This is a genomic window from Cellulomonas sp. P2_B4 (assembly GCF_056404795.1).
Genome location: NZ_JBFUDI010000006.1, coordinates 283,368 through 337,744 on the forward strand (window position 1 = coordinate 283,368; position 54,377 = coordinate 337,744).

Consider the following 54,377-nt stretch of genomic DNA (forward strand, 5'->3'; position numbering starts at 1 on the left):
TGACAACGACATCCACCACCATCGCGCTCGTCACGGGCGCCACCCAGGGCATCGGCCGCGAGACCGTCCGTCGGCTCGCCGCGCTCGGCTGGACCGTCTGGCTGGGCGCCCGCGACGCCGAACGCGGCGCGGCCGTCGCGGCGCAGATCCCCGGCGACGTGCGCGTCGTCGCCCTCGACGTCCTCGACGACGCCTCGGTCGCGGCGGCCGTGTCCACGGTCGGGGAGGCCTGCGGGCGGCTCGACGTCCTCGTCAACAACGCGGGCGTCGCCGGCGGACTCGTCGCGCCCCGCGAAGCCGTCGCGGCACAGTTCATCCCGGTGTACGGCGTGAACGTCCTCGGGCCCGTGCGCACCACGCACGCGTTCCTGCCGCTGCTCGACCGCTCGTCGCAACCGCGGGTCGTCATGGTGTCCAGCGGCATGGGCTCGTTCGGGGTCACGACGGACCCGCAGCGTCTCGAGTCCAGCCTGCTCGGGCTCGCGTACCCGTCGTCGAAGGCGGCGTTGAACATGATCACGTCGCAGTACGCCAAGGACCTCAGCGGCTATCAGGTCAGTGCCGTCGACCCCGGGTACACGTCGACCGGCCTCAACGGGTTCCGCGGGACGCAGTCGGTGGAGCAAGGCGCCGAGTCGACCGTCCGCGCGGCCACGCTCGAGCCCGGGGCGCCGACCGGCACGTTCACCGACGCGGCGGGGCCGGTGCCCTGGTAGGCCTCGTCGTCAGCGCGCCAGCCGCTCGATGATCCCGCCGTAGACGCTCGGCAGCCCGGCCGCGAGGGGCACGATGCTGCGCCGCAGCGGCGACCCGGCCGCCGCGAGCAGCCCGCTGGTGATCATCCGGTAGTCGCGGGTGGCCGCCGTCCAGGCCTTCTCGTAGGCGGCCGACGAACGCTCGACGTCGGGCCCGAGCGTGCGCACGGCGGCGGCCGCCTGCGCGAGCCCTACCCGGACGCCCTCGCCCGTCAGCGCGTCGACGTAGCCCGAGGCGTCGCCGACGAGGCGCACGCGGCCGGCCGTGCGCGCACGCGTCTTCTGCAGCAGCGGTCCGGCGCCGCGCGGCGGCCCGAGGGTCGGCGCCTCGCCCAGGTGCCGGCGCAGGGCGGGGAACGTGTCGAGGTTGCGGTCGTAGTCGTGGTGCGGCGGTCCGAGCAGGGCCACGCCGACGACGTCGTTCGACACCGGCGTCACGTACGCCTCGACGTGCCGGCCCCAGTGCACCTCGACCAGGTCGCTCCACGGCGCGACGCGGTAGTGCCGCCTGATCCCGTACCGGCGGTCCTGCGGGTTCTTCACAGGCCGGTTGAGACCGACCTGCCGCCGGACGGTCGAGTGCAGCCCGTCGCAGGCCATGAGCCAGCCGGCCCGCACACCCGCCGCGGTCACCGACTCGTCGTCCTGCGCGACGGTGTCGACCTTGCCGGCCAGCACCTCGACCCCGAGCTCCTCGGCACGGATGGCCAGCGCGAGGTGCAGGGCCGTGCGGCGCACGCCGAGACCGGCGCCTCCGGTGAACAGATGGTCGGCGGCGCGGTCGCCGCAGATGTACCGGATCCCCGTGAGCTCGTGCCCGGCCGGGTGCACGCCGAGGCGATCCAGGGCCGCCACGGCGCCCGGCATGAGGCCCTCGCCGCAGGCCTTGTCGATGGGGGTCGCGCGGGGCTCGACGACCACCGTGCGCAGACCCGCCAGCCGCGCCTCGATCGCCACCGCGAGCCCGACCGGTCCGCCCCCGGCGACGAGGACGTCGACGTCAGGTCTCATGCGGGTGCCGCCACGGACCGCAGGGCGCGCTCCTCGGCAGGGATGCGGAAGCCGAGCAGGAGGATCGCGTTGAGCACGGTGAAGGCGAGCGCCGTGACCCAGGCCGTGTGGACCAGGGGGAGCGCGGCTCCCTCGACCGCGACCGCGACGTAGTTCGGGTGCCGCAGCCAGCGGTACGGCCCGCGGTGCACCAGGTCCACGCCCGGCACCACGATGATGCGGGTGTTCCACAGGTTGCCCAGCGTCGCGATGCACCACCAGCGCAGCGCCTGCGACGCCAGGACCAGGACGAACGCGGTCCAGCCGAGGACGGGCAGGAACGGGCGGTCGGCCACCTGCACCTCGACGAGGCAGGCGATCAGCAGACCGGTGTGCAGGGCGACCATCGGCGGGTAGTGGCGCTGGCCGCTCTCGACGCCGCCGTGCGCGAACGCCCAGGTGGCGTGCCGCTTCGCGACGACGAGCTCCGCGAGCCGCTCCACCCCGACGGCGAGCACGAGGACGGTGTACCAGGTCATCGGGACCCGCCCTCAGCCGGCCAGCGCAGCAGGACCAGCTCGGCGCAGACGCCCGGTCCGAACGCGAACAGCACGCCGACCGACCCGGGCAGCTGACCGCCGACGGCGAGCTCGTCGGCCAGCACGTGCAGGACACCCGACGACGAGAGGTTTCCGGCGCGCGCGAGCGACGCCCAGCTCGCGGCCAGTGCCTCGTCGGGAAGCCCGAGCGCCCGCGCCGCGGACTCCAGGATCCTCGGGCCGCCGGTGTGGGCCACCCAGGTGCCGACGTCGCTCACCTTGAGCTGGTGGGCGGCGAGCAGGTCCACGACGTCGCGGCCGACGTGCTCCTCGACGATGTCGGCCATGCTCGGCGACAGGACGATCCGGAACCCGCTGCCCCCGATGTCCCAGCCGAGCTGGTCGAGCGTGTCGGGGTAGAGCGCGCTGCGGGTGTCGACGACCTCCACGCCGGGCTCGGGTCGACCGGCACCGACCATGACGACGGCCGATGCGCCGTCCCCGAAGAGACCGCTCGAGACGATGTTGGCCATCGAGGCGTCGCCGTGCTGCAGGGTCAGCGAGCACAGCTCGACCGAGACGAGCAGCGCGACGTCCTGCGGGTGGCCCTGCAGGTAGTCGCGCACGCGCGCGATCCCGGCCGCGCCGCCCACGCACCCCAGGCCGAACACCGGCACGTGCTTGACGTCGGAGCGCATGCCCAGCCGGTCCGCGAGCAGCACGTCGATCGAGGGGGCGCCGATGCCGGTGACGGAGGTGAACAGGAGGTAGTCGACGTCCGTCGCGGTCAGGCCAGCCTCCGCGAGTGCGCGCCGCACGGCTGCCGCGGCGAGGTCCGTGCCGACGCGCAGGAACGCGTCGTTCGTCGCGCGGAAGGTGGTCAGCGACGCGTACTCCTCGAGCGCGAGCGCGTGGTGCCGGGTCTCGATCCCCTCGGCGGCGTGCACGCGCCTGATCGTCGGCCAGAGCCGTTCGTCGTCGGTCAGCAGGGGCGCGAGCATGTCGGCGATCTCCGCCTGCGTGTGGACGTGCTCAGGCAGGACGGCGGCGACCGAGGCGATTCGCACCATTCGCGCATCGTGTCATGAGGGCGGTGCCGCCCGCTGGACGGAGGTGCGTGCCGCACGGGACCTGCGACGATTGCGAGCCGAGCGAGGGAGCGGGATGGTCGACGAGCAACGGACGGGCACGCGTCACGTGCGCGACCTCGCCCGGGCGTGCCACCCGGGTCCGACGGTCGCGGTCACCGCGTTCGCGGTCGCGATGGCCGCGGGCGCCGGTGCCCCGGTGCTCACGACGGTCCTCGTCGGGCTGGCGATCTTGACCGGCCAGCTGTCGGTCGGCTGGTCGAACGACTGGATCGACGCGGGCCGGGACGCCGCCGTCGGCCGGACCGACAAGCCCGTCGGGGACGGCCGCCTGAGCGTCGCCTCCGTGCGCAGGGCCGCCCTCGTGGCGCTCGCGGCCTGCGTCGTCCTGTCGATGTCGCTGGGCTGGCGGGCCGGGCTCGTGCACCTGGCCACGGTCGCGTCGGCGTGGTCGTACAACCTGCGGCTGAAGAGCACCGTCTGGTCGTGGGCGCCCTACGCGTTCTCGTTCGGGTTCCTGCCCCTCGCCATCGCGCTCGCCCTGCCGGGCCACCCTGTCGCGGCGTGGTGGGCGGTGCTCGGCGGCGCGCTGCTCGGCGTGGGCGCGCACGGCGCCAACGTCATCCCGGACCTGCAGGACGACCGCGCCACCGGCGTGCGCGGCCTGCCGCACCGCATCGGCGGCACGGCCACGAGCATCGGTTCCGCCGTCGCGCTCGTCGCCGCGACGGTCCTGGTGGTGCTCGCACCGCCGGGCGATCCGTCGATCGGCGCCGCGGCGGCGCTCGTCGTCGCGCTCGGGCTGACGATCCTGGGCACGACGGTGGCGCTGAACGGCGGCCGCAACCGGCTGCCGTTCACGGCCGCGATCGCGGTGGCCGGCGTCGACGTCGTCCTGCTGGTGCTCTCCGACTGGGTGGTCTCGCGCTGAGGGTCCGCCCGCTTGACTTCGAGCGCGCTCGAAGAGGCAGGCTGCCTGATGTTCGTCCTCTCGTCGAAGGAGCTTCCCGTGCGCGTCGGTATCCATCTCATGCGGTTCGACTCGGTGCCCGCGTCGGCCATGCGCCAGGAGCTCGCCGACACCGCCGTCGCGGCCGAGGAGGCCGGGGTCGCCTGGGTCTCCGTGATGGACCACTACTTCCAGATGATGGCCGCCGGGTTCCCGCGCGAGGACCCGATGCTGGAGGCGTACACGACGCTCGGCTACCTCGCGGGCGTGACGTCGAGGGTGCAGCTGGGCGTGCTGGTCACGGGCGTGACCTACCGCTACCCGGGGCTGCTCGCCAAGATCGTGGCCACGCTCGACGTGCTCAGCGGCGGGCGGGCGACCCTCGGCATCGGCGCCGCCTGGTACGAGGAGGAGCACCGGGCGTTCGGCGTGCCGTACCCGGCGCTCGCGGAGCGGTTCGAGCGGCTCGAGGAGACGCTGCAGATCTGCCGCCAGATGTACGACCCGACGAACGACGGCCCGTACGACGGCACCCACTACCAGCTGGCCGAGACGCTCTGCTCGCCGATGCCCCTGCACACCCCGGAGATCATGATCGGCGGCGGGGGAGAGAAGAAGACCCTGCGGCTGGTGGCCCAGTACGGGGACGCGTGCAACCTGTTCGCCAGCACTCCCGAGGCGATCGCGCACAAGCTCGACGTGCTGCGCGCGCACTGCGCCGACGTGGGCCGCGACCCCGCCGAGATCCGCGTGACCATGCTGCACGGGGGCGACGCGCTGCTGGCGGGCGACGTCGACGCTTTCGTCAAGGAGATCGAGCCCTACCGGGACCTCGGGGTGGAGACGGTGATCCTGCGGCCGCCGGCCACGAGCCTGTCGGCGTGGGTCCGCGACCACGTCGCGCCCGCGGTGGGGCCGCTCGCCGAGCTCTAGGCCCAGTGGCTCGGCGGTGCCCCGAGGCGCTCCGGCAGGCGGGTCGCCGCGTCGCCGCGCGCTGAGGCGACCTGGTTCGGGGTGACGAAGAACGCCGTCGACAGGTCCGCGCCGCGCAGGTCCGCACCGCGCAGGTCGGCGCCGAGCAGGTCCGCCTCGCGCAGGTCCGCGCCACGCAGGTCGGCGCCCAGCAGGCTCGCGCCGCGCAGCTCGGCGGCGCGCAGGTCGGTCAGCCGGCGCCCCGCCAGGTCGGCCCCGCGCAGCACCGGTCCGCTCGGTCGGGCGAGTGCGAGCACCCGATCCACGAGGGGGCCGACGAGGCCTGGGAGCGCCATCGTGTCAACGGTGCGCAGGGCGTCCACGTCGTCCGTCAGCCCGGTGATCTCGTCGGCCAGCGCGGCGATCTCGTCGTGCACCGGTGCCGCTGCGGCGATCTCCAGGGCCGCGGTGAGGTACCAGAGCATCTCGTGCAGGTCCCGGGCGGTGGCGAAGTCCGCGAACATGTCGGAGGCCAGGGTCGGATCGTCCCGCCAGGTGCGGCCCCCGTAGAGGTCCTGGGTGACGTGCTGGCCCGCGCCGAAGCACTGGTAGACGGTGCAGCCCGACATCCCCCGCTCGCGCAGCTCGGGGTGGATGCCGCAGCGGTAGTCGCCCTGCAGGTTCCGGCACGGCGTTCCCGCCGGCTTGTCGAACGCGAAGTCCGACGAGGGGGCGAACGCGTGCGCCACGCAGCACAGCCCGACGCATCGCTCGCAGTCCGCGCGCAGGTCGAGGGTGCGTCGCCCGTCCGCCTCGATCACGGCGCCTCCGTCGGTGGTGTCACGGTCCGCAGTCTGCGGCACGAGGTGGCCGCAGGGCGAGCGCGATCCGGCGTCTGCCCGTGGCGGATCTGCCGACGGCAGACCCGGGGGCTCCGGCGGCCGAGCGCGTGCGACGGTCGGAAGGTCAGCCCGACCGACCCCGGGAGGTTCGCATGTTCCCCACAGCCCGCACCGGCGCGCCGCCCTCGCTGCGCCCGTTCGACGACGACCTGGCCACCCGGCTGCTGCACCAGCGCATCGTGGTGCTCGGCCAGGAGGTCGACGACCCGGTCGCCAACCGCATCTGCGCGCAGCTCCTGCTGCTGTCCGCCGAGGACCCGCGCCGCGACATCGCGCTCTACATCAACTCGCCCGGCGGCTCGATCAGCGCGGCGCTCGCGATGTACGACACCATGCGGCTCATCCCGAACGACGTCTCGACGCTCGCGATGGGGCTGGCCGCCAGCGCGGGCCAGTTCCTGCTCAGCGCCGGGACGCCCGGCAAGCGGTACGCGATGCGGCACGCACGCGTCCTCATGCACCAGCCCTCGGGCGGCATCGGGGGCACGGCGGTCGACATCGCGATCCAGGCGCAGAACATGGCGCACGTGAAGCGCACCATGCAGTCGCTCACGGCCGAGCACACCGGTCAGTCGGTCGAGACGATCGAGCGCGACGCCGACCGCGATCGCTGGTTCACCGCCACCGAGGCGCTCGAGTACGGGTTCGTGGACAAGGTGGTCGAGCAGCTCGACGACGTCCGACCGGACAGCCCCCGGAAGGTGGGTCTGTGATGGCGAGCTACACGATCCCCGTCGTCGTCGAGCAGCGACCGAACGGCGAACGCGCCTCGGACGTCTACTCGCGGCTGCTCGGCGACCGGATCATCTTCCTGGGCACCGAGATCGACGACGGCGTGGCCAACGTGGTGATCGCCCAGCTCCTGCACCTGCAGTCCGAGAGCCAGGACTCGCCGATCCACCTGTACATCAACTCGCCCGGCGGCTCCATCACGGCGCTGCTGGCCGTCTACGACACCATCCAGTACATCAAGCCGACCGTCGCGACCTTCTGCCTCGGGCAGGCGGCGTCGGCCGCGGCAGTGCTCCTGGCCGCCGGCGCCCCGGGCAGCAGGCACGTGCTCGAGCACTCGCGTGTGCTGCTGCACCAGCCGTCGGGCGGCGGCGAGGGGACGGCGGCCGACCTGGAGATCCAGGCGCGCGAGGTGCTGCGGCTGCGCGAGGAGGTCGAGCAGATCCTGCACCGGCACACGGGCCAGCCGCTGGCCAAGCTCCGGCTGGACACCGACCGGGACCTGATCCTCACCGCGCAGCAGGCGGTCGACTACGGCCTGGCCGACCGGGTGGTGAGGACGCTCAAGGAGCTCCCCGCGGCGATCGCCGGGTAGCGAACGGCAGCGGCGGCGCGGTGGTGCGAGGTGGCGGTGTCAGGCCGCGAGCAGCACCGCGCCGACGTCCGACGCGATGCCCAGCTCGGCGACGGGCATGTCGGCGGGTGCCCGGCCCGACAGCTGGGTGACGGTCGCCAGCGCGTGCTCGGTGCTCGTCGCGACGAGGTCCGCCTCCGCCGGTGCGGTCAGGTCCACCACGACGCGCCCCTCCGCGCGGGCCAGCTCGGCGTGCGCGGCGCCGACGAGGTCGACCAGGCGCAGCCCGAGCGCCCGGCAGACGGCCACGAGCACCTCCGAGGACGGCTCCTTGCGACCTCGCTCGACCTCGGAGAGATACGCCACCGAGACGCGGGCGCTCTCCGCGACGTCCCGCAGCGTGCGGCCCTGGTCCTCGCGCCGCGTCCGCAGGATCGCGCCGACGAGGTGCCGCAGCAACGGCTCGGTCGCCCGGGAGCGCTCGGGCACGACGGCCGGCCGCAGCGTGCTGGTCGGGTGCGTCATCGGGGCCTCCGGTGAGTGGTCGGGTCCTCGTCACGGTAGCCCGCGATCGGCTCGGGAGGCTCGACGATCCCTTCTGCCGTGAGCGGACGAGGGTGGTCAGGTTCGTCGGGAAGCCACGAAGTAGGCCTTGCCGGGGGCCTCAGGACGAGACGTCCGCCGTGGTGAACCGGCTCCACGCGAGCGCGCCGAAGATGACCACCCACGCGGCCTGCAGCGCGAGCCCCTGACCGAGCACGCCCCAGTCGGGCTCCAGGCGGAGGAACTCCGCGAACCCGAGCCAGTGGTGCGTCAGCAGCGCGGGCGCGATGGCGTGCAGCGACGGGAGCTGGTCCAGGACGCCGGACACGATCGCCACGACGACGGTGGCGGCCATCGCGCCGACGGGCACCTCGGTGAGCGTCGAGAAGAACAGCCCGACCGCGACGAGGCCGGTCATCGACATGGCGACGTAGGCGACCACGCCGGCCACTCGCACCACCCCGTCGAGCAGCGGCACGGTCGTGCCGGACAGCAGCGTGATGTCGTGCAGACCGAAGAAGACCGCGCCCGCGACGAGGCCGACGATCGCGATCGACAGCACGGCCGCGCCCGCGAACAGGAGCGCGCCGAGCGCCTTGACACCGAGCAGTCGGGTGCGGGACACGGGCACGACCAGCAGGTACCGCAGCGTGCCGGCGGAGGCCTCGCCCGCGACCGAGTCGCCGGACGCGATGCCGATGGTCAGCGGCAGGAGGAACGGCAGGCACAGGAACAGGGACGCGATGACGAGGAACAGCCCGTTGCCGGTGACGTTGCCGATGAACCCGGGCCCCTGACCCCCGAGGGCGCTGTCCCGCGTGACGAACAGGACGAGCCCGAGCAGCAGCGGCACCATGGCCAGGCCGACGAGCAGGACGATGTTGCGTCGACGTCCGAAGACGAGGCGCAGCTCGCTGCGCGCCAGGCGGCCGAGGGCGCCGGGGACGGACGGGATGCGCGGTGCCTCAACGAGCGACATCGAAGCCCTCCCCGGTCAGCTCGACGAAGATCTGCTCGAGGTTGGGCCGGCGAACGTCGAGGCCGAGCAGGTCGATGCCCGCGTGCACGATCGCGGCGGACACCTTCTCGGGCGGTGTGTCGTCGAGGAGCGCGGCGACCGTGGTCCCGTCGACGGACACCTCCGCCAGACCGAGCCCGGTGAGCACCTCGGCGGCGGCACCGACGTGCTCGGCGGACGTCTGCACCAGGATCCGGGCGGCGCCGCGGGCCGTGAGCTCGCTGCGGTCGCCCTGCAGGAGCAGCCGGCCGCGGCCCATGATCCCGATGTGCGAGCAGACCTGCTCGATCTCGGCGAGCAGGTGCGACGACACCAGCACGGTGGCTCCACCGTCTGCGAGCTCGCGCACCAGGTGCCGGACCTCGCGCGTGCCCTGCGGGTCGAGGCCGTTGGTCGGCTCGTCCAGGACGAGCAGCTCGCGCGGTCGCAGCAGCGCCGCGGCCAGCCCGAGCCGCTGCTTCATGCCGAGGGAGTACTGCCGGTAGGGCTTGGTCGCCGCCGCGGACAGGCCGACGCGTTCGAGTGCCTCGTCGGACCTCGCCCTCGACGACCGCGGGTCGGCCGTGGCGTCGCTCGCGTCGAGACGGGCGAGGTTCGCACGCCCGGACAGGTAGGGGTGGAAGGCCGGCCCCTCGACCAGGGCGCCCACGCGCGGCAGCACGTCGGCCCCGGCCTCGGGCATCCGACCGCCCAGCAGCACGGCGTGTCCGCTCGTCGGCCGGACCAGGCCCAGCAGCATGCGGATCGTCGTCGTCTTGCCGGAGCCGTTCGGACCGAGGAACCCGTAGACCGCGCCGCGCGGGACGCGCAGGTCGATGCCGTCGACCGCCACCTGCCCGGACCGGAAGCGCTTGGTCAGGCCCTCGGTGCGGATGGCGAGGTCGCCCGGCGCCGCACCTGGGAGCGCGGCGTCGGGCGACGAGAGGTCAGCCACGGGCCAGGGCCTGCAAGGACTCGCCGGGTACTGCGCCGACCAGCACGCGGCCATCGTCCGTCACCAGCACGGACAGCAGCGCCGAGCTCAGCAGGCGCCCCTCGGGGACCGCCGTCGTGAGCTGGTCGTACAGCGCGGAGGTGTCGAGCGAGCCGAGCGGCGACCCGCTGCCCTCGGGCGGGGCGAACTGGTCGTAGAGCTCCTGGGCGCCCTGCGAGTCGAACGTCCGGTCAGGCTTGGGCAGCGTCGCGGCTGCGGACGGGTCGCCGGCCAGGAGGCCCGGGACGTCGAGCCCCGACGCCTGCACCACCGTGTCCCAGCCCATGCCGGACACGGTCACGCCCTCGGGCAGCCCCTCGGGCACGGCCGGGGTGTCGGCCGGCTCCTCGGGCAGAGGGACGACGACGTCCTTGGTGCTGGCCCCCGGAGGCGCCGAGAAGGCGAGCACCGAGTCGGCGGGCGTCCCGAAGGTGACGTCGGTGAAGCCGAGCTCGAGCGCGGGCGTCTTCGCGTCCGCCCGGCTCCAGACCTGCAGCCGCAGCGGCGTGCTGGTCTTGGCGTCCACGGCCACCACGATCCTCCCGATCAGGGTGGTCTGGCTCTTCGGGGTGACGACGAGCTGGTAGGCGTCGCGTCCCGCGACCTTCGTCTGCGAGTCGAGCGAGACCGTCGAGAACAGCTTGGCCATCGCGACGGCCTGCTGCCCGGCCTCGGCGGGCGTCGGCAGGTCGCCGGACACCGGGACCTCGCCGGCCTCGGCCTTCGCGGCCATGTCGTCGTACCGGCCGACGTCCGCCGGGTCGATCGAGTAGTGGACGACCGCGTCGTCGGTGCTCGAGTACGTCCACGCCTCCGGCCCGTCCTGGACCACGGAGTACTCGGACGTGTCGCCCAGGAGTGCCACGCGGGAGCGCTCGGCGCCGTCGGTCCACACGCGCATGGTCGAGCTGCCGCCCAGCAGCGCGACGGGGTTGGCGCCGCTGACGTCGCTGAACGGGAGCTCGGGCAGGCCCAGGCGGGCCGTGTAGACGACCGTGCCGGACAGCGGCTGGTGGTCGGCGGCGGCCACCTGCGCCGCGAGCTGCTCGGGGGTGATCGTCGGCAGGCCGGCGGTGTCCGCGTTGGCCAGCAGCGGTGGTGCGGCGAACGCGATCCCGACGGCAACGGCGGCGACCACGGGGACGCCCCAGCGGGCGCGGGTCGACAGGGTTCGGCGTGGTCGGGTGCTCGTCTCAGGCATCTGCTGCTCGGTCATGGCTCCACTGTGCGCCATGGTCGCTGAGCGGACGCTGAGAGCGCCTGTGAGCCCTCGGCCGTTCGTGTGCCGTGCCGGGTGGCATGCTCGCCACATGCGGGTTCTCGTGGTCGACGACGAGCGGGGGCTGGTGCGCGCCCTCAAGCGGGGCCTGACCGCCGAGGGCTTCGTCGTGGACGTCGCGCTGGACGGAGACACCGGGCTCGAGCTGGCCTCCGGGAACGACTACGACGCGATCGTGCTCGACGTGATGCTCCCGCGGCGCAACGGCTACGACGTCGTGACCGCGCTGCGCGAGCGCGACGTGTGGACGCCCGTGCTCATGCTCAGCGCCAAGGACGGCGAGTACGACGTGGCCGACGGGCTCGACGTGGGTGCCGACGACTACCTGACCAAGCCGTTCGCGTTCGTCGTGCTGGTGAGCCGCCTGCGTGCCCTGCTGCGGCGGCAGGCGCAGGTGCGTCCGCCGATCCTGACGGTCGGCGAGCTGGCGCTCGACCCGGCGACCCGCCGGGTCACCCGCGCGGGCGAGGCCGTGCCGCTGACCACCCGCGAGGTCGCCCTGCTCGAGTACCTCATGCACCACGCCGACCGCGTCGTCGGCAAGGTCGAGCTGCGCGACCACGTGTGGGACGGCGACGGCGACGACGTGAACGTGGTCGAGGTCTACGTGTCCTACCTGCGCCGCAAGCTCGGCCGCGCGTCGGTGGAGACGGTCCGGGGCGCCGGGTACCGCGTTGCCGGCTAGGCGCCCCTGATGGGCCTGCGCCGACCGAAGCACCCCTCGCACGGCCCGTCGCTGCGGATGCGCCTGACGCTCATCGCGTCGGGCGCGCTGTTCGTCGCGCTCGTGGTGGGGGCGTTCGCGCTGACGACGGTGCTGAGCCGGACCCGCATCGACGCGCTCGACACCGTCGTGCGGGACCGCGTCGCCACGGTGGCCGCTCTGGCGGAGAGCGACCAGCTGCCCGACGCGTTGCCCGTCGCGGAGCCCGGGGAGATCGTGCAGCTGCTCGACGCGGACGGCGGGGTGCTGGCCACGTCGCCGAACGCGAGCCGGACCCTGCCCGTCGTGCCGCTCGACGCCCTCGACGTCGGCCCGGGCACGACCGTCGGCAGCACCGCCGCCAGCGCGTACGACGACGAGGCGCGGATCGCGTCCCGCTCGGTCACCTACCGGGGCGAGCCGGTGACGGTCGTCGCGACGGTGCCGATCGCCGAGGTCCAGAGCGTGATCGACGCCCTGCGGCTGGCGCTCGTCGTCGTGGTCCCGCTGCTCACGCTCGCGCTCGCGCTGGTCGTCTGGCTGATCCTCGGGCGGGCGCTGCGGCCGGTCGAGGAGCTGCGCCGGGGCGCGGCGCAGGTCGCGTCGACGGGCGGGCCGGGGTCCCTGCCGGTGCCGTGGCGCGACGACGAGCTGGGCTCGTTGGCCCGGACGCTGAACTCGATGCTCGACCGGCTCGACGCCGGAGCGGCGCGGCAGCGGACCTTCGTCGCCGATGCCGCGCACGAGCTGCGCTCACCGCTGGCCACGCTGCGCGCGAGCATCGAGGTGGCGCGCCTGCATCCGGACTCCTACGACACCGCCGAGCTCGCGGGAGACCTCGAGGCGGAGGTGCTGCGGATGCAGGCGCTCGTCGACGACCTCCTGCTCCTCGCGCGGGTCGGGTCGGCGCCGTCCGCGCGCACGGACGTCGACCTGGCGAAGGTGGTGCACGACGTGGTCCCGACGACCGCGGTGAGCCTCGTGGTCCAGGGCTCGGGGCGCGCGTTCGCGGGGGAGACGTCGGTCGGGCGCGTGGTGCGCAACCTCGTCGACAACGCCGTGCGGCACGCGTCCGCGCAGGTCACGGTCACGGTCTCCGACGGGCTCGTGCAGGTGGATGACGACGGCGCGGGGCTGGCCGAGGGCGACTACGAGCGGGTGTTCGAGCGGTTCGTGCGGCTCGACGACGCGCGCGAGCGGGACGCCGGCGGCAGCGGGCTCGGCCTGGCGATCGCCCGGGAGGTCGCCCGCGAGCTGGGCGGGGACATCACGCTGGCCCGGTCGCCCCTGGGCGGCCTGCGCGCGGAGCTGCGGCTGCCGACGACGAGCACGACCTGACCGACGGTCGGCACCGACGGTCCACCGCCGGGTGTCAGCCGGCCGAGGCATCGAGTGTGAGCGAGTCGACGCGACGGTGCCCGTGCGGGCCGTCGGACCCTCGTCGTACCGTGGTGCGAACGATCCGTCGGAGGTGACCCGTGCGCGAGACCGACCCGAGCAGCGAGACGAGCCGGCGAGCCGTGCACGACGTCCCGCTGGACGTGGCCCGCTACCTGGTCGAGCGCGAGGAGCGGCGCGACCGCGCCGAGGCCGAGCAGTCCGGCGAGCCCGACCACGAGCCGGGCGAGTCCGACCAGCTGCCCACCGGGCCGACGCCGATGGCCGGGCGGATGCAGTTCCGCTCCGCGTGGGTGGACCGCGTGGTCGACCAGGCGATCGCACGCGGCGAGTTCGACAACCTGCCCCTGGCCGGCAAGCCGATCCCGGGCATCGGCGCGCGGCACGACCCGGACTGGTGGCTCAAGGCGCTGATCGAGCGCGAGCAGATCTCGGGCGTGCTGCCCGAGGCGATCCAGCTGCGCAAGGACGACGCCGCGCTCGACGAGCGGCTCGACGGTCTGCGCGACGAGGCACGCGTGCGTGAGGTCCTCGTCGAGTTCAACGCCCGGATCGTCGCGGCGCGCCGGCAGCTCATGGGCGGCCCGCCGGTGGTGACGCCGTTGCGGGAGGTCGAGCGCGAGGTGGCCGCCTGGCGCGCCCGACGCGTCACGCCCGCGCCGGCGCCTCGGGCCGAGACGCGCAGGCGTTCCTGGTGGCGTTGAGGATTACTCGCGGTCCTCGAGCGCCGGCAGGATCGTCGTCGGGATGGCGAACGCCAGGCCGATGACGAGGATCCCGGCGACGAACAGCCAGGCGCCCCAGCTGTAGTTGAACGCGATGGTGAACAGGGCCAGCCCGCCCAGGAACAGGATCATCGGGAAGACGAACGAGATCGCGCGTCCCGGGGACCTGGTCTCGTCCTCACGGTGCTGGATGAGGGGCTGGCTCATGTCGTCCTCCGGTCTGGTCCGCGCGCTCGTGCGCTGTGCGACGGGAGTCAGCCTAGCCAGTGTTCGGGGTGCCCGACACGGGCACCCCGAACGAGCCGTTCAGTCCGCCCAGTTCCAGAACGGGCGCACCTCGAGCGTGCCGAACCGGGCCATCGGGTGGTCCGCGGCGACCTTGATCGCCTCGTCGAGGTCCGCGCACTCCAGCAGGTCGAACCCGGCGATCTGCTCCTGGGTCTCGACGAACGGGCCCTCGGTGACGAGCAGCTTGCCCGAGCGCACGCGCACGGTGCGCCCGTCCTGCGGCGCCTGCAGCCGGTCCCCGTCGCGACGGCGCCCTGCCGCGTCGTTCTCCTTGACCCAGGCCTCGATGTTGTCGTCGGCCGCCACGTAGGCCTCTGCGGTGGGGTCGTCCCAGACGAGCATCAGGAACTGCATGGTGTCCTCCAGTAGGGGTGTCGCATGTGATCCAACACCCCCACGACGCAGACCCGCACCCGGGATCGACACTCCAGGTCCGACGAGTTTTCAGCGCATCGGACGGGCGCGCGGGGCGCGGTGGCCGAACCGGGGTGCCGACGAGGCCTGCGTGAGCTCGATGAGCCGGACGACGCGCTGGCGCTGGCCGGCCCACGGGGCGAGCAGCTCGAGCATCCCCGCGTCATCGGTCCGGCGGCCCGTGAGCGCCCAGCCGACCAGGTGCGCGAGGTGGAAGTCGCCGACCGAGACGGCGTCGGTGTCGCCGAGCGCGCGCGACGAGACCTCCGCCACCGTCCACGGTCCGATCCCGCGCACGGTGAGCAGCCGGCGGTAGGCCTCGGCCATCGGCAGGTCGACGGACTCCTGCAGCCGCGCCGCGACGGTCGCGGCCCGCTGGACGGTGCCCGCGCGCTGCTGGTCCACGCCGGCCCGCCGCCAGTCCCAGACCGGCATCGTGCGCCAGGTCGTCGCGTCCGGCGGAACGCGCAGAGAGCCAGGTCCCGGGCCGGGGGCCGGGGTCCCGTGCTGGCGCACGAGGGTGCGCCACGACGCCTGCGCGTCGAGGCCGACCACCTTCTGCTCGAGGATCGCCGGGACGAGGGCCTCCAGCACGTTGCCCGAGCGGGGGATGCGCAGGCCCGGCAGGCGCCGGTGGGCGTCGTGGACCACGCGATGGAGACGGGAGTCGAACCCGTCGCCCGAGTCGCGGGCGCCGAGCAGGTCGGGCGTCCCGGCGAGCGCGCGTTCCGCGCCCGGGCCCCACACGGTCACGTGGACGCCGTCGGCGCGCTGGTGGAGGTGGCGCGTGGCGGGTCCGTCGGCGGTGCGGGTGGCGTGCCAGATGCCGCCGTCGGGGGCGAAGGACCAGGCCGGGTCGCCGCCGCCGCGGCGCAGGCTGCGCAGCGTGAGCCGGAGGTCCGGGGGTGCCGCGGGCCGGTAGACGCTGGTCAGCGGCGCGTCGTCCAGCTGCGGCTCGCGCGGCTGCGCCGGGTCGGCGACGAAGGCGGCGGAGCTCACGCCTCAGTGTGCGCCGTCCTCGTCGGAAAGCGGGTACGCGTGGGCCCCGCAGGGCAGGATGCCCGCATGACCATCCGCACCGGGATCTCCGGCTGGCGCTACCCGCCGTGGCGCGGCGCCTTCTACCCGGCGACGCTCCCGCAGCGCAGCGAGCTGGAGTACGCGTCGAGCAGGTTGACGTCGATCGAGATCAACGGCTCGTTCTACGCGCTGCAGAAGCCGGAGAACTTCCGGACCTGGGCCGCCCAGACGCCCGACGACTTCATGTTCTCGGTCAAGGCGCCGCGGTTCATCACCCACATGAAGAAGCTGGCGGACGTCGACACGCCGGTCGCCAACTTCCTGGCCAGCGGCGTGCTGGCGCTCGGGCCGAAGCTGGGGCCGATCCTGTGGCAGCTGCCCCCGAACCTCGGGTTCGACGCGGGGCGGCTCGAGGCCTTCTTCGCCCTGCTGCCGCGGAGCACAGCCGCGGCCGCGGAGCTCGCGGCGTCCCACGACGAGCGCCTCGACGGTCGCGCCTGGACGACGACCGACGCCGACCGCCCCCTGCGGCACGTGCTCGAGGTGCGCCACGCGACGTTCGAGACCCCGGCGTTCGTCGACCTCGTGCGCGCGCACGGGATCGGGATCGTCGTCTCGGACGCCGACGGGCGCTGGCCCGTGATCGAGGACGTCACCTCCGACCTCGTGTACCTGCGGCTGCACGGCGCCGAGGAGCTCTACGCGAGCGGCTACGACGACGAGGCCCTCGACCGCTGGGCGGCGCGCGTGCGGGTCTGGGCGTCCGGCGGGGAGCCGGCGGACGCGAAGCGTCTGGGGCAGCCGGGCCCCACCGTCGACGGCCGTGACGTGTTCGTCTACTTCGACAACGACATCAAGGTCCGAGCCCCGTTCGACTCGATGGGGCTCGCGTCGCGCCTGGGGATCGGCCCGACATCCTCCTGAGGACCGGCGCGGGGCACGCACCCCGCCGGGTGGCCGCCTCGGCGGTGCGGCGGTACACCTGTCCTCACCACCTACCAGGAGGAATCTCGCATGCGGCCCAGACTTCTCAAGCTCGCCGTCGCCCTCACCATGGCACTGGGGCTGACCGCCCTCGGGGCGGCACCCGCCCTCGCCAGCACGGGCGGCACACCCGACGGGAACACCCACCCGAACGTCGGACTGATCCTCTTCTACAGCGCGGACGGGCGCTTCCGGTGCAGCGCCACCCTGGTGTCGCCGACCGTGCTGCTCACCGCCGCGCACTGCACCGACGGGACGTTGGGCAAGACGCTCGTCACGTTCGACTCGGTGATCGCCGAGCAGCCGCCGAGCCCGTTCCCGGCCGCCGCCGACCCGACCGTCGGGTACACGCAGGCCGAGATCGAGGCCGCCGGCTACCTGTCCGGGACCGCGTACACGCACCCCGACTACTCCGACTTCACCGACCTGGACAACTGGAACGACGTCGGGGTCATCGTGCTCGACCGCCCCGTGACGGGCATCGCGCCGGCGAGCATCGCGGACGTCGGGTACCTCGACGCCTTCGCGCAGCCGGTGCTCAACAAGACCCTGTTCACGGCCGTGGGCTACGGCACCGAGGTCCGCAAGCCGGACTCGGGTCCCCAGAAGCCGCAGCCGATGAGCTACCCGCTGATCCGTCGCTATGTCGACATGCCGGGTCAGAAGCTGACCCCGCAGATCCTGCAGACCAACGGGAACGAGAAGGACAACCGCGGCACGGGCGGCACGTGCTTCGGCGACTCGGGCGGCCCGGTGTTCCTGAACGGCAGCGTCGTGGCTGTCACCAGCTACGGGTACACCGACAACTGCCGGTACCTCGGCGGGTACCAGCGGGTCGACATCGCCGTCGTCCAGGACTGGCTCGCCACCTTCGGCCTCTGACCGGGCGGGGTGCCGTCGGCATACGTCGACGGCACCCCGACCGTGGGCTCAGTGTCCGCGCAGCCGTTCGATGAGACGGCGGTCGCGCTTCGTCGGACGGCCGGCGCCACGGTCGCGGGTGCCCGCCTCGATGTGCTCCTTGGGCGGCGGCGCGGGGGAGCGGTCGAGGTAGCACGCGACCGCGACGGGAGCGCCGACCCGCTTCACGACCGTCCGCTGCACGACGACGATCCGCTCGCGCTCGCCGCCGCGCACGTGCACCTCGTCGCCCGGGACGACGATGGTCGCGGGCTTGGCGCGCTCGCCGTTCACGCGGACGTGGCCGGCCTTGCACGCGGCGCCGGCCGCCGACCTCGTCGGGAAGAGGCGGACCGCCCAGGTCCAGGCGTCCACCCGCGCACGCGTCACCTCGCTCACGAGAGCGAGCCTCTCACGCGCGGGCGGGACGCCCGGAGAGCGTCAGTCGCGCAGCTCCAGGTACTTGGCGATCAGGGCCTGCGTCGACGGGTCCTGCTCGGCCAGGGCCGCGGCGTCGCCCTGCACGGCGGGCGCGACCGCCAGGGCCAGCTGCTTGCCCAGCTCGACGCCCCACTGGTCGAACGAGTCGATGCCCCAGACGACACCCTGGACGAACGTGATGTGCTCGTAGAGCGCGATCAGCTGACCGAGCACGGACGGCGTGAGCGCCCCGGCCAGGATCGACGTCGTCGGGCGGTTCCCGGAGAAGACGCGGGCCGGGACGATCGCCTCGGCGGTCCCCTCGGCGCGCACCTCGTCGGCGGTCTTGCCGAAGGCCAGGGCCTTCGTCTGCGCGAAGAAGTTGGCCAGGAACAGGCCGTGCACGTCGACGCCGCCGTCGGTGAGGGGGTGCGCCGGGTTGGCGACCGCGATGAAGTCGGCCGGGATGAGTCGCGTGCCCTGGTGGATGAGCTGGTAGAACGCGTGCTGGCCGTTGGTGCCCGGCTCGCCCCAGAACACCTCGCCGGTCGACGTGGTGATGGGAGTGCCGTCCCAGCGGACCGACTTGCCGTTCGACTCCATGGTCAGCTGCTGCAGGTACGCCGGGAAGCGGTGCAGGTACTGGGCGTACGGCAGGACCGCGTGCGTGTGCGCGCCCAGGAAGTTGACGTACCAGACGTTGAGCAGACCCATGAGGACGGGCACGTTCTGCGCGAACGGCGTGCTCGCCACGTGCTCGTCGACCGCGTGGAAGCCGGCGAGGAAGTCCCGGAACCCGTCGGGGCCGATGGCGATCGCGAGCGACGTGCCGATCGCCGAGTCCACGGAGTAGCGGCCGCCGACCCAGTCCCAGAAGCCGAACGCGTTCGCGGGGTCGATGCCGAATGCCGCCACCTTGTCCAAGGCCGTCGAGACGGCGACGAAGTGCTTGGCGACCGCGGCGTTGCGCGACTCGTCGTCGTCGGAGGTGCCGAGCGTCTCCCAGAGCCAGGCGCGCGCGAGGCGGGCGTTCGTGAGCGTCTCGAGGGTGCCGAACGTCTTGGACGCGACGATGAACAGCGTCGTCGTCGGGTCGAGGTCCTTGACCTTCTCGGCCAGGTCCGTGGGGTCGATGTTGGAGACGAACCGCACCTCGAGGCCGGGCTGCACGTACGGCTTGAGCGCCTCGTACGCCATCACCGGGCCCAGGTCCGAGCCGCCGATGCCGATGTTCACCACGGTCTTCACGCGCTCGCCGGTCACGCCGGTCCACGCCCCCGAGCGCACCTTGTCCGCGAACGCGTACATCGTGGTCAGCTCGGCCTGCACGTCGTCGTCGATCTGCTGGCCGTCGACGACGAGCGCCGGTGTGCTGCCCGCGGGGCGGCGCAGGGCCGTGTGCAGGACCGCGCGATCCTCGGTGACGTTGATGTGGTCGCCCCGCAGCTGCGCCTGGAACCGGTCCGCGAGTCCGACCTCGTCGGCGAGCCGGAGCAGGAGGGTGATCGTCTCGTCGGTGACCAGGTTCTTCGAGAGGTCGACCGTGAGGTCGGCCAGCGGGAACGTCAGGCGGGTCGCGCGCGCGGGATCGTCGGCGAACCACGCGCGCAGGTCCGGTGAGAGCGTCGACTCGTGCTCGCTGAGGTCCTGCCAGGCGGTGGTGGCGGTGGCGTCGACGGGGGGCGTGGGCACGGTGGTTCCCTCTCTGCGGGCGTTCTCCGGCTGGGTCTCGCGCCGTTCGCGCGCGGGGCCGGGTCGAAGACCAACCTATTGCGCGCGCCCGGTGCGCTGCACGGGGGCGTCCGCGCGGGGTCGGTCACACTCGCGCGGTCGGGCAGGGAGTTGCCGGCGGCGGTTGCTTAGGGTGTGCGACATGTCTCGCGTCCCCACCGCCGTCCTCGCCGGTCTGACTCTGGTCGTCGGGTTCGCCGTCGCCCAGCTCACCGACGTCCGCGCCCTCGGCGGCGCCGTGCTCCTGGCGGGTGTCGCATGGTGCGCGTTCCGGTCCCGAGCGGCCGGCTGGTGGCGCGTGACGCTGGTCGTGCTGACCGGTGCCGTGTGCTTCGTCGCCTCGCACCTGCTCGCCCCGCACCTCGGCGCGTGGCCGTCGGTGGTGCTGGTCGCGCTCGTGCTCGCGGGCGTGACGTACGTGCTCGTCGACCGGCCCTCGACCAGGTCGCTGCCCGCGACGGCCTGAACCCGGGCGTCCGTCGGCCAGGATGGCTCCATGACGCTCCTCGTCTGCTGCGGGCTGGCGACCCTCGACGTCGTCCAGGTGGTCGAGCACGTGCCCGGCCCGAACGAGAAGCTCGTCGCCCGGGACCTGTCGGTGACGTTCGGCGGGCCCGCCGCCAACGCGGCGGCCACCGCCGTCGCCCTCGGGGTGCCGACGATCCTCGTGACCGCGCTGGGCGCCGGACCCGTCGCGGACCTCGTGCGCTCGGGCCTGGTCGCCGCCGGGGTGTCGGTCGTGGACCTGCGCGCCGGCGTGCCCGGGTCGCCCGCGGTGTCGACGGTCCTGGTCACCCGGTCGACGGGCGAACGGGCGGTCGTCTCGGTGAACGCGACGGGCACCGCCGACCTGGCGGACGCGGCGTCGGCGGTCGTCGACGTGCTCGACGGGGCCGGCGCCCTGCTCGTCGACGGGCACCACCTGGCCGCGGCCGAGGTGCTCGCCCGCGCGGCCGCCGTCCCGGTCGTGCTCGACGGCGGCAGCTGGAAGCCGGGCCTCGAGCGGCTGCTCGCGCACGTGGACCACGCGGTGCTCTCGGGGGACTTCGCGATGCCGTCCACCGAGGACGACCTGCTCGCCGCCGTGGCCGCCCTCGGTCCCGCGTCGGTGGCGCGCTCGTCCGGCTCCGGGCCCGTGCGGCTGCTCGTCGGTGGACGGCTCGTCGAGATCGTCCCGCCCCAGGTGACCGACGTCGTCGACACCCTCGGGGCCGGCGACGTCCTGCACGGCGGGATCGCGGCGTCGCTGGCACGCGGCAGCGACATCGAGCAGGCGGTCCGGGACGGGGTGCGGCTGGCGTCGGAGTCGGTGCGTCACGCCGGCGCGCTCGGGTGGACGTCGCGCTGACCGCCTCGTCCGATCGGCCGACCGACGACGCGCTCGATCGGCCGATCCGCAGGTCAGGTGCGGATGCCTAGGCTGCACACGTGATCGCAGCCATCCGTCGCCTCTGGGCCGCCCCCCGGGCCCCCGGCGCGCCCGCGCGGGTCTGGCGGGACTGGTGGCTCGTCGGGATCCTGCTCGTAGCCTCCGCAGTCGAGGTGGCCACCCGCCAGGTCGCGTGGCTCTACATCTCGATCCCCATGGCGCTGATCACGATCGGCGCCCTGCTCTTCCGTCGCACGCGTCCTCTGCTCGCCGTGCTCGTCGCGTACGGCGCGGTCCTCGTCGTCGACATCGCCGCGATCAACCGGCTCGACGACTCCGTCGGGCTGTACACGACCGCCGCGATCCTGATCCTGTCCTACGCACTGTGCCGCTGGGGGAGCGGTCGCGAGGTCGTGCTGGGGCTCGGGCTCGTCCTGCTCACGGGCGTCCTGGGCATCGTCGGGCACTACACGACGGTCGGGGAGACGATCGGCGAGGCCGTGTTCTTCCTGTCGCCGTGCCTCATCGGCGGCGCGGTGCGCGTGATCTCGACGAGCAGGCTCCGGGCGACCGACCAGGTCAAGCTGCGGGAGCGAGAGCTGCTCGCGCGGGAGCTGCACGACACCGTGGCGCACCACGTCTCGGCGATCGCGATCCGCGCGCAGGCCGGCCGGGTCGTGGGAGCGACGGACCCCACCGCCGCGATCGACGCGCTCGAGGTGATCGAGGGCGAGGCGACCCGCGCGCTCAGCGAGATGCGGCTCATGGTCCGCACGCTGCGCGAGGGCGACGACGTCGACCTCGCCCCGCAGCGGGGGGTCGACGACATCGAGCGTCTGGCGTTCGGCACGGTCCCGCCCGTGGCCGTGTCCCTCGAGGGTGCTCTCGACGACCTGCGGCCGACGGTCGGCGCCGCCGTCTACCGGCTGGCCCAGGAGTCGATCACCAATGCCGTCCGCCACGCGCGCCACGCCACCCGGATCACCGTGCGGGTGACGGGCTCGCAGGACACGGTCCGCCTGACGGTCGTCGACGACGGCGAGCCGCACGTGACCGGGCGCGGCTGGACCGGGTACGGGCTGATCGGCATGACCGAGCGGGCCGCCCTGCTCGGCGGGACCCTCGCGGCCGGGCCGGGCGCCGAACGTGGCTGGACGGTCGACGCCGTCCTGCCCAAGGCAGGAGCGTCTCGATGACGATCAGCGTTCTCGTCGCGGACGACCAGGAGCTCGTGCGCACGGGCTTGTCGATGATCCTCGACGCCCAGGACGGGATCTCCGTCGTCGGACAGGCGGTCGACGGCAGGTCCGCCGTCGCGATGGCCCGCCGGCTGCGGCCCGACGTCTGCCTGTTCGACATCCGGATGCCCGGGATCGACGGCATCGAGGCGACCCGGCAGCTGGCCGGCCCCGCCGTCGCGGACCCGATGGCGATCGTCGTCATCACGACCTTCGACCTCGACGAGTACGTCCACGGCGCTCTGCAGGCCGGGGCGCGGGGCTTCCTGCTCAAGGACGCCGGACCAGAGCTGCTGGTGCAGGCGATCCACGCGGCCGCCGACGGTGACGCCCTCATCGCCCCGAGCATCACGCGCCGGCTGCTCGCCGTGTTCTCCGAGGCCCGCGGTGGACCGCCCCCTCAGCCCCTGGCCCCGTTGACCGGTCGCGAGGAGGACGTGCTGATCACGGTGGCGCGCGGTCGGACCAACGCCGAGATCGCCGACGAGCTGCACATCAGCATGAGCACCGTGAAGACCCACCTGGCCAGCCTCATGGGCAAGCTCGGCGTGCGGAACCGCGTCGAGCTGGCGATGTGGGCCTACGAGACGGGCCGCATGAAGGGCTGACGCGCGACGCCGACGGCGCCCCGCCCACGCGAGGGCCCCACGTGCTGGTGGCGCCGTCGCGAGCGCCGGGGGCCGTCGGGCGGGGCCGCCGGCCGGATCGCCACCGGGAGCGGGTCAGGCGGTGCCGAGCGCCTCGCGGACCAGGGGCGCGATCTTGGTGCCCAGCACCTCGATCGACTTCAGCGACTCCTTCTGCGGGACGCCGGACAGGTCCATCTGGAACGACTGCCGGTCGTGGTGGAGCACCTCGTGCAGGGCGACGATCCGCTCGGCGATCTGCTCGGGCTCGCCGACGAAGTAGGCGCCGCCGCGCGCGGCCTGGGACTCGAACGAGATCCGGTTGGGCATCGAGAAGCCGCGCTCGGCAGAGATCCGCCGCATCGACTCGTGCCAGTACGGGTAGAAGAAGTCGCGCGCCGCCTTGCCGTCCTCGGCGAAGTAGCCCATGCCGGCCACGGACACGAACTGCGTGGACGCGTCGGCCCCGGACTGGGCGTGGGCGCGTCGGTACAGATCGACCAGCGGGGCGAACGACGCCGGCTGGCCGCCGATGATCGCGTAGCTGATGGGCAGCCCCAGGGCGCCGGCCCGGATCGACGACTGCGGGTTGCCGCCGGTCGCCACGGCGATGGTCAGGTGCTGGCCGCGACCGGGGTGGTCGAAGGGGCGAGGGAGGACCAGCGCGTCGTCGAGCGGCGGCCGGAACCGACCGGACCACGTCACGCGCTCGCTCGCGTCGACCTGCAGGAGCAGCTGGATCTTCTCGTCGTACAGCTCGTCGTAGTCGTCCAGCGAGGCGCCGAACAAGGGGTACGACTCGATGAACGACCCGCGCCCCGCGAGCAGCTCGACGCGTCCCTGCGAGAGCAGGTCCATCGTCGCGAACTGCTGGTAGACCCGCACGGGGTCCTCGGTGGAGAGCACGGTGACGGCGCTGCCGACGGTGATCCGGGAGGTCTGCGCGAGGCCCGCCGCGATGACCGTCGAGGGGGAGGAGATGGCGTAGTCGGGCCGGTGGTGCTCGCCGATCCCGACGTAGTCGAGGCCGACCTCCTCGACCAGACGGATCCGCTCGAGGACGTCGCGGATGCGCTGCCCGGGGCTGGTGACCTCGCCGGAGACGGGGTCGGGGTGGACGTCGCCGAACGTGTACATCCCGAGTTCCATGTCCATGCGAACGCATCGGACGGCGACGGTGTTCCCGCAGGTCGCGCCCGACGAACCGGTAGATGCGCAGGTCAGCGCGGTGCGCCAGCGGCGATCTGTGTGAGCGTTAACGCAAAGTCATCCCACGAAACGCTCGTGTGAACGTCCGGTCACGATGTGATCACGGTCACCGAAGTGACTTGACGTCGATTAGTAAGGAAGGTCTACTAACAAACGTGACAGCGACAACGCAGCCGCCCGCCGCGGCCCGGGGAGTTGGTCGGGCACTGCGCCCGACCGGCAAGGTGCTCCCCGAGCACGCACGTGCGCACAACCGATCGCTGGTCCTCGCGCACCTCTTCCACATCGGCCCCGCGTCCCGTGCCGACATCGCCCGCAGCACGGGTCTGACCCGCGTCACGGTGTCCGGTCTGGTGGCCGTCCTGATCGCCGAGGGGCTGGTCGAGGAGCTCGGTGTCCGCGTCGAGGGCAAGGTCGGCAAGCCGGCCACTCTCGTCGGGATGCGGACCGAGGCGTTCCAGATCGTCGCGGTCGACCTCACCGACGACTCCCGCCTGCTGGGCGCGGTCATGACCCTCGTCGGCGACGTCGTCGTCCGGAGGTCCGAGGCCCTCGAAGGTCGCACGGGCGAGGCCGCCGCCGACCTGCTCGAGGCGCTCTGCCGCGACCTGCTGGCCGCGGCGACCCGCCCGGTCATCGGTGTCGGCATCGCGTCCCCGGGTGTCATCGACCTCGACGGCATGGTGGTCCAGGCCCCCAACCGTGGCTGGTACAACGTCCCGCTGGCCCAGCAGCTGACCGAGCACCTCGGCGTCCCGGTGCACGTCGCCAACGACGCCAACACGCGCGCGCTCGGCGAGTTCACGTACGGCTCGGCCGCCGGGTCGGGCTGCATGGTCGTCACGGTCGGCCAGGGTGTCGGCGCCGGGATGGTCGTGGACGGCGCGCTCGTGCTGGGCCGCCACCACGCGGCGGGGGAGATCGGCCACGTGACCGTGCTCGACGGCGACCTGCGCGACGAGCCCCCGCTCGACTGCGCCTGCGGCCGATCGGGCTGCCTCGAGACCGTGCTGAGCGTGCCGGCCCTGCGCCGCCGCATCGCGGGACTCACCCCTGAGGAGTCCGACGCCGCACTGGCGTCGGTCGGACGGCTGCTGGGCATCGCCCTGGCACCCGTCGTCAGCGCCCTCGACCTCGCCGAGGTCCTGCTCTCCGGTCCGCCGGAGCTGCTGGACGGACCTCTGCGTGACGCGGCGCTCACCACCGTCCGCGCGCGGACCATGCCCGTCATCGGGCACGGGCTCGCCATGCGGATGGGATCCCTCGACGAGGACGGGGCTCTCGCTGGTGCGGCAGTCCTCGTTCTGTCGGGCCAGCTGGGGGTCTCGTGAGGACCCCCAGCCGGCCCACTGCACGTCAGAAGAAACCCCCGGCGACGCCGCTCGGCGCTCGTCTCGCTCACGGGAGGAACCCCAACGTGAAGATCCTACGTTTCGCGGCCGTCGGCGTGGCGGCCACGCTCGCGCTCGCCGCTTGCAGCAACGGCGACGACGCATCGGACGACACCTCGTCGGCAGCCAGCACGCCCGAGGCTGCGACGATCAAGCTCTGGCTGAACGGCACCGACACCCCGGACGCGCTGCGTGAGTACCTCACCACGACGTTCGAGGCCGAGAACCCGGGCTCCAAGCTCGTCATCGAGGAGCAGGACTGGAACGGGCTCGTCCCGCGCCTGCAGACCGCTCTGTCGTCGGCCGACCAGACCCCGGACGTCGTCGAGATCGGCAACACGCAGTCGCCGACCTTCACGTACGCCGGCGCCTTCGCCGACATCACCGACATGTACGACGAGCTGGGCGGCGACAAGCTGCTCCCCGGCTTCGTCGACGCGGGTAGCGCGGACGGCAAGTTCTACGCCGCTCCCTACTACTCCGGCGCGCGTGCCGTGTTCTACAACAAGGACGCGTTCGCCGCGGCGGGCGTCGAGGTGCCCACCACGCTCGAGGAGTTCACGACCGTCGCGCAGAAGCTGCAGGCCGCCAACCCCGCGGGCTCCGGCTTCTGGCTCCCGGGCCAGGACTGGTACAACGGCGCCGCGTGGCTCTACACCAACGGTGGCAACTTCGCGGTCAAGGACGGTGACACCTGGAAGGGTGCCCTGTCCGAGCCCGACTCCATCAAGGGCCTCGAGCAGGTCCAGGAGCTGTTCAAGACGGCGACCAAGGCTCCGGCCGACAGCGACTCGAACGAGCCGTGGGTCCCGTTCAACCAGGGCCAGTCCGCCATGTTCTCCGCGCCCACCTGGGCCCGGTGGAGCATCGACCTGCCCCAGTGCAACAAGGGCGTCGACCCCGACGACACGTCGGACGCCGCCAAGGCGCTCCGCACCGAGCAGCAGGCCTGCAACGAGGAGCACACCGGCGTCTTCCCGCTCCCGGGCATCGAGGCCGGCTCCTACGCGAACGGCTTCGCCGGCGGCTCGAACATCGCCGTCGCCGCGAAGTCGCAGCACCCGGAGCTCGCCAAGAGCCTCCTGAAGATCATCTTCACGGAGGAGTTCCAGAACATGCTCGGCAGCAACGGCCTCATCCCCGGCAACACGGACTACGCCGCCTCCATGGGCGACGACGTCTACGCCAAGGCCGCTGTCGCCGCCGCGCTGAACGCCAAGCTCACGCCGGCCGCCGAGAACTGGGCCACCGTCGAGGGCGACCGCATCCTGGAGGACTTCTTCCAGCAGCTCGCGACGGGGGCCGACGTCAAGGAGGCCGCTGCCGCTGCTGACAAGCAGATCGAGGCCGCGCTCAACTGATGACCTCGGCCGGCCCTCGCTGCTGCGGAGCGGAGGGGGCCGGTCGGGCCTCAGGCCGGGTCGGAGGGCCTTCGACCCGGCCGTTCCGGAAACACGACGCACAGCACACACCACTGCTGTACTGATCACTGGTCGTCGTCCGGGCTGTAGCTCGACACAGTGCGGACGACCCCCTGATCCGGGTGCGGTCGGGCCTGCCGACGCAGGCGGACCCGGCCGCGCCACCAGACAGGAGTTCTTCCATGGCAGCCACTGCCCCCGTGGTCGAGCACGACGGCACCCCGCCCGTGTTCCCACGTCGTAAGCGCCGCAACGTCGGTGTGTACGGATTGCTGGTCCCGGCCGGCATCGTCATCGCCGTCGCCCTCGGCTACCCCCTGATCCGGCAGTTCATCACCTCGTTCCAGGAGTACGGGCTCAAGCAGCAGTTCGGAGCCCCCGCCGAGTGGGTCGGGCTGAAGAACTACCAGGAGCTCCTCTCCGACCCGTACGTCTGGGCCGTGATCGGTCGCTCGATCGCCTTCTGCCTGGTGAACGCGGCCGTCACGATGGTCATCGGCATCGCGTTCGCCGTGCTCATGCAGCGCGTCAGCCGCGGCGCCCGGATGACCCTGATGGTCGCCCTCCTGCTCGCCTGGGGCACCCCGGTCCTCGCGTCCATGACGGTCTGGCAGTGGCTCTTCGACTCGCAGTACGGCGTCGTCAACTACGTGCTCGCCAACGTCTTCGGGGCCGACGACATGGCCGGCCACTCGTGGATCATCGAGCCGCTGTCGTTCTACTTCGTCGCCACCGTGATCGTCGTCTGGATGTCGGTGCCGTTCGTCGCGTTCTCCGTCTACGCGGGCCTGCTCCAGGTCCCCGAGGAGACGATGGAGGCCGCGCAGCTCGACGGCGCCTCCCAGCGGCAGCGCTTCTGGAACATCACGATCCCGATGATCCGGCCCGTCCTGTCGATCGTGCTGCTGCTGCAGGTGATCTGGGACATGAAGGTGTTCACCCAGATCTACGTCCTGCAGCGTGCCGGCGCGCCCACGCACGAGACGAACCTGCTCGGCACGCTCATCTACTCCTACGCAGGGGACTTCTCCAAGGCGGGAGCGCTCGCCACGATCATGCTGGTCATCACGCTCGGCCTGACCGGCTTCTACGTCCGCCAGATGCTGAAGGAGGACGAGCTGTGAGCACCGTCGCCACCCCAGCGCCCGCCCCGGCGCCGCAGGGAGCCCCCGTCGTCCCCGTCGCCAAGCGCAAGGCCCGGGTCAAGACGACCGAGTCCGGTCGTGCCCAGACCCGCACGGGCCGCCGCGTCCTCGGGATCGTCGCCGTCGTCGTGGCCATCGCCTGGGTCTTCCCGATCTACTGGATGGTCAACAGCGCGTTCCTGCCGCTGAACAAGCTGCAGACCAGCAAGCCGACGTTCTTCCCGCTCGACGGGACGATCTCGAACTTCCGCCGCGTGTGGAACGACCCGTCGTTCTGGGACGCGATGAAGGTCTCGCTGACGGTCGTCGTGATCGTCCTCGTCGCCGCCCTGATCTTCGCGTTCCTCGCCGCGCTCGCCGTCAGCCGGTTCCGGTTCCGCGGTCGCAAGGCGTTCATCCTGACGATCCTCGTGGTGCAGATGATCCCCGCGGAGGGGCTCTTCATCTCGCAGTACCGGATGCTCGACGGCTGGAACCTGGTGAACACGGCCATCGGCCTGGCCATCGTCTACACGGCGGCGATCCTGCCCTTCACGATCTGGATGCTGCGCGGCTTCGTGGCCGGCGTGCCGATCGAGCTCGAGGAGGCGGCGATGGTGGACGGCCTGTCGCGCACCGCCGCCTTCTTCCGGATCACCTTCCCGCTGCTCGCTCCCGGCCTCGTGGCCGCGGGCGTGTACGGGTTCCTGCAGGCCTGGAACGAGTACACCCTCGCCCTCGTCGTCATGACCGACCCGACCGAGCACACGCTGCCGCTGTGGCTGCAGGGCCTCGTCGAGTCGAACCGTGCGACCGACTGGGGCGTCGTGATGGCAGGCTCGGCACTGATCGCGATTCCTGTGATCGTCTTCTTCCTGTTCGTCCAGAACAAGATGACGTCCGGGCTGGTCGCCGGAGCGGTGAAGGGCTGACGTGAGCACGCAGGGGATCCCGACTCCACTCAGGGCGTCGGACGACGGGCCGCGCCCGTGGTCCGTCGGGCTCGACATCGGCGGCACCAAGGTGCTCGGTGTCGCGCTCGACGGGGACGGCGTGGTGCGGCACCAGGTCCGGCTCGCCACCACGAAGGGTGTGCAGGGCCTGGTCGACGTCGCGGTCGCGGTGGTCGAGGACCTCGCGGGCCGCGTGGGTCTGCCGGTGTCCGAGCTCGCGGGTGTCGGCATCGGGCTGCCCGGGGTCGTCGACGCCGACAAGGGCCTGGTCGAGCACGCCGTGAACCTGGGCATCGAGGAGAGCACCCCGCTCGCGTCGATCGTCGCGGAGCGTCTCGGTGTGCAGGTCCGGGTCGAGAACGACCTCACCGTCGCCGTCGTCGGCGCCGCGCACACGGTCGACGGTGCGCAGGGCACGGGCGAGCCGGGGGTGCACGACATCGCGTTCCTCGCGCTCGGCACGGGCCTGGCCGCCGGGCTGCTGCTCGAGGGCCGGCTGCGGCGCGGCTCGCACGGCGGCGCCGGCGAGATCGGCCACCTGACGCTGGTTCCGGACGGGCTGCCGTGCAAGTGCGGCCAGCTCGGCTGCCTGGAGCAGTACGCGTCCGGGTCGGCGCTCGACATCGCCTGGCCCAGCCGGTTCGGCCGTCCCGCGCCCGCCGAGCTGTTCACCGCGGCCGCGGACGGGGACCCGCAGGCGATCGAGGTGCGCGACCGCTTCGCGTGGGCGGTCGCCTCCGCGGTCCGCATCCTCGTGCTCACCGCCGACGTCGACCTCGTCGTGATCGGCGGCGGCGTCAGCGCGCTCGGCCAGCCGCTGCTGCGGGCCGTGCGCGGCGAGCTGGAGCGGCAGGCGGAGGCGTCGCCGTTCCTCGCGTCGATGAGCCTGCCCGGACGCGTGAGCCTGGCTCCCGCTGACGTGCCGGTGGGCGCGGTCGGTGCGGCACTGCTCGGACGAGGGGAGTACTTCTGATGGAGGTCGTCATCGGTCCCGGCGCGGAGCTGGGACGTCTGGCCGCGGACGCGATCGAGCAGCTCGTGCGCGCGCAGCCCGACTCCGTGCTCGGCCTGGCCACCGGGTCGAGCCCGCTCGCGGTCTACGACGAGCTCGCTCGACGGCACACGCAGGACGGCCTGTCGTTCGCGCGTGCCCGGGCCTTCATGCTCGACGAGTACGTCGGTCTCGAGGCCAGCCACCCCGAGCGCTATCGCAACGTCATCGAGAAGGAGATCGCCTCCCGCGTCGACTTCGCCGACGGTGCGGTGCAGGGGCCCGACGGACTGGCCGACGACCTCGTCGTGGCCTGTCGCGCCTACGAGGACGCGATCGCGGACGTCGGCGGCGTCGACCTGCAGCTCCTCGGGATCGGCACCGACGGGCACATCGCGTTCAACGAGCCCGGCTCGTCGCTGGCGTCCCGGACCCGCATCAAGACCCTGACGCGGCAGACGCGCGAGGACAATGCCCGGTTCTTCGGGGGGGACCTCGACAAGGTGCCGACGCACTGCCTGACGCAGGGGCTCGCGACGATCATGTCCGCCCGGCACCTCGTGCTCCTGGCCACCGGCAAGGGCAAGGCGGAGGCCGTGCACCAGCTCGTCGAGGGCCCGGTGAGCGCCATGTGGCCGGCGACGATCCTGCAGCACCACCCGCACGTCACCGTCCTCGTCGACGATGCGGCGGCGAGCCGTCTGCAGCTGGCCGACTACTACCGCGAGACGTACCGCTCCAAGCCGCAGTGGCAGGGCCTCTGACGCGGGTGATGTTGCCCACCCGGGACGCCGTCGACGGCCGGTCGGCCCCCGGCGATGTCGGATCCGCCACGTACACTCGACGCCATGAGTGAGCCGTTCCCGATGCCGTCCGCACCAGACGACCCGTCCGGTCCGGACCAGGGGACGTCGACCAGCGTCCTGGAGCGCGAGGAGACGACCGAGCAGGTCGAACCCGGCGACCACGAGCGGTTCGCGCACTACGTGCGCAAGGAGAAGATCCTCGACTCCGCGATCAGCGGCAAGCCCGTGATCGCCCTCTGCGGCAAGGTCTGGGTCCCCGGTCGGGACCCGAACAAGTTCCCGGTCTGCCCGGTCTGCAAGGAGATCTACGAGGGTCTGCGCGAGCCGCAGGACGGCGACAACAACGGCGGCGAGGGCGGCGGCAAGTCCGGCGGTCGCCGCTGGGGCTTCGGTCGCAACCCCGGCTCGGGCTCCGGCGGTTCCGGCTCGGGCGGCGACGCGCGGTTCACCGGCTCGACCAGCGGCGGCTCGTGACGGCCGCCCCGCGCCCGTCCATCGTCCCGTTCACCCACCACGCGTCGTCGTCCGCCGCGTCACAGCTGCCGCCGGCGTTCCCCAGCCGTGCGCCCTGGGGCACGGCGGACAAGCTGCGTGCGTGGCAGGCGGAGGCGATCGAGCAGTACCGGGTCAGCAACCCGCGGGACTTCCTCGCGGTCGCCACGCCCGGTGCGGGCAAGACGACGTTCGCGCTCCGGATCGCCACCGAGCTGCTCGAGGCGAAGGTCGTGCGACGGGTGACCGTCGTCGCGCCGACCGAGCACCTCAAGCGCCAGTGGGCCGACGCCGCGGCGCGCGTGGGCATCACGCTCGACCCCAACTTCAGCAACGCGCAGGGCCGGCACGGGCACGGGTTCGACGGCGTCGCCGTGACCTACGCCCAGGTGGCCAGCAAGCCGGCGCTGCACGCGGCGCGCACGTCAGCGGCGCCGACGCTCGTCATCCTGGACGAGGTGCACCACGGAGGTGACGCGCTGAGCTGGGGCGACGCCGTCCGCGAGGCGTTCGAGGGCGCCACCCGCCGGCTCGCGCTCACGGGCACGCCGTTCCGCTCCGACACCGCGGCGATCCCGTTCGTGCGCTACGACCGCGACCGCGACGGCATCCGGCGCAGCGTCGCCGACTACACGTACGGCTACGGCGACGCGCTGCGCGACCACGTCGTGCGTCCGGTCATCTTCCTGTCCTACAGCGGCTCGATGCGGTGGCGCACCAAGGCGGGCGACGAGATGAGCGCCCGGCTGGGGGAGCCGCTCACCAAGGACATCACCGCGCAGGCCTGGCGCACGGCCCTGGACCCGAACGGCGAGTGGATCCCCAGCGTGCTGGCCGCGGCGGACCGCCGGCTGACCGAGGTCCGGCGCACCGTCCCGGACGCCGGCGCCATGGTCATCGCGACCGACCAGACCGATGCACGCGCCTACGCGGGCCACCTGGCACGCCTCACCGGCAGGTCGCCGACCCTCGTGCTCTCCGACGACGACGGCGCGAGCGACCGGATCGACGAGTTCTCCGCGGGCACCTCGCGGTGGATGGTCGCGGTCCGCATGGTCTCCGAGGGCGTCGACGTCCCGCGCCTCGCGGTGGGCGTCTACGCGACGAGCACGGCGACGCCTCTGTTCTTCGCCCAGGCCGTCGGCCGGTTCGTGCGTGCGCGTCGCCGGGGCGAGACCGCCTCGGTGTTCCTGCCGAGCGTCCCGCAGCTGCTCGCACTGGCCAACACGCTCGAGCTCGAGCGCGACCACGCGCTGGACCGCCCGAAGACCGCCGAGGAGATGGGCGAGGGGTTCAACCCCGAGGACGCCCTGATGGAGGCGGCGAACGCGGAGCGCAACGGCCCGGACGAGATCGGTCCGGACGGCAAGCAAGGGGCGTTCGAGGCGCTCGAGGCCCAGGCGTCGTTCGACCGGGTTCTCTTCGACGGCGGCGAGTTCGGCACGGGCGCGGAGATGGGGTCCGACGAGGAGCTCGACTTCCTCGGCCTGCCCGGACTGCTCGACGCCGACCAGGTGTCCGCCCTGCTGCGCCAGCGGCAGGCCGACCAGCTGAACGGCCGCAAGAAGGCGCCCGCCGACGAGCCGCCGCCGATGGACCACCGCAAGCAGGCCGAGCTGCGCAAGGAGCTGTCGCAGCTGGTGGGGGCGTGGGCGCGCAAGAGCGGCCAGCCCCACGGGTCCGTGCACAACGAGCTGCGCCGCCGCTGCGGGGGTCCGGAGGTGGCCCTCGCCGACCCCGACCAGCTGACCGCGCGCGTCGCCATGGTGCGCGGCTGGTTCGTCGGGAAGAAGTGATCACCTCTTCGGGTGAGGAATCCGCAACCCCCGTCTCGAATCGTGGACGTCGCTAGTCGGGCGTAAAACCGCAGGTCACAGCCCTGGACGCGTGACCACATAGCAGCGACGGCCGGTCGCGCAACTTGGCGTTCGGCGTGCCGACGACCCTCGTCCCTGGCAGCGTTCTGTCGTCGCCGAACGGCCCGGGTACCCCCGCTCGCCGGATCGGCGCTTCTGACGAAAGGGGCATCACCATGCCCGGCTGGCTCATCCTCATCATCATCGGTGTCATCCTGCTCATCCTCGGCTTCGCCGGCGTCGGGTCGTTCCTCATCTGGATCGGCATCGCCGTGCTGGTCGTCAGCCTGATCCTCGCCCTGGTCGGCCGCGGTCGTTCGCGCGTGTAGCGATCGCCCGGCTCGGGCGGGTCTGACGACCCGCCCGGTCGTGGGTCGGCCGGGCGTCAGCCCCCGACCCGCACCGTGACCGTCGGCACCGCGGCCTCGTCCGCGGACAAGCGCCTCGCCCCCCGCGGCAGCTCGTCCCGCGAGGCCCGGTGCCGACCCACGGCGGCTCGCACGCCGTCCGCCCCCGTCCAGGCCCGGTCTGCGACCCCGGCGATGACGAGCGGGACGTGCAGCGCCCGCAGGTCCGCGTCGTCGGACCGCCACCCACGGACCTCGTCGTCCGGACCCGTGACCAGGACCTCCTCCGCCGCCCGGCCCTCGGCGTCGAGCCGTCGAGCCGCGGCCTTGCGGCCCCCCACGCTGGTCTTGGACCGCGATGCCTTCGCCACGGGCTCCAGCGAGCCGTCCGGTCCCTCGCGAGCGACGAGCTTGTAGACCATCCCGCACGTCGGCGCCCCCGACCCGGTGACCACGGACGTGCCGACGCCGTAGCTGTCGACCGGCGCGACGGCGAGCGCCGCGATCGCGTACTCGTCGAGGTCGGACGTCACGATGATCTTGGTGTCCCGCGCACCCGAGGCGTCGAGCTGCTGCCGCACCTCGTGCGCCAGGACGCCGAGGTCGCCGGAGTCGAGCCGGACGGCTCCCAGGGCCGTCCCCGCGGCGGCCAGGGCGTTCTCGACGCCGCGCCGCACGTCGTAGGTGTCGACGAGCAGGGTCGTCCCCACGCCCTGCGACGCGACCTGCGTCTCGAAGGCGGTCCGCTCGTCGTCGTGCAGGAGCGTGAAGGCGTGCGCGGCGGTCCCGATCGTCGCCAACCCGTACCGCCGTCCCGCCTCCAGGTTGGAGGTCCCCGCGAAGCCGGCGACGACCGCGGCCCGGCTCGCCGCGACCGCAGCCTCCTCGTGCGCTCGTCGTGAACCCATCTCGAGCACGGGCCGGTCGACCGCCGCACTGGTCATCCGGGACGCGGCCGACGCCACGGCGGAGTCGAAGTTGAGGATCGAGAGCACGAGCGTCTCCAGCAGGACGGCCTCGGCGAAGGTGCCCTCGACGACCATGACCGGCGACGACGGGAAGAACGTCTCGCCCTCGGCGTACCCGACGACCGACCCGCCGAACCGGTAGCCGGACAGGTAGGAGAGCGTCGTGTCGTCCACCACGCGCTCGTCGGCAAGGAAGTCGAGCTCCTCCTTGCCGAACCGGAACCGCTCGATCGCCTCGAGCACGCGACCGGTCCCGGCGAGCACCGCGTACCGACGCCCCGGGGGCAGGCGGCGCGTGAAGACCTCGAACACGCAGCGGCGGTGAGCGGTCCCGTCGGCGAGCGCGGCCTGCAGCATCGTGAGCTCGTAGCGGTCGGTGAGCAGGGCCGTGCTCGGACCAGGGGTCATGCGGCCAACGTAGGCAGCGGAGAACGTCCGCGCACGTCGCCGACGCACCTACAGTGGGCCTCGTGCCTGTGCAGACCCTTCCCGACCAGAGTGTCGAGGCGCAGGAGAAGACGGCGGTCGCCGATCCGTGGGTGACGATCGTCTGGAACGATCCCGTGAACCTCATGAGCTACGTGACGTACGTGTTCGAGTCGTACTTCGGCTTCCCGCGGGAGAAGGCCGAGAAGCTGATGCGGCAGGTCCACCAGCAGGGACGCGCCGTGGTGTCCACCGGATCCCTCGAGGCGATGGAGGTCGACGTGCAGGCGATGCACGAGTTCGGCCTGTGGGCCACGCTCCAGCGAAGCGGGCAGTGATGCGGGCGTTCCGGCGGCGCCGCGGGATGTACGTCGCGCGCCTGGACGACGACGAGCGCGGCGTGATCGCGGCCCTCGTCGCGGACGTCGCCGAGCTGCTCGGTGCGGGCCGGATCGACGAGGAGACCGTCGCGACCGTGCCCGGTGACGGTTCGCCGCGGATCCAGCTCGACAACGTCGCGCCGCCGACCGACCCCGCCGTCCGGCGCCTGCTGCCGGACGCGTCGCGCGACGACCCCGAGGTGTCCGCCGAGTTCCGTCGCCTGACCGAGGACGACATCCGTTCGGGCAAGGTCGCCCGGCTCAGCCGGCTCTGGACCGCGCTGACCACTCCCACCGCGGAGCAGCGCGCCGACGCGTTCGTGGTCGCGCCCGACGACGCCAAGGACGTCGCGGCGGCGCTGACGGACCTGCGGCTCGTTCTGGCCGAGCGCCTCCAGATCCGCACCGACGACCAGGCCGAGCGCCTGTACGACCAGCTGCTGACCTCGCCGACGGCGGACCTCGACGAGGCCGACGCCGACCACCTCGACCCCGCGACCCGGCGCTACCTCGTCGCGGTCTACGGTGCGTTGAGCTGGTTGCAGGAGTCGCTCGTCGAGGCGCTGCTCGCGGACCTGCGCGCGCCGGGTGGCGGACGCAACACCCCGCCGGGCAGGCCACCGGCCGGGTAGCGGATAGGCTCGGCCGCGTGAACGACGCCCCCCTCGGGATCTTCGACTCCGGTGTCGGCGGGCTGACGGTGGCGCGGTCGATCCTCGACCAGCTGCCCCACGAGTCCACGATCTACATCGGCGACACCCTCAACACGCCCTACGGCAGCAAGCCGCTGGCGGCCGTCCGTGCGCACGCCCTCGAGGTGATGGACGACCTCGTGGACGCCGGCGTGAAGCTGCTCGTCATCGCCTGCAACACGGCGTCGTCGGCGATGCTGCGCGACGCCCGCGAGCGGTACACGCTGCGACGAGGCATCCCGGTGGTCGAGGTGATCCTGCCGGCCGCCCGGCGCGCCGTCGCGGCCACCCGGACGGGCCGCATCGGCGTCATCGCGACCAAGTCGACCGTCGAGTCGAGGTCGTACGACGACGCGTTCGCCGTGGCGCCGGGCGTCGAGCTGACCACGCAGGCCTGCCCCCGGTTCGTCGAGCTGGTCGAGGCGGGCATCACCTCCGGCCCGGAGGTGCTCGCGCTCGCGCACGAGTACCTGGACCCGGTCCGCGAGGCCGGCGTCGACACCCTCGTGCTCGGCTGCACGCACTACCCGCTGCTCACGGGCGCGATCTCCTACGTCATGGGCGAGGACGTCACGCTCGTGTCCAGCGCCGAGGAGACCGCCAAGGACGTGTACCGCACGCTCGTGGCGCACGACCTCGAGCGCGACCTCTCCGCAGGAGCGCCCAGCCACCGGTTCCTCGCCACGGGCGACCCCGTCGCGTTCCAGAAGCTCGCCCGCCGGTTCCTGGGCCCCGAGGTCGAGGCCGTCGAGCCGCGCGGAGCCCTGCGATGAGGCTGACGATCCTGGGCTGCGCCGGGTCCTTCCCGAGCGCGGACTCGGCCGCGTCGGCGTACCTCGTGCAGGCCGACGATGCCGACGGGCGCACCTGGACCGTGCTGCTGGACCTCGGCAACGGCGCCCTGGGCGCCCTCCAGCGGTACGGCGACCCGACGGCCCTGGACGCCATCGGCCTGTCCCACCTGCACGCCGACCACGTGGCCGACCTCGCCGTGCTGCACGTGCTGCGGCGGTACGACCCCGCCGGTGCCCTGCCGCCCGTTCCCGTCTACGGTCCGATCGGCACCGCCGAGCGCCTCGCGCAGCTGTGCGGCAGCGAGAGCCCGAGCGAGCAGTTCGTGGTCGCGTCGTGGGAGGCAGGGTCCGACGTGGTCGTCGGGCCCCTGACGCTGACGCCCATCCCCGTCGAGCACCCGATCCCGGCGTTCGGCGTCCGGGTCACCGGGCCGTCCGACGTCTCCGACGGGTCCGTCACGCTCTCCTACAGCGGCGACACCGACGAGTGCCCGGGCCTGGACGCCCTGGCCGCGGACGTGGACCTGCTCCTCGTCGAGTCGGCGTACGTGGAGGGCAGGGACGACGAGCTGCGGGGCATCCACCTCACCGGTCGTCGCGCCGGCGAGGCCGCGGCGCGCGGGGGTGCCCGGCGGCTCGTGCTCACGCACATCCCGGCCTGGAACGATCCCGCGGTGACCGAGGCGGAGGCGGCGGCCGTGTACGGCGGCCCGATCGAGCTGGCGCGTCCGGGCGCGGTCCACGTCCTGTAGGGGACCTGGACGCGAACCGTCCCTGTCGGACCGCGCGGTTACGCTCGTCCGCATGACTTCTGCCACCTCTGCCTCCACCGTGCCCGGCGTGCGCGCCGACGGCCGCGCCCCCGACCAGCTCCGCCCGGTCACCCTGACCCGCGGCTTCCTGGAGGCCGGCGAGGGCAGCGTGCTCGTCGAGTTCGGCGGCACCAAGGTGCTGTGCGTCGCGTCGTTCACGCCCGGGGTGCCGCGCTGGAAGAAGGGCTCCGGCGAGGGCTGGGTCACGGCCGAGTACTCGATGCTCCCGCGCGCGACGAACAGCCGTTCCGACCGCGAGTCCGTCAAGGGCCGCGTCGGCGGGCGCACGCACGAGATCTCGCGCCTGATCGGCCGCTCGCTGCGGGCGATCATCGACGTCTCGGCGCTCGGCGAGAACACGATCGTGCTCGACTGCGACGTGCTCCAGGCCGACGGTGGCACCCGCACCGCCTCGATCACCGGCGCCTACGTCGCCCTGGCCGACGCCGTCGCGTGGGCCGTCGCCCAGGGGCACGTCTCGAAGAACAAGGTCGTCCTGCGGGACTCGGTGGCCGCCGTGAGCGTCGGCATCGTCGACGGGCTGCCCGTCCTCGACCTGCCGTACGTCGAGGACGTGCGCGCGGAGACCGACATGAACGTCGTGGTCACCGGTTCCGGCACGTTCGTCGAGGTCCAGGGCACCGCCGAGCACGCCCCGTTCGACCGCGCCGAGCTCAACGCGCTGCTCGACCTCGCGGTCGCCGGGACCGCCCAGCTGACCGCGCTGCAGACCGCTGCCCTGGCGCAGGCTCCGGGCGACGGCTCGGCGACGCGCGCGGTCCGATGACCTCGAGCACCCGCCTGGTGCTCGCCACGCACAACGCGCACAAGGTCGGCGAGCTGCGAGCGATCCTGTCTCCCGTGCTGCCCGGGCTCGACCCCGCCTCGGTGGTCGGCGCGCGCGACGTCGGTGCGCCCGAGCCGGTCGAGGACGGCCTGACGTTCGCGGAGAACGCGCTGATCAAGGCCCGCGCGCTCGCCGCCTTCACCGGCCTGCCCGCCGTGGCCGACGACTCCGGGCTCAGCGTCGACGTGCTCGGCGGCTCGCCGGGGATCTTCTCGGCGCGCTGGGCCGGCCGGCACGGCGACGACCAGGCCAACCTCGACCTCCTGCTCGCGCAGCTGGGGGACATCGCGCCCGAGCACCGTGGTGCGCGCTTCGTCTGCGCCGCCGCGCTGGTCACCCCCGACGGCTTCGAGCACGTCGAGACGGGCGCGCTCGAGGGCGCGCTGGCCACGGCCCCGCGCGGCTCCCACGGGTTCGGGTACGACCCGATCCTGGTGCCGGCGGGGGACTCGCGGACGTGCGCCGAGCTGACTCCCGAGGAGAAGAACGCGATCAGCCATCGCGGGACGGCGTTCCGCGCCCTCGTGCCCACCCTGGTCCGCGTGCTGGGCGGATGACGAGGATGGCGGGCGCGCCTGGAGGGACCCGGGCCGGTGTCTGAGAGCGCCGAGGTCGAGACCGCGGTCGTCGGTGCGGCCCAGCTGGTGGCGTCGTCGGTCACCTTCGGCTACCCCGGCCGCTCCGTCCTGGACGGCATCGACCTCGTGGTCAGCGTCGGCGACCGGGTGGGCGTGGTGGGCGAGAACGGCGCCGGCAAGACGACCCTGCTGCGGATCCTGGCGGGCACGTTGGACCCACAGGGCGGCTCGGTCCGGCGGGTCGGCACGCTCGCCGTCGTGGACCAGGAGCTCACCGTCGAGCAGGGTGCGACCGTCGGGTCGCTGGTCGAGGAGTCGCTGTCGGGGGTGCGGGCGGTCTCGGCCGAGCTCGAGGCGGCGATCGCGTCGTTCGACCACGAGACGGGCGACCTGGGCCGGCTCACCGCGGCGGTGGCGCGGTACGAGCACCTGGCCGGCTGGGACGCCGACCGTCGCGTCGACGAGGCGCTGACGCGGTTCGGCGCACCGCGCGACCCCGACCTGCTGCTCGACGAGCTGAGCGTGGGGGAGCGCTACCGTGTGCGGCTGGCGTGCCGGATCGGGGAGCGCGCGGACGTCCTGCTGCTCGACGAGCCGACCAACCACCTGGACGCGGGCGGGATCGACTACCTGACCTCGCGCCTGCGCGACTGGGCCGGCGCGATCGTCATCGTCACCCACGACCGTCGCCTGCTCGACGATGTCATGACGGCGATCCTCGACCTCGACCCGTCGATGGACGGCCGGCCCGCCCTGTACGGGGCGACGCGGTACTCGGACTACCGGTTCCTCAAGTCCCAGATGGTCCGGCGCTGGCGAAGCCGTTACCGCGCGGAGCGCAAGCGCGCGATCGCGCTGGCCGAACGGCTGGACTCGACGTACGAGAACCTCTCCGACGAGTGGCGACCGCCCAAGGGCTCCGACAAGAACCGCCGCGCGACCCGCGCCCGCGGGCACGTGAAGGCCGCCGACCGCCTCATCCAGAAGCTCGAGGCCGAGGCCGTCCAGGTGCCGACGCCACCGCTCGAGCTGTCGTTCCCCGACCTGCCGTCCCTGCCGCCCGACCCGCGACCGGGTCCGCTGCTCGAGGTGCGGGCGCCGCGGGTGCGCGACCGGCTCGACCTGCCGGGGTTGCGCATCGAGGTGCCCGCCTGCGGGCGTCTGCTGGTGACCGGCCCGAACGGCTCCGGCAAGTCGACGCTGCTCGCAGCGCTGGCGGGGACCCTGGACCTCGACCGGGGCGTGCGCACGGTCGCGCCGGGGGTCCGGCTCGGCGTGCTCGCGCAGGAGGGGCCCACGGAGCACGCGACGGCCGCCGCCCAGCGTGCGTACGTCGCCGGTCCGCCCGAGGAGCTCACGGGCTTCGAGGCCTACGCGCGGCACGCCTTGACGCTGCTCGAGGCGGGCGTCCTCGACCCGGCCCGGCTGGTCCCCGTCGCCGCCCAGGGGCTGCTGACCGAGGAGGACCTGGACCGACCGCTGCGCGAGCTGTCGGTGGGTCAGCGCCGCCGGTTCGACCTCGCGTGCGCGGTCCTGGCCGCGCCGCACGTGCTGATCCTCGACGAGCCGACCAACCACCTGTCGGTCGGGCTGGTCGACGAGCTGACGGCCGCGCTGCGGGTCACGTCCGCCGCGGTCGTCGTCGCGACCCACGACCGCCGGATGCGGGCCGACCTGTCCGACTGGCCCGAGCTCACGCTGGGGTGAGGACCGGCACCTGGGGGGACGCCGGAAGCAGCCGCTCGATGCCGAGCGCCACGAACGCGAGGACGAGGAACACCACGGCGACCATGCCGGTGCGCAGGAGCGCCTCGCCCATGCCGATCACCGACACGTTCAGGAACGGGTAGGGGTACCAGTCGGTGACGGCGCCGCGGGCGAACGTGTACGCGATCCAGGCCAGCGGGTAGACGACCGACCAGCCGACCGTCGCGACGGAGAACCGGGGCCGCGGCCCCACCGCCAGCCACGCGACCACGAACCCGACGGGCACGAGCGTGTGCAGGAGGAAGTTGGACACGGCGCCCGCGCCGGTCAGGTCGCGCAGCCCGGAGAGCGCGACGTGGAAGACGATCCCCGTCACCGCGATGCACAGCAGGCCGTCGAGGAAGAGCACGTCGAAGACGCGACCGCGCCGGTCGGGACGCAGCGCCAGGAGGAGGGCCGCGAGGCCGGCCAGGAAGTTCGACTGGATCGTGAAGAAGGAGACCATGTTGACGAGCTTGAAGCCGGGGTCGTCGGAGGTCAGGGCCGCGACCGTCTCCATGACGATCCCGGTGAACGCCGCGAGCGCGACGATCCCGTAGAGGATCCGCGCCACGACGGCCCGCGTCACTGCAGCCGGCCCACGTGTGCCATCGCCTGCCGGAGCAGGACGTTCTGGCCGCCGTTCATCTCGAACTGGATCTGCTCGGCGCACGCCTCCTCGGGCGTCATCCAGGCGAGGTCGATCGCGTCCTGCTGCGGGCGGCAGTCGCCGAGCACGGGCACCACGTAGGCGAGCGAGACCGCGTGCTGGCGGGGGTCGTGGTACGGCGTGACGCCCGGCGTCGGGAAGTACTCGGCCACGGTGAACGGCTGCGGCGAGGCGGGGATCTGCGGCAGCGCGACGGGCCCGAGGTCCTTCTCGATGTGCCGGACCAGCGCGTCCCGCACCCGCTCGTGGTACATCACCCGGCCGGACACCAGCGCTCGGGACATGACGCCCTCGGAGGTCACCCGCAGCAGCAGACCGACGGAGACCACGTCCCCGGAGTCGTCCACCCGCACGGGAATCGCGTCGATGTACAGGATCGGCAGCTGGGAGCGGACGCGAGAGATGTCGTCAGGGCTCAGCCAGCCGGCGGGGCGTTCGGGTCCCCGGGGGAACTCGGCGGAAGCAGTCACCTCCCATGTCTACCCCGCGCACGGCCCGCGCCGCGTGTCGGCGCGCTGCGCTGGACGCCGTGAGGTGCGCATCACGTGGGAGAGGGAATAGTGGACGCCGAGGGAACGCTCTACCACTCGGTAATCGAGACTGGAGGAACGTCATGGCGACGATTGAGCTCACGGGTACGTCCATCGGCCCGACGATCCAGGACAACGGCATCGTCCTGATCGACTTCTGGGCCGAGTGGTGCGGACCGTGCAAGCGGTTCGGGCCCGTGTTCGAGGCATCCTCGGACGAGCACCCGGACATCGTGCACGCGAAGGTCGACACCGAGGCCGAGCAGGAGCTCGCCACGGAGCTGCAGATCTTCTCCATCCCCACGCTGATGGGCTTCCGCGACGGGATCCTGGTGTTCAACCAGGCCGGTGCGCTGCCCGCCCCCGCGCTCGCGCAGGTGGTGGACGCCATCCAGGCGCTGGACATGGACGAGGTCCGCGCCACCATCGCGGCGAAGTCCACGACCGCCTGACGGTCGTCGGCGAACGAAGGGCCGGTCACTCCTCGCGGAGCGACCGGCCCTTCGTCGTTCGAGGTCGGGATGTGCGGTGCGGGAGACGGGAGTCGAACCCGCACGCCCTCTCGGGCACCAGGACCTAAACCTGGCGTGGCTGCCATTTCACCACTCCCGCGATCGGGGCTGGGCCCGTCAGAGAACGACGAGCCAGCACCCTGTTCTAAGCGACCTTGAGGTCCTTGCGTAGCTTGGCGACGTGGCCGGTGGCCTTCACGTTGTACTGGGCGAGCTCGACGCGGCCCTCGGGGTCGACGACGACGGTCGAGCGGATGACGCCGGTCACCGTCTTGCCGTACAGCGACTTCTCGCCCCACGCGCCCCACGCCTCGAGGACCGAGCGGTCGGGGTCGGACGCCAGCGGGAACGTGAGGTGCTCGGCCTCGACGAACTTCGCCAGCGCCGGCAGGTCGTCCGGGGATACGCCGACGACGGCGTACCCGGCGGACTGCAGCGACGCCAGGTTGTCCCGGAAGTCGCACGCTTGGGTGGTGCAGCCCGGCGTCATGGCCGCCGGGTAGAAGTAGACGATCACGTGCTGTCCGCGCAGGTCGGAGAGCGTCACGCTGCCTCCGTCGGCGGTCTGCAGCGTGAAGTCGGGCGCGAGGTCGCCGACGGTGAGGCGGGGCACGTGGTCTCCTGACGGACGGGACGGCGGATGCGTCGTCATCGTACGTCGGACCGGCCCAGGCCGGGCTCGGGGTCGCCGCGGCTTGCTCCTCGCGCATCGGGGTGATGGCATGGTGCAGGACGGACGACCAGGGCGACGACGGAGGAGGTCGACCATGAGCGAGGACGACACCTCGGTCCCGGCGGAGGACGACACCACGCAGCCCGTGAAGGACCTGCTCGCCGAGCACGTGCCCCTGGCCCTGCTCGTCGACCTCGTCACGCCGGAGTCCACGTCGACGGAGATCCTCGAGGCCGAGGGCCTGCCGGACGTCGCCTGGTGGGAGCGGGACACGGGCTCCGCGCCCGCGGCCGATCCCGAGCCGTGACGGTCGTCACGACCGGGGTATCCGATTGGCTGTCCGGGCATGTCGCCTGGTAACTTTCTCTCCGCGCGCCATTAGCTCAATTGGCAGAGCAGCTGACTCTTAATCAGCGGGTTCGGGGTTCGAGTCCCTGATGGCGCACCACCCCCGAAGGGCCCCGCACCAGTGGTGCGGGGCCCTTTGCTATGCGCTGGCCCTAGGGAGGGCCCTCACGCGCGGTGGCCGCGGTCCGACCTCATCTTCTCGGCCTCTGTGGTGGCGGGAGGCTCCGCGGCGTGCGGGCCGGACCCGGCAAGACGGTCGGACTCCATCTTCTCGGCTTCGTCCGTGGTGTCGGCCGGGTAGGCGCCGTCGCTCGTCGAGAGTCCGTCGGAGCTCATCTTGGCGGCTTCGGTCGTCTCCGGCGGCTCGGGTCCGGGGTCGGTCGGCGAGTTCCGCAGCCGGTCCGAGCGCATCTTCGACGCTTCGGTGCTCCGGTTGTCTTCGGGTGTGTTCTGCATCTTCTTCTCCTCCATCGGTGGATGTGGCCCGACGGCCTATGAGACGTGGCGTCCGGGCACGGGCTCAGGTCGGCCCGAGGGGCTCGGGCCGCGTGCCGGCGGGACGCGGAGTCCAGGCAACGGCGGCGTTGCCCTCGGTCGTCCTCGGGTCCTGCGATCGGGCACGGGGCCCTCTTCCGGTGGTGCCGGACGGCGGGCGGTCGAGCTGAGGGCCTTCGATCCGGGACTCCCTCGACAGTACGCCCGTGCGGTCGAACCGGCGGTCGCGGGGAGGGCCCGTCGTGCGTGCGGGTACGTCCCGGGCGACGATGGGCGCACCGATGGGCTACGGACGGAGCGGTCGATGGCAGTGCAGGGTCAGGAGTTCGACGTCGTCGTGATCGGTGCCGGCGCCGTCGGCGAGAACGCCGCCGATCGCGCTGGTCGCACCGGGTTGAGCGTCGCGATGGTCGAGCATGCGCTCGTCGGCGGCGAGTGCTCGTACTGGGCGTGCATGCCGTCCAAGGCGCTGCTGCGCCCCGGGGCCGTCCTGGCCGCCGCGCGCTCCGTGCCCGGTGCGGGGGAGATCGGCTCCGTCGACGTCTCCGCGACCTTCGCGACCCGCGACGACGTGACGCACCACTGGGACGACGGGTCGCAGGTCGGCTGGGCGGAGGGCGCCGGGATCACGCTTCTGCGGGGCCACGCGCGGCTGACCGGTCCGCGTGAGCTCGTCGTCGAGACCGCCGACGGGCCGACGCGCGTCACCGCCCGCAAGGCGGTCGTCGTCGCCACCGGCTCGGAGCCCGTGTTCCCGCACATCGACGGGCTCGCCGAGGTGTCGCCCTGGACGAGCCGCGAGGCGACGTCGGTGCAGCAGGTGCCGGCGCGGCTGGCCGTGCTCGGGGGCGGGGTCGTGGGCGTCGAGATGGCCACCGCTTTCGCGGACTTCGGCAGCGAGGTCACCCTGATCGTGCGCGGCGACCGGCTGCTCGTCCCGGCGGAGCCGTTCGCGTCGGAGGCGGTCGTCGACGGGCTGCGGACGCTCGGTGTGACGGTCTTGTTCGGCACCGAGACGCGGTCGGCGCGACGCGACGACGACGGGGTGCACCTGGAGCTCGACGGCGCTGCCGACCTGGTGGTCGACCAGGTCCTCGTCGCGACCGGTCGCCGGCCGCGCACCTCCGACATCGGGCTGGACACCGTCGGGCTGACCCCCGGCAAGGCGGTCGCCGTCGACGACCGCCTGCAGGCGACCGGCGTGGACGGCGGCTGGCTGTTCGCGGTCGGCGACGTGTCCGGGCGGACCGCGACGACCCACCAGGGCAAGTACGACGCCCGCATCGTCGGAGACGTCATCGCGGCCCGGTTCGGTGCGACGGAGGCCACGCACGAGGACACGAGCCTGTCCGCGGCCGACGAGGGGAACGCCGCCCCGTGGAGCCGCTACCGCGCGAGCGCCGACGACGCCGCCGTCCCGCAGGTCGTCTTCACGCGACCCGAGGTGGCGTGGGTCGGACTGACCGAGAAGACCGCGCGCGACCGCGGCCTCGAGGTCCGGGTGGTCGACTACGACATCGCGAACGTCGCCGGGGCGTACGTCCTGGCGCCCGACTACGCCGGTCACGCGCAGATCCTCGTCGACGACGCGCGGGGTGTGATCGTCGGCGCGACCTTCGTCGGGCCCGAGGTCGCGGAGCTGCTGCACGCGGCCACCGTCGCGATCGTCGGCGAGGTCCCGCTGGACCGGCTCTGGCATGCCGTGCCGTCCTACCCGACCGTCAGCGAGGTGTGGCTCCGCCTGCTGGAGACGGCCGGCCTCTAGAACGCCGGACGGGCGGGCCGGAGGTGCTCCGACCCGCCCGTCCGAGTGGTTCAGCCCGCGAGCGCGCCGTCGCTCGAGAGCACCAGGCCGATCGTGGCCTCGCCCTTGAGCACGGCCTGACCGATCAGGCCGAAGTCGTAGGACTTGAAGTCCGCGAACTGGAGTCCGTACTTCTCCTCGAGACCCGGCTGGCAGAACGGACGCTCCGGGCACTCGGCCGGTCCGGCGAGGATCAGCCCACCGCAGGTCTCGGCGAGGTCGCTGAGCGTCTTGACGCCGTGGTCCGCGGCGAACTTGTCGGTCACCGCGAAGGCGTTCTGGTCCTGTGCTGCCGAAGGCTTCCCGACCGTCAGGCCGGCCGCCTCGGCGAGCGGCGTGAGTGCCGCGACCGTGGCGTCGACGTCGGGGGAGGCCACCGACGGCGCGTCAGAACCGTTCGCCTGGCCGTTGAGGAAGTCCGCGAGCGTGGCGGCGTACTCCGGGACGGCCGCGAGCGTGCCGTCCTGCAGCGCCGGCAGGTAGGTCTCCCTGTTGCCGACCGTCTGCACGGCCGCGTCGAACCCGGCCGTGCGCAGCACGGCCGCGTAGATCTCGGCGAGCGTCGTGCTCTCGGAGAAGTTGGCCGCGCCGATCGTGAGCGAGGTGCCCGTGCCGGCGGCCGGGTCTGCGGCGGTCAGCTTCTCGGTCTCGACGAACTCCTTGGCCACGTCGCTCGACGTGCGCCGGTCGATGTCGACCGCCTTGTTGAGCTGGATGAGCTTGTCGGTGTCGAGCGCTGCCGAGACCGAGTCGAGCGCCTCGATGATCGCGGGGTTGGCGTCGGCGGCCGCCTTGTTCACGGCCGGGATGATGTTGTCGGCGTTCTGCAGGCCCTTGTCGTCCGTGAGGACGACGAGCTTGTCGCCGGGGACCGGGTCGCAGATGGCGACGGCGGAGGCCGGCGCCGACGGCTCGGCCTCGCCTCCGCCCGAGCCGGGGTCCCCGCAGGCGCTGAGCACCAGCGTGGCTGCGGCGATCAGGACAAGGGCGGCGGAGCGGGATGCTCGCATGGTGCTCTCCTCGGGCTGTGGTGCGGGGGGAGGGAGGGTTCCCGGAGGGTGACAGGGGATTCCGTCACCGGTGTGGTCAGGGGGATGGGCTGGGGCCATTCGAACCGCTGGTGACGGGCTCGGCAACCGGTGATGACCGGCGGGACCGGGTCCGTGTGCTGGTGGTGGAGGTCTGACGGGCGAGCGAGCGCAGCCCGGGTGGGGTGGCCAGGTGCTGGACGAGCGCGAGGACGCCCTCGACGATCAGGCAGAGCGCCGCGACGAGCAGGCCGCCCGCGAGCACCTGCCCGTAGTTCTGGATGCCGAAACCCTCGACGACGATCGAGCCGAGGCTGCGACCACCGACGAGCGCGGCCAGCGGCACCGTGGCCACGACCTGCACGGATGCGGTCCGAAGGCCGGCCGCGATCAACGGGATCGCGAGCGGGACCTCGACGGCCCACAGGCTGTGCGCGCCGGACATGCCGACCCCGCGCGCCGCGTCGCGCACGTCCGCGTCCACGTCGCCGAGCCCGGTCACCGTGTTGGTCAGGAGCGGCGGGATGGCGAACACGGCGCACGCCAGGACGGTCGCGGTGTTCCCGAACAGCCCGGTGGCGGCCAGCAGCGTGAGCAGGGCGAGCGTGGGCAGCGCGCGCGTCGTGTTGGCGACGACGACGCCGACCTTCGCGCCGCGTCGGCGGTGGCCCAGCCAGAGCGCCAGGGGCAGCGAGACGACGGCCGCGAGCAGCACCGCCAGCGCCGAGACGACGATGTGTGCCTTGGTGAGCGCGATGACGCCGTTGCGGCCCGTCCAGTTCAACGGGTCGTTCAGCCACGCGAGGGCTTCCTGGAAGACGTCCACGTCACACCGGGCTCTCGACGCGGGACCACGGCGTGAGCCGTCGCCCGATGCCCGCGATGAGGAGGTCGAGCACGAGCGCCAGCAGGAGGCACAGCACCGTCGCCGTCATGATCTCCGCGTGGTAGTTGCTGCGGAAGCCCCGGAACATCAGCTGCCCGAGCCCGCCGTACCCGACGACCACGCCCACGGTCACGAGCGCGACCGTGGTGACCGTCGCGAGGCGCAGACCTGCGACGATGCTCGGCAACGCCTGCGGCAGCTCCACGGAAAGCAGCAACCGCCCGCGCCCGTATCCCATTCCGCGCGCGGCGTCCCGGACCGCCGGGTCCACGCCCTGCAGGCCCACGAGGATGTTGCGCGTGAGGACCAGGAGCGCGTACGAGACGAGCCCGATGAGCACGGTGGTCCGCCCGATCCCCGTGTAGGGAGCGAGGACGGCGAACAGCGCCAGCGACGGGATCGTGTACAGGACGCCCGCGACACCGAGCACGGGGCCGGCGAGCCGCGGGCGCAGGTGCGCGAGCGCGGCCAGGGGCAGGGCGAGCACGAACGCGATGGCGACGGCCTCGAGCGTCAGGGAGACGTGCTGCTCCAGGTACCGCGCGATGTCGGCGCTGTTGCGCTCGATGTACTGCCAGGAGAACCACGGGTTGGGTGGAGTCTCGGCGAAAAGCATGGACCTGACATTAGGTGGAGGCACCGACACCCGCAGCGGTGAGCCGGTCCGGGGTGCCCTACATCGAGTCCGGTCCGTGCTCGGTACCGAGCAGCGGACGTGATCGGTCCTGCACGTGTCACACGCACCGACTAGCGTCCCTGGGGTGGCAGACGAACCCGCGATCAGCTTCGAGCACGTGCGCAAGGTCTACGACGCGCGGTCGAAGGACGGCGCTGCCGCGTCCGCCGTCGACGACCTGACGCTCGCGGTGCGGCCGCACGAGGTCCTCGTGCTCGTCGGCCCGTCGGGCTGCGGCAAGTCGACGACGCTGCGGATGGCGAACCGGCTGGTCGAGCCGACGTCGGGGCGGATCCTGCTGGAGGGCGAGGACGTGACGCGCGTCGACCCGGTGAAGCTGCGCCGGCGGATGGGCTACGTGATCCAGAACGTCGGGCTGTTCCCGCACCGCACCGTCGCTCAGAACGTGGCCACCGTGCCGGGCCTGCTCGGCTGGGACCGCAAGCGCACGGCCGCGCGCGTCGACGAGCTGCTCGACCTCGTCGGGCTGCCGCCGGACCGCTACGCGCGGCGGTACCCGCACGAGCTGTCGGGCGGCGAGCGCCAACGCGTAGGCGTCGCCCGGGCGCTCGCCACGGACCCGCCCGTCCTGCTCATGGACGAGCCGTTCGGTGCCGTCGACCCGGTGGGCCGCAGACGGCTGCAGACCGAGTTCGCCCGGATCCAGCGAGACCTGGGCATCACCGTGATCCTGGTGACCCACGACATCGACGAGGCCGTGCGGATGGCCGACCGCGTGGCCGTGCTGAGCACGGGCGCCCACATCGAGCAGCTGGCCTCCCCGCTGGACATCGTCGCCCGCCCCGCCTCGCCCGCCGTCGCGGACCTGGTCGGGCGCGGGCGGACGGCTCGCCTGCTGGCGCTGGGCCGCCTCGAGCTCGCCGACCTCGACCCCGTGGCCGACGGTGCGAGCGGGGAACCGATCGCGGTCGGGGCCGAGCTGGGCGACGTCCTGCACGCGTTCGTCGGCTCGAGGCAGACGGTGGCGGTGGTCGACGAGCACGGCCAGGTGGTCGGCAGCGCGACGCCCGCGACCGTGGTCCGGGCCCTCGATCGCGTGACGGCCGACCAGCCCGACGAGACGCAGGTCACTGACAACGCTGATGCCCCCGTCGGTACAGTGCGCTCGTGACGCCGACCACTGCCCGCCTCGCCCTCGCGACCTGCGGCGAGCTGCCCGAGCTCGACCAGGACGACCACCCGCTGCGTGATGCGCTCGCGGCACAGGGGATCGCCGTCGACGCGGTCGTCTGGGACGACCCGACGGTCGACTGGGGCACCTACACGCACGTGGTGATCCGCTCGACGTGGGACTACACCGAGCGCGCGGCGCAGTTCGCCGACTGGACCCGTCGCGTCGAGCGCACGAGCACGCTGCTGAACCCGGCCACGGTGGTCGGCTGGAACATCGACAAGCAGTACCTGCGCGACCTCGAGAACGCCGGCCTGCCGATCGTGCCGACCATCTGGCTCGACCCGGAGCGCAACTTCGACTCGCGGGCCATCCACACGCGGTTCCCGGCCTTCGGCGACTTCGTCATCAAGCCCACCGTCAGCGCGGGCTCGCGCGACACCGGCCGGTACGACGCGGGCGTGACGCAGCAGCGGTCGATGGCGATCACGCACGCGAAGAACCTGCTCGGCGTGGGCCGGCGCGTGATGATCCAGCGCTACCTGCGCAACGTGGACACGGCCGGCGAGACCGCGCTGGTCTACGTGGACGGCGTGTTCAGCCACTCGGTGCGCAAGGGCGCCCTGCTGGACGGCCCCTACCGCGAGCGGCTGGCCGACGAGCTGTACCGCCAGGAGATCATGACCGCGCGGGACGCCAGCGACGCCGAGCGCGAGCTGGCCGACCGCGTCGTCGCCGCCCTGCCGGACGTCATCCCCGGCGTCGACCGACCGCTGCTCTACACGCGCGTGGACCTGATCCCCGACGACGACGGCGCGCCCGTCGTCCTCGAGGTCGAGCTCACGGAGCCGTCGCTGTTCTTCGCGCACGCGGACGGCTCGGCGCAGCGGTTCGCCGACGCGATCAGCGCCCGTCTCTGAGCGGTCCTGGGCCGGTGTGCCGAGGGCCCGGGAAACGGATGCCGGAACACGGCGGCCGCTCGGGTACACTTCTGGACGCCCCGGCGTACGCGTCGGGGGATCGTGGTGGCTATAGCTCAGGTGGTAGAGCACCTGGTTGTGGTCCAGGGGGTCGCGGGTTCAAGTCCCGTTAGCCACCCCATCGCGTCGGGCGTCGACCATCTCGTGGTCGGCGCCCGTCGCCGTTCCCGGGCTCGCGCCGAGGCACAGGGTCGCGACCGGCCCGCCGAGACGCCCGGACAGGCTCGCGGCGTCGTCGAGGAACAGGCCGACCGACGCCAGCTGGAGCTCGCGGCGCGCCACCGGGTCGGCGCGCGGTCCGCGGGTCTGCCCGAGGAGCTCCACGACGGTCGTCTGGGTGTCGGAGGGCAGCGGGTCGGGCACCGGTGACCCCTGCTGCTCCAGCGCGGTCGCGATGCCGTGGTACCAGCCCTGCGTCCCGGCGGACCGCCCGAGGAGCAGCGCCGCTATGTCGCCGTCGCGGCCGGTCGCCGGGAACCGCGGCCGTGTGAGCTGGTCGATCGCCTCCGCGGACAGGCGCAGCCGGCCCACCCCGTTGATCACGGCCGTGACGGTCTCGAGCCCCTCCGGCCGCACCCCGCGCTCGGCGAGGTACTGCCTCAGCGCGCTGTCGAGCCGCGCGGCAGCCGCCTGGGCACCGTGGCGGTCCGCGGACGCGCCCAGCGGCTCGGTGACGGTCGCGTGCACGGTCGCGTGCAGCAGGTCGGCCGTCGAGCGATAGGCGTCCGCCAGCGCGCGCCGGACGCGGGCCGCGGCGCCGCCGGGCCAGAGCAGCAGCCCGACGACGAGGGCCGCGGCACAGCCGATGGCGACGTCCTGCACGCGGACGAGGCCGACCTTCCAGCCGACGGGGTCGAGGATGTTGAACAGCACGACGACCGTGACGGTGAACGCGGCCTGACCGGCCGCGAACGAGACCGTGTTCGGGGCGTACGCGGCGACGAGCACGGCGATCGGCAGCAGGACCCACAGGGCGACCGGACCGGTCGGGGCGATCGCGACGAGCACGCCGCCGATCGCGAACCCGATGACGGTGCCGAGCAGGGCGCGCAGCACGGTCGAGGTGGTGGCGAGCGCCGACGTCCGCAGCACCGACATGGCACCGAGGGCCACCCAGAAGCCGTGCTGCACGTGGCTCAGCTGCACCGCGAGCACCGCGATCGCCATCCCCACCCCGGTGCGCAGGCTGTTCTGCATCCACACCGAGTCGAGGTGGAACTGCTGGGCGGCGATCCGGCCGGCCGCCTGGACGGGCCCGGTGGCCAGCGGCGTCGACCCGCGGCCGAGCATCCGGTCGACCATCGGTCGGGCGTCGGCTGCGGCGGACGCGGCCGCGGTCCGGCCGATCAGGTCGGTCGCGTACACCCAGGCGTGGGCACGCTGCGTGTGGTGGTCCAGCTGGTCGGGGGTCAGCGGCACGCCGTGGCTGAGCTCGTCCGCCAGCTCGTCGACGGCCGCGCGCCGGTGCTCGTCGAGGTCGGCGAGCGCGTCGTCCAGGCGGCTCCGTGCCGCGGGGCCGGTGCGCGGCCCGAGGACGTCGCCCGACGCCTGCAGGACGCGCGCGCACGAGCCGACGACGCGCCGCGTCCACGGCGGCCAGCCGGCGACGGCCGCGGGGTCGGAGACGCGGACGAGCTGGTGGAGCCACTCCAGCTCGTCGGCGAGCCGCAGCAGCAGCCGGCTGCCGGTCGTGAGCGTCACCGGCCGGTAGGTGGTGGCCCGCAACGCGCGGCGCAGCTTCGCGAACGCGCCGGCCACGGACGCCTCGTCGGAAGGGCCGTGCTCGCCGACGAACGAATCCAGCCGGAGCCCGAGGGCCGAGGCGACTGCCGCGGAACCCTCCCGCAGCCGGTCGTGCTCCTGCGGCGGCCACAGGAACAGCGCCGCCGGGATGCCGAGCGCGGCGGCGACGGCCCAGCCGGCCAGCCGGGGCGGGAGGTCCGACACGTCGGCGGGCACGGTCACCGGCAGGACGTACAGGAGCAGCAGCGAGCGGCTGGCGGACGCGATCGCGGCGGACGTGGCACCGGCGAACACGATGAGCGTGCCCGCGACCAGCATCGACGTCGTCGCCAGCCACACCGAGCGCGAGGCCAGCGTGGCGACCGAGATGAGCACCAGGCCGACGACGAACAGCGAGACGTAGGACACGAGCCGCTGCGACCGGCTGCCGGGGAAGTCCGCGAACAGCAGGAGCGCGAACGTCCCGAAGACCGCGAACGTCGTCAGCTGGCTGTCACCGATGCCGAGGTCGGTGATCGCCAGGACGACCATGGTGAGCAGGGCGACGCGCAGGGCGCGGTGCAGGGCATAGCCCTCCGGGTCGTGCCGGCGCAACCAGTCGCGCACAGGCCCACCCCCCTCAGCCCTCGGACAGCAGAGCGCCCTTCACCGACGTGGCGACGATCTCCGCGGCGATCTTCTTGGCCGCGGTCGAGTCGGGGCCGGGCTGCGCCGGGAGCAGCGCGGCCCGGTAGTACCGCAGCTCGTCGATGCTCTCCAGGATGTCGGCGAGCGCGCGGTGGCCACCGTTCTTGCGGGGCGACGCGAAGTACACGCGCGGGTACCAGCGGCGGGCCAGCTCCTTGATCGACGACACGTCGATCACGCGGTAGTGCAGGTAGCCGACGAGCTCGGTCATGTCGCGGTCGAGGAACGTCTTGTCCGTGCCCACCGAGTTGCCCGCCAGCGGGGCCTTGCCCGGCTCCGGGACCCACTCGCGGATGTACGCGAGCACCTGCTCCTGCGCGTCGGCGAGCGTGGTGCCGCCGGCGAGCTCCTCGAGCAGGCCGGACGTGGTGTGCATCGCCCGGACGAAGTCGTTCATCTGCACGAGCGACTCGGGCGGCGGCGCGATGATGACGTCGATGCCCTCGCCGAGCACCCGCAGCTCGGAGTCGGTGACCACCGCGGCCACCTCGACCAGCGCGTCGGCGCCCAGGTCCAGGCCGGTCATCTCGCAGTCGATCCAGACGATGCGGTCGGCACTCTCGTGTCCGGTGGGGGCGGCTGCGGGCGTCGTCGGGCTGGTCACGCTGGCCAGCCTAGGGCTCGCGACGACGTCGCGCGCCAACTCATTCCCAGGTGGGGACCGTGGGCGGCCCTAGCGGTGGTGGTGCTCGCGGCCGGGCACGGTCCCCGCGAGCCAGGCCGCGACGGGGACGACGACCGCGAACAGCGCCGCGATCCAGGCGGCGGCGACCCACGACGTTCCCGCCCAGTGCAGGACGACCAGGATGCCGGCACCCGCTGCGAGCCCGAGCAGGATGCGCTCGACCCAGACGACGACCGTGTGTGCGCGGCGAGCGGGTTCCGGTGCAGCGACCGGCTCCGGCTCCGGTGAGGCGTGCCGGCCCATCAGCGGGGGACTCGGGACGTCGCGGCGGGCATGGCGTCATCGTGGCACGACGAACGGTGCGGGACAGGGAACGGCGGACATGGCACGGCGCGGGCCCCTGGTCGTGGGACCCGCGCCGGGACAGTGCTGGTGCGGTTCGTTCAGTGCGCGCCGACCGCCCCGGCGAACGAGGGGCTGGTCAGGACGCGCGGCGGATCTGGAGGTCGCCGCGTGTTCTCGGACGGCTGTCTGGCCGCGTGCGCGGCCTCGACGACGCGCTCCTGGTGGGAGCGGGCCAGGCGCTGACCGTACTCGTGACGGTGCAGCTCGAACGTGCTGGTGGGATGCACAGGAATCTCCTCCGGGCATGGTTCGACCAGGGCGGTTGCCCGGGTCGATGTGG

61 protein-coding genes and 3 tRNA genes (1 of these 64 only partly in view) are annotated in these 54,377 nt (G+C 72.9%); 37 read left to right on the top strand and 27 right to left on the bottom strand.

What is annotated here, in order from left to right; translation table 11 throughout:
* Positions 1-716 carry the 3' portion of an SDR family NAD(P)-dependent oxidoreductase gene (locus tag AC1DZC_RS12740; protein WP_477043535.1) on the top strand. 1 nt of this gene lie to the left of the window's left edge, so 716 of the gene's 717 nt are visible here — the last part of the coding sequence; its start codon straddles the left edge of the window (only 2 of its three bases are visible, at positions 1-2); it ends in the stop codon at positions 714-716.
* A gap of 9 nt (positions 717-725) precedes the next feature.
* On the opposite strand, the gene AC1DZC_RS12745 is transcribed toward AC1DZC_RS12740, so the two are convergent.
* Genes AC1DZC_RS12745 through AC1DZC_RS12755 form a run of 3 tightly spaced genes read right to left on the bottom strand, consistent with a single transcriptional unit; the run spans position 726 to position 3,354 of the window.
* Positions 726-1,766: an NAD(P)/FAD-dependent oxidoreductase gene (locus AC1DZC_RS12745; protein WP_477043536.1), complete on the bottom strand. Its 1,041-nt coding sequence runs from the start codon at positions 1,764-1,766 to the stop codon at positions 726-728.
* Complete coding sequence (locus AC1DZC_RS12750; protein WP_477041010.1) at positions 1,763-2,284, bottom strand: isoprenylcysteine carboxyl methyltransferase family protein; 522 nt, start codon at positions 2,282-2,284, stop codon at positions 1,763-1,765. Before AC1DZC_RS12750 ends, AC1DZC_RS12745 begins: the two co-directional genes overlap by 4 nt.
* Positions 2,281-3,354, bottom strand: a complete 1,074-nt coding sequence (locus AC1DZC_RS12755) for a type III polyketide synthase (RefSeq protein ID WP_477043537.1) — start codon at positions 3,352-3,354, stop codon at positions 2,281-2,283. Before AC1DZC_RS12755 ends, AC1DZC_RS12750 begins: the two co-directional genes overlap by 4 nt.
* A gap of 94 nt (positions 3,355-3,448) precedes the next feature.
* Between AC1DZC_RS12755 and AC1DZC_RS12760 the strand changes: the two genes are divergently transcribed.
* Positions 3,449-4,303 carry a UbiA family prenyltransferase gene (locus tag AC1DZC_RS12760; protein WP_477043538.1) on the top strand — a complete coding sequence of 285 codons (855 nt, stop codon included), beginning with the start codon at positions 3,449-3,451 and terminating at the stop codon, positions 4,301-4,303.
* 78 nt (positions 4,304-4,381) lie between these two features.
* Positions 4,382-5,254, top strand: a complete 873-nt coding sequence (locus AC1DZC_RS12765) for an LLM class F420-dependent oxidoreductase (RefSeq protein WP_477043539.1) — start codon at positions 4,382-4,384, stop codon at positions 5,252-5,254.
* Here AC1DZC_RS12765 and AC1DZC_RS12770 read toward each other — a convergent pair.
* Positions 5,251-6,054, bottom strand: coding sequence for a pentapeptide repeat-containing protein (locus AC1DZC_RS12770; RefSeq protein WP_477043540.1), 804 nt, complete (start codon positions 6,052-6,054; stop codon positions 5,251-5,253). The genes AC1DZC_RS12765 and AC1DZC_RS12770 overlap by 4 nt on opposite strands.
* 173 nt (positions 6,055-6,227) lie before the next feature.
* Here AC1DZC_RS12770 and AC1DZC_RS12775 point away from each other — a divergent pair, with 173 nt between their 5' ends.
* Entirely contained in the window at positions 6,228-6,848 is a 621-nt protein-coding gene (locus AC1DZC_RS12775) for a ClpP family protease (protein WP_477043541.1), read from the top strand.
* Positions 6,848-7,462, top strand: coding sequence for a ClpP family protease (locus AC1DZC_RS12780; protein WP_477043542.1), 615 nt, complete (start codon positions 6,848-6,850; stop codon positions 7,460-7,462). Before AC1DZC_RS12775 ends, AC1DZC_RS12780 begins: the two co-directional genes overlap by 1 nt.
* 39 nt (positions 7,463-7,501) lie before the next feature.
* On the opposite strand, the gene AC1DZC_RS12785 is transcribed toward AC1DZC_RS12780, so the two are convergent.
* The 4 genes from AC1DZC_RS12785 to AC1DZC_RS12800 all read right to left on the bottom strand — a co-directional run bounded on the left by AC1DZC_RS12785 (position 7,502) and on the right by AC1DZC_RS12800 (position 11,191).
* The gene (locus tag AC1DZC_RS12785) at positions 7,502-7,966 is read right to left on the bottom strand and encodes a helix-turn-helix domain-containing protein (RefSeq protein WP_477043543.1); all 465 of its coding nucleotides are present in this window, start codon (positions 7,964-7,966) and stop codon (positions 7,502-7,504) included.
* A gap of 139 nt (positions 7,967-8,105) precedes the next feature.
* Positions 8,106-8,963 (bottom strand): ABC transporter permease, encoded by an 858-nt coding sequence (locus AC1DZC_RS12790; protein WP_477041002.1) that lies wholly within the window; start codon positions 8,961-8,963, stop codon positions 8,106-8,108.
* Positions 8,950-9,936: an ABC transporter ATP-binding protein gene (locus tag AC1DZC_RS12795; protein ID WP_477043544.1), complete on the bottom strand. Its 987-nt coding sequence runs from the start codon at positions 9,934-9,936 to the stop codon at positions 8,950-8,952. The genes AC1DZC_RS12790 and AC1DZC_RS12795 overlap by 14 nt, the downstream gene beginning before the upstream one ends.
* Entirely contained in the window at positions 9,929-11,191 is a 1,263-nt protein-coding gene (locus AC1DZC_RS12800; RefSeq protein ID WP_477043545.1) for a LolA family protein, read from the bottom strand. The genes AC1DZC_RS12795 and AC1DZC_RS12800 overlap by 8 nt, the downstream gene beginning before the upstream one ends.
* 94 nt (positions 11,192-11,285) lie before the next feature.
* On the opposite strand from AC1DZC_RS12800, the gene AC1DZC_RS12805 reads away from it, so the two are divergent.
* The 3 genes from AC1DZC_RS12805 to AC1DZC_RS12815 all read left to right on the top strand — a co-directional run bounded on the left by AC1DZC_RS12805 (position 11,286) and on the right by AC1DZC_RS12815 (position 14,059).
* Positions 11,286-11,939 carry a response regulator transcription factor gene (locus tag AC1DZC_RS12805; RefSeq protein ID WP_477043546.1) on the top strand — a complete coding sequence of 218 codons (654 nt, stop codon included), beginning with the start codon at positions 11,286-11,288 and terminating at the stop codon, positions 11,937-11,939.
* 9 nt (positions 11,940-11,948) lie between these two features.
* The gene (locus AC1DZC_RS12810) at positions 11,949-13,295 is read left to right on the top strand and encodes an ATP-binding protein (protein ID WP_477040998.1); all 1,347 of its coding nucleotides are present in this window, start codon (positions 11,949-11,951) and stop codon (positions 13,293-13,295) included.
* Between the two features lie 140 nt (positions 13,296-13,435).
* Positions 13,436-14,059, top strand: coding sequence for a DnaJ family domain-containing protein (locus AC1DZC_RS12815; RefSeq protein ID WP_477043547.1), 624 nt, complete (start codon positions 13,436-13,438; stop codon positions 14,057-14,059).
* Between the two features lie 3 nt (positions 14,060-14,062).
* Here the strand turns inward: AC1DZC_RS12815 and AC1DZC_RS12820 are convergent, their stop codons facing one another.
* The 3 genes from AC1DZC_RS12820 to AC1DZC_RS12830 all read right to left on the bottom strand — a co-directional run bounded on the left by AC1DZC_RS12820 (position 14,063) and on the right by AC1DZC_RS12830 (position 15,781).
* Positions 14,063-14,287, bottom strand: coding sequence for a hypothetical protein (locus AC1DZC_RS12820; RefSeq protein WP_477040996.1), 225 nt, complete (start codon positions 14,285-14,287; stop codon positions 14,063-14,065).
* Positions 14,288-14,386: 99 nt separating this feature from the next.
* Positions 14,387-14,722, bottom strand: coding sequence for a YciI family protein (locus AC1DZC_RS12825; RefSeq protein WP_477040995.1), 336 nt, complete (start codon positions 14,720-14,722; stop codon positions 14,387-14,389).
* Positions 14,723-14,812: 90 nt separating this feature from the next.
* Positions 14,813-15,781, bottom strand: a complete 969-nt coding sequence (locus AC1DZC_RS12830; protein ID WP_477043548.1) for a DNA-3-methyladenine glycosylase family protein — start codon at positions 15,779-15,781, stop codon at positions 14,813-14,815.
* Positions 15,782-15,847: 66 nt separating this feature from the next.
* On the opposite strand from AC1DZC_RS12830, the gene AC1DZC_RS12835 reads away from it, so the two are divergent.
* A complete protein-coding gene (locus AC1DZC_RS12835; protein WP_477043549.1) occupies positions 15,848-16,726 on the top strand; it encodes a DUF72 domain-containing protein in 879 nt (292 codons plus the stop codon).
* Between the two features lie 90 nt (positions 16,727-16,816).
* On the top strand, positions 16,817-17,668 hold the full coding sequence (locus AC1DZC_RS12840) for a S1 family peptidase (protein WP_477043550.1): 852 nt from the start codon (positions 16,817-16,819) through the stop codon (positions 17,666-17,668).
* A 48-nt stretch (positions 17,669-17,716) separates the two neighbouring features.
* Here AC1DZC_RS12840 and AC1DZC_RS12845 read toward each other — a convergent pair whose 3' ends face one another.
* Both AC1DZC_RS12845 and pgi read right to left on the bottom strand, forming a co-directional pair.
* Positions 17,717-18,085, bottom strand: a complete 369-nt coding sequence (locus AC1DZC_RS12845) for an RNA-binding S4 domain-containing protein (protein WP_477040991.1) — start codon at positions 18,083-18,085, stop codon at positions 17,717-17,719.
* Positions 18,086-18,127: 42 nt separating this feature from the next.
* A complete protein-coding gene (pgi, locus tag AC1DZC_RS12850) occupies positions 18,128-19,798 on the bottom strand; it encodes a glucose-6-phosphate isomerase (RefSeq protein WP_477043551.1) in 1,671 nt (556 codons plus the stop codon).
* 181 nt (positions 19,799-19,979) lie between these two features.
* Between pgi and AC1DZC_RS12855 the strand changes: the two genes are divergently transcribed.
* The 4 genes from AC1DZC_RS12855 to AC1DZC_RS12870 all read left to right on the top strand — a co-directional run bounded on the left by AC1DZC_RS12855 (position 19,980) and on the right by AC1DZC_RS12870 (position 23,052).
* Complete coding sequence (locus tag AC1DZC_RS12855; protein ID WP_477040989.1) at positions 19,980-20,303, top strand: hypothetical protein; 324 nt, start codon at positions 19,980-19,982, stop codon at positions 20,301-20,303.
* A gap of 30 nt (positions 20,304-20,333) precedes the next feature.
* On the top strand, positions 20,334-21,185 hold the full coding sequence (locus AC1DZC_RS12860) for a PfkB family carbohydrate kinase (protein WP_477043552.1): 852 nt from the start codon (positions 20,334-20,336) through the stop codon (positions 21,183-21,185).
* 80 nt (positions 21,186-21,265) lie between these two features.
* A complete protein-coding gene (locus AC1DZC_RS12865; protein ID WP_477043553.1) occupies positions 21,266-22,402 on the top strand; it encodes a sensor histidine kinase in 1,137 nt (378 codons plus the stop codon).
* Positions 22,399-23,052 carry a response regulator gene (locus tag AC1DZC_RS12870; protein ID WP_477040986.1) on the top strand — a complete coding sequence of 218 codons (654 nt, stop codon included), beginning with the start codon at positions 22,399-22,401 and terminating at the stop codon, positions 23,050-23,052. The genes AC1DZC_RS12865 and AC1DZC_RS12870 overlap by 4 nt, the downstream gene beginning before the upstream one ends.
* Positions 23,053-23,166: 114 nt before the next feature.
* Here the strand turns inward: AC1DZC_RS12870 and AC1DZC_RS12875 are convergent, their stop codons facing one another.
* A complete protein-coding gene (locus tag AC1DZC_RS12875; RefSeq protein ID WP_477043554.1) occupies positions 23,167-24,225 on the bottom strand; it encodes an LLM class flavin-dependent oxidoreductase in 1,059 nt (352 codons plus the stop codon).
* Between the two features lie 209 nt (positions 24,226-24,434).
* Between AC1DZC_RS12875 and AC1DZC_RS12880 the strand changes: the two genes are divergently transcribed.
* The 9 genes from AC1DZC_RS12880 to AC1DZC_RS12920 all read left to right on the top strand — a co-directional run bounded on the left by AC1DZC_RS12880 (position 24,435) and on the right by AC1DZC_RS12920 (position 33,642).
* Positions 24,435-25,610 (top strand): ROK family protein, encoded by a 1,176-nt coding sequence (locus AC1DZC_RS12880; RefSeq protein ID WP_477043555.1) that lies wholly within the window; start codon positions 24,435-24,437, stop codon positions 25,608-25,610.
* 86 nt (positions 25,611-25,696) lie between these two features.
* Positions 25,697-27,031, top strand: coding sequence for an extracellular solute-binding protein (locus AC1DZC_RS12885; RefSeq protein ID WP_477043556.1), 1,335 nt, complete (start codon positions 25,697-25,699; stop codon positions 27,029-27,031).
* A gap of 242 nt (positions 27,032-27,273) precedes the next feature.
* Entirely contained in the window at positions 27,274-28,215 is a 942-nt protein-coding gene (locus AC1DZC_RS12890) for a carbohydrate ABC transporter permease (protein ID WP_477038835.1), read from the top strand.
* Positions 28,212-29,147: a carbohydrate ABC transporter permease gene (locus AC1DZC_RS12895; RefSeq protein ID WP_477038836.1), complete on the top strand. Its 936-nt coding sequence runs from the start codon at positions 28,212-28,214 to the stop codon at positions 29,145-29,147. The genes AC1DZC_RS12890 and AC1DZC_RS12895 overlap by 4 nt, the downstream gene beginning before the upstream one ends.
* A 1-nt stretch (position 29,148) precedes the next feature.
* Positions 29,149-30,141: an ROK family protein gene (locus tag AC1DZC_RS12900; protein WP_477043557.1), complete on the top strand. Its 993-nt coding sequence runs from the start codon at positions 29,149-29,151 to the stop codon at positions 30,139-30,141.
* Positions 30,141-30,923, top strand: a complete 783-nt coding sequence (gene nagB, locus AC1DZC_RS12905; protein ID WP_477043558.1) for a glucosamine-6-phosphate deaminase — start codon at positions 30,141-30,143, stop codon at positions 30,921-30,923. The genes AC1DZC_RS12900 and nagB overlap by 1 nt, the downstream gene beginning before the upstream one ends.
* An 84-nt stretch (positions 30,924-31,007) precedes the next feature.
* Positions 31,008-31,439 carry a DUF3039 domain-containing protein gene (locus tag AC1DZC_RS12910; RefSeq protein ID WP_477038839.1) on the top strand — a complete coding sequence of 144 codons (432 nt, stop codon included), beginning with the start codon at positions 31,008-31,010 and terminating at the stop codon, positions 31,437-31,439.
* Entirely contained in the window at positions 31,436-33,253 is a 1,818-nt protein-coding gene (locus tag AC1DZC_RS12915; protein WP_477043559.1) for a DEAD/DEAH box helicase, read from the top strand. Before AC1DZC_RS12910 ends, AC1DZC_RS12915 begins: the two co-directional genes overlap by 4 nt.
* Positions 33,254-33,489: 236 nt before the next feature.
* On the top strand, positions 33,490-33,642 hold the full coding sequence (locus AC1DZC_RS12920) for a hypothetical protein (RefSeq protein WP_477038841.1): 153 nt from the start codon (positions 33,490-33,492) through the stop codon (positions 33,640-33,642).
* A gap of 56 nt (positions 33,643-33,698) precedes the next feature.
* Here AC1DZC_RS12920 and AC1DZC_RS12925 read toward each other — a convergent pair whose 3' ends face one another.
* On the bottom strand, positions 33,699-35,036 hold the full coding sequence (locus AC1DZC_RS12925; protein WP_477043560.1) for a nicotinate phosphoribosyltransferase: 1,338 nt from the start codon (positions 35,034-35,036) through the stop codon (positions 33,699-33,701).
* Positions 35,037-35,098: 62 nt separating this feature from the next.
* Here AC1DZC_RS12925 and clpS point away from each other — a divergent pair, with 62 nt between their 5' ends.
* The 7 genes from clpS to AC1DZC_RS12960 are packed head-to-tail and all read left to right on the top strand — an operon-like array spanning position 35,099 to position 40,864.
* Complete coding sequence (gene clpS, locus AC1DZC_RS12930) at positions 35,099-35,392, top strand: ATP-dependent Clp protease adapter ClpS (RefSeq protein WP_477038843.1); 294 nt, start codon at positions 35,099-35,101, stop codon at positions 35,390-35,392.
* On the top strand, positions 35,392-36,066 hold the full coding sequence (locus tag AC1DZC_RS12935; RefSeq protein ID WP_477043561.1) for a DUF2017 domain-containing protein: 675 nt from the start codon (positions 35,392-35,394) through the stop codon (positions 36,064-36,066). The genes clpS and AC1DZC_RS12935 overlap by 1 nt, the downstream gene beginning before the upstream one ends.
* A gap of 17 nt (positions 36,067-36,083) precedes the next feature.
* Positions 36,084-36,899 (top strand): glutamate racemase, encoded by an 816-nt coding sequence (gene murI, locus AC1DZC_RS12940; RefSeq protein ID WP_477038844.1) that lies wholly within the window; start codon positions 36,084-36,086, stop codon positions 36,897-36,899.
* Positions 36,896-37,672 carry an MBL fold metallo-hydrolase gene (locus tag AC1DZC_RS12945; protein ID WP_477043562.1) on the top strand — a complete coding sequence of 259 codons (777 nt, stop codon included), beginning with the start codon at positions 36,896-36,898 and terminating at the stop codon, positions 37,670-37,672. The genes murI and AC1DZC_RS12945 overlap by 4 nt, the downstream gene beginning before the upstream one ends.
* Positions 37,673-37,724: 52 nt before the next feature.
* Positions 37,725-38,519, top strand: coding sequence for a ribonuclease PH (gene rph, locus AC1DZC_RS12950; RefSeq protein WP_477038846.1), 795 nt, complete (start codon positions 37,725-37,727; stop codon positions 38,517-38,519).
* Complete coding sequence (gene rdgB, locus AC1DZC_RS12955; RefSeq protein ID WP_477043563.1) at positions 38,516-39,136, top strand: RdgB/HAM1 family non-canonical purine NTP pyrophosphatase; 621 nt, start codon at positions 38,516-38,518, stop codon at positions 39,134-39,136. Before rph ends, rdgB begins: the two co-directional genes overlap by 4 nt.
* 36 nt (positions 39,137-39,172) lie before the next feature.
* The gene (locus AC1DZC_RS12960) at positions 39,173-40,864 is read left to right on the top strand and encodes an ABC-F family ATP-binding cassette domain-containing protein (protein WP_477043564.1); all 1,692 of its coding nucleotides are present in this window, start codon (positions 39,173-39,175) and stop codon (positions 40,862-40,864) included.
* On the opposite strand, the gene AC1DZC_RS12965 is transcribed toward AC1DZC_RS12960, so the two are convergent.
* A complete protein-coding gene (locus tag AC1DZC_RS12965; RefSeq protein ID WP_477043565.1) occupies positions 40,851-41,477 on the bottom strand; it encodes a Pr6Pr family membrane protein in 627 nt (208 codons plus the stop codon). The genes AC1DZC_RS12960 and AC1DZC_RS12965 overlap by 14 nt on opposite strands.
* A gap of 11 nt (positions 41,478-41,488) precedes the next feature.
* On the bottom strand, positions 41,489-42,043 hold the full coding sequence (locus tag AC1DZC_RS12970) for an NUDIX hydrolase family protein (protein WP_477038850.1): 555 nt from the start codon (positions 42,041-42,043) through the stop codon (positions 41,489-41,491).
* A 143-nt stretch (positions 42,044-42,186) separates the two neighbouring features.
* Between AC1DZC_RS12970 and AC1DZC_RS12975 the strand changes: the two genes are divergently transcribed.
* The gene (locus tag AC1DZC_RS12975; RefSeq protein WP_477038851.1) at positions 42,187-42,555 is read left to right on the top strand and encodes a thioredoxin family protein; all 369 of its coding nucleotides are present in this window, start codon (positions 42,187-42,189) and stop codon (positions 42,553-42,555) included.
* Between the two features lie 77 nt (positions 42,556-42,632).
* On the opposite strand, the gene AC1DZC_RS12980 is transcribed toward AC1DZC_RS12975, so the two are convergent.
* Together AC1DZC_RS12980 and bcp are read right to left on the bottom strand one after the other, a co-directional pair.
* Positions 42,633-42,715 (bottom strand) — tRNA-Leu (locus AC1DZC_RS12980).
* Positions 42,716-42,760: 45 nt separating this feature from the next.
* Positions 42,761-43,228: a thioredoxin-dependent thiol peroxidase gene (gene bcp / locus AC1DZC_RS12985; RefSeq protein WP_477038852.1), complete on the bottom strand. Its 468-nt coding sequence runs from the start codon at positions 43,226-43,228 to the stop codon at positions 42,761-42,763.
* A gap of 154 nt (positions 43,229-43,382) precedes the next feature.
* Here bcp and AC1DZC_RS12990 point away from each other — a divergent pair, with 154 nt between their 5' ends.
* Together AC1DZC_RS12990 and AC1DZC_RS12995 are read left to right on the top strand one after the other, a co-directional pair.
* On the top strand, positions 43,383-43,595 hold the full coding sequence (locus AC1DZC_RS12990) for a hypothetical protein (RefSeq protein ID WP_477038853.1): 213 nt from the start codon (positions 43,383-43,385) through the stop codon (positions 43,593-43,595).
* 65 nt (positions 43,596-43,660) lie between these two features.
* A tRNA-Lys gene (locus AC1DZC_RS12995) sits at positions 43,661-43,736 on the top strand.
* Positions 43,737-43,801: 65 nt separating this feature from the next.
* Here AC1DZC_RS12995 and AC1DZC_RS13000 read toward each other — a convergent pair.
* Positions 43,802-44,092, bottom strand: a complete 291-nt coding sequence (locus AC1DZC_RS13000) for a hypothetical protein (RefSeq protein WP_477043566.1) — start codon at positions 44,090-44,092, stop codon at positions 43,802-43,804.
* A gap of 343 nt (positions 44,093-44,435) precedes the next feature.
* Here AC1DZC_RS13000 and AC1DZC_RS13005 point away from each other — a divergent pair, with 343 nt between their 5' ends.
* Complete coding sequence (locus AC1DZC_RS13005) at positions 44,436-45,896, top strand: dihydrolipoyl dehydrogenase family protein (RefSeq protein ID WP_477038855.1); 1,461 nt, start codon at positions 44,436-44,438, stop codon at positions 45,894-45,896.
* Between the two features lie 50 nt (positions 45,897-45,946).
* On the opposite strand, the gene AC1DZC_RS13010 is transcribed toward AC1DZC_RS13005, so the two are convergent.
* The 3 genes from AC1DZC_RS13010 to AC1DZC_RS13020 all read right to left on the bottom strand — a co-directional run bounded on the left by AC1DZC_RS13010 (position 45,947) and on the right by AC1DZC_RS13020 (position 48,465).
* Positions 45,947-46,945 carry a glycine betaine ABC transporter substrate-binding protein gene (locus tag AC1DZC_RS13010; protein ID WP_477038856.1) on the bottom strand — a complete coding sequence of 333 codons (999 nt, stop codon included), beginning with the start codon at positions 46,943-46,945 and terminating at the stop codon, positions 45,947-45,949.
* Positions 46,946-47,021: 76 nt separating this feature from the next.
* Positions 47,022-47,789, bottom strand: coding sequence for an ABC transporter permease (locus tag AC1DZC_RS13015; protein WP_477043567.1), 768 nt, complete (start codon positions 47,787-47,789; stop codon positions 47,022-47,024).
* 1 nt (position 47,790) lies between these two features.
* Positions 47,791-48,465 carry an ABC transporter permease gene (locus tag AC1DZC_RS13020; protein WP_477043568.1) on the bottom strand — a complete coding sequence of 225 codons (675 nt, stop codon included), beginning with the start codon at positions 48,463-48,465 and terminating at the stop codon, positions 47,791-47,793.
* Positions 48,466-48,610: 145 nt separating this feature from the next.
* Here AC1DZC_RS13020 and AC1DZC_RS13025 point away from each other — a divergent pair, with 145 nt between their 5' ends.
* From AC1DZC_RS13025 to AC1DZC_RS13035, 3 genes are all read left to right on the top strand, one after another.
* Complete coding sequence (locus AC1DZC_RS13025) at positions 48,611-49,657, top strand: ABC transporter ATP-binding protein (protein ID WP_477043569.1); 1,047 nt, start codon at positions 48,611-48,613, stop codon at positions 49,655-49,657.
* On the top strand, positions 49,654-50,577 hold the full coding sequence (locus AC1DZC_RS13030) for an ATP-grasp domain-containing protein (RefSeq protein ID WP_477043570.1): 924 nt from the start codon (positions 49,654-49,656) through the stop codon (positions 50,575-50,577). Before AC1DZC_RS13025 ends, AC1DZC_RS13030 begins: the two co-directional genes overlap by 4 nt.
* A gap of 105 nt (positions 50,578-50,682) precedes the next feature.
* Positions 50,683-50,758 (top strand) — tRNA-His (locus AC1DZC_RS13035).
* Here the strand turns inward: AC1DZC_RS13035 and AC1DZC_RS13040 are convergent.
* From AC1DZC_RS13040 to AC1DZC_RS13055, 4 genes are all read right to left on the bottom strand, one after another.
* A complete protein-coding gene (locus AC1DZC_RS13040) occupies positions 50,737-52,986 on the bottom strand; it encodes an FUSC family protein (RefSeq protein ID WP_477043571.1) in 2,250 nt (749 codons plus the stop codon). The genes AC1DZC_RS13035 and AC1DZC_RS13040 overlap by 22 nt on opposite strands.
* Before the next feature lie 13 nt (positions 52,987-52,999).
* Positions 53,000-53,671 carry an oligoribonuclease gene (orn, locus tag AC1DZC_RS13045; protein ID WP_477038862.1) on the bottom strand — a complete coding sequence of 224 codons (672 nt, stop codon included), beginning with the start codon at positions 53,669-53,671 and terminating at the stop codon, positions 53,000-53,002.
* Positions 53,672-53,740: 69 nt separating this feature from the next.
* Entirely contained in the window at positions 53,741-53,995 is a 255-nt protein-coding gene (locus tag AC1DZC_RS13050; RefSeq protein WP_477043572.1) for a hypothetical protein, read from the bottom strand.
* Between the two features lie 140 nt (positions 53,996-54,135).
* A complete protein-coding gene (locus AC1DZC_RS13055; protein WP_477038864.1) occupies positions 54,136-54,324 on the bottom strand; it encodes a hypothetical protein in 189 nt (62 codons plus the stop codon).
* Between the last annotated feature and the right edge of the window lie 53 nt (positions 54,325-54,377).

Coding starts and splice junctions, on each gene's coding strand:
- AC1DZC_RS12745 (WP_477043536.1), bottom strand. CDS start 1,766: ATGAGACCTGACGTCGACGTCCTCGTCGCCGGGGGCGGACCGGTCGGG.
- AC1DZC_RS12750 (WP_477041010.1), bottom strand. CDS start 2,284: ATGACCTGGTACACCGTCCTCGTGCTCGCCGTCGGGGTGGAGCGGCTC.
- AC1DZC_RS12755 (WP_477043537.1), bottom strand. CDS start 3,354: ATGGTGCGAATCGCCTCGGTCGCCGCCGTCCTGCCTGAGCACGTCCAC.
- AC1DZC_RS12760 (WP_477043538.1), top strand. CDS start 3,449: ATGGTCGACGAGCAACGGACGGGCACGCGTCACGTGCGCGACCTCGCC.
- AC1DZC_RS12775 (WP_477043541.1), top strand. CDS start 6,228: ATGTTCCCCACAGCCCGCACCGGCGCGCCGCCCTCGCTGCGCCCGTTC.
- AC1DZC_RS12780 (WP_477043542.1), top strand. CDS start 6,848: ATGGCGAGCTACACGATCCCCGTCGTCGTCGAGCAGCGACCGAACGGC.
- AC1DZC_RS12785 (WP_477043543.1), bottom strand. CDS start 7,966: ATGACGCACCCGACCAGCACGCTGCGGCCGGCCGTCGTGCCCGAGCGC.
- AC1DZC_RS12790 (WP_477041002.1), bottom strand. CDS start 8,963: ATGTCGCTCGTTGAGGCACCGCGCATCCCGTCCGTCCCCGGCGCCCTC.
- AC1DZC_RS12800 (WP_477043545.1), bottom strand. CDS start 11,191: ATGACCGAGCAGCAGATGCCTGAGACGAGCACCCGACCACGCCGAACC.
- AC1DZC_RS12805 (WP_477043546.1), top strand. CDS start 11,286: ATGCGGGTTCTCGTGGTCGACGACGAGCGGGGGCTGGTGCGCGCCCTC.
- AC1DZC_RS12810 (WP_477040998.1), top strand. CDS start 11,949: ATGGGCCTGCGCCGACCGAAGCACCCCTCGCACGGCCCGTCGCTGCGG.
- AC1DZC_RS12820 (WP_477040996.1), bottom strand. CDS start 14,287: ATGAGCCAGCCCCTCATCCAGCACCGTGAGGACGAGACCAGGTCCCCG.
- AC1DZC_RS12825 (WP_477040995.1), bottom strand. CDS start 14,722: ATGCAGTTCCTGATGCTCGTCTGGGACGACCCCACCGCAGAGGCCTAC.
- AC1DZC_RS12835 (WP_477043549.1), top strand. CDS start 15,848: ATGACCATCCGCACCGGGATCTCCGGCTGGCGCTACCCGCCGTGGCGC.
- AC1DZC_RS12840 (WP_477043550.1), top strand. CDS start 16,817: ATGCGGCCCAGACTTCTCAAGCTCGCCGTCGCCCTCACCATGGCACTG.
- AC1DZC_RS12855 (WP_477040989.1), top strand. CDS start 19,980: ATGTCTCGCGTCCCCACCGCCGTCCTCGCCGGTCTGACTCTGGTCGTC.
- AC1DZC_RS12860 (WP_477043552.1), top strand. CDS start 20,334: ATGACGCTCCTCGTCTGCTGCGGGCTGGCGACCCTCGACGTCGTCCAG.
- AC1DZC_RS12870 (WP_477040986.1), top strand. CDS start 22,399: ATGACGATCAGCGTTCTCGTCGCGGACGACCAGGAGCTCGTGCGCACG.
- AC1DZC_RS12875 (WP_477043554.1), bottom strand. CDS start 24,225: ATGGACATGGAACTCGGGATGTACACGTTCGGCGACGTCCACCCCGAC.
- AC1DZC_RS12890 (WP_477038835.1), top strand. CDS start 27,274: ATGGCAGCCACTGCCCCCGTGGTCGAGCACGACGGCACCCCGCCCGTG.
- nagB (WP_477043558.1), top strand. CDS start 30,141: ATGGAGGTCGTCATCGGTCCCGGCGCGGAGCTGGGACGTCTGGCCGCG.
- AC1DZC_RS12910 (WP_477038839.1), top strand. CDS start 31,008: ATGAGTGAGCCGTTCCCGATGCCGTCCGCACCAGACGACCCGTCCGGT.
- AC1DZC_RS12920 (WP_477038841.1), top strand. CDS start 33,490: ATGCCCGGCTGGCTCATCCTCATCATCATCGGTGTCATCCTGCTCATC.
- AC1DZC_RS12925 (WP_477043560.1), bottom strand. CDS start 35,036: ATGACCCCTGGTCCGAGCACGGCCCTGCTCACCGACCGCTACGAGCTC.
- AC1DZC_RS12935 (WP_477043561.1), top strand. CDS start 35,392: ATGCGGGCGTTCCGGCGGCGCCGCGGGATGTACGTCGCGCGCCTGGAC.
- AC1DZC_RS12945 (WP_477043562.1), top strand. CDS start 36,896: ATGAGGCTGACGATCCTGGGCTGCGCCGGGTCCTTCCCGAGCGCGGAC.
- rph (WP_477038846.1), top strand. CDS start 37,725: ATGACTTCTGCCACCTCTGCCTCCACCGTGCCCGGCGTGCGCGCCGAC.
- rdgB (WP_477043563.1), top strand. CDS start 38,516: ATGACCTCGAGCACCCGCCTGGTGCTCGCCACGCACAACGCGCACAAG.
- AC1DZC_RS12975 (WP_477038851.1), top strand. CDS start 42,187: ATGGCGACGATTGAGCTCACGGGTACGTCCATCGGCCCGACGATCCAG.
- AC1DZC_RS12990 (WP_477038853.1), top strand. CDS start 43,383: ATGAGCGAGGACGACACCTCGGTCCCGGCGGAGGACGACACCACGCAG.
- AC1DZC_RS13000 (WP_477043566.1), bottom strand. CDS start 44,092: ATGCAGAACACACCCGAAGACAACCGGAGCACCGAAGCGTCGAAGATG.
- AC1DZC_RS13005 (WP_477038855.1), top strand. CDS start 44,436: ATGGCAGTGCAGGGTCAGGAGTTCGACGTCGTCGTGATCGGTGCCGGC.
- AC1DZC_RS13010 (WP_477038856.1), bottom strand. CDS start 46,945: ATGCGAGCATCCCGCTCCGCCGCCCTTGTCCTGATCGCCGCAGCCACG.
- AC1DZC_RS13020 (WP_477043568.1), bottom strand. CDS start 48,465: ATGCTTTTCGCCGAGACTCCACCCAACCCGTGGTTCTCCTGGCAGTAC.
- AC1DZC_RS13050 (WP_477043572.1), bottom strand. CDS start 53,995: ATGGGCCGGCACGCCTCACCGGAGCCGGAGCCGGTCGCTGCACCGGAA.